This is a genomic window from Streptomyces sp. NPDC001219, from assembly GCF_053597915.1.
The window spans coordinates 1-57,671 of record NZ_JBSFJF010000046.1; the positions used below are offsets into that span (position 1 = coordinate 1).

Annotated in this window: 46 protein-coding genes (1 of these 46 running past the window's edge); 28 read left to right on the plus strand and 18 right to left on the minus strand. The window is 71.8% G+C overall.

The window, feature by feature from the left end; genetic code table 11:
* Positions 1–289: 289 nt before the first annotated feature.
* Both metF and ACWC9R_RS25740 read left to right on the plus strand, forming a co-directional pair.
* A complete protein-coding gene (gene metF, locus ACWC9R_RS25735; RefSeq protein WP_168478691.1) occupies positions 290–1,207 on the plus strand; it encodes a methylenetetrahydrofolate reductase [NAD(P)H] in 918 nt (305 codons plus the stop codon).
* A 37-nt stretch (positions 1,208–1,244) separates the two neighbouring features.
* Entirely contained in the window at positions 1,245–2,438 is a 1,194-nt protein-coding gene (locus ACWC9R_RS25740; RefSeq protein WP_450734910.1) for a hypothetical protein, read from the plus strand.
* Positions 2,439–2,634: 196 nt separating this feature from the next.
* Here the strand turns inward: ACWC9R_RS25740 and ACWC9R_RS25745 are convergent, their stop codons facing one another.
* The 5 genes from ACWC9R_RS25745 to ACWC9R_RS25765 all read right to left on the minus strand — a co-directional run bounded on the left by ACWC9R_RS25745 (position 2,635) and on the right by ACWC9R_RS25765 (position 8,880).
* The gene (locus ACWC9R_RS25745) at positions 2,635–4,152 is read right to left on the minus strand and encodes a phytoene desaturase family protein (RefSeq protein WP_450734912.1); all 1,518 of its coding nucleotides are present in this window, start codon (positions 4,150–4,152) and stop codon (positions 2,635–2,637) included.
* A gap of 93 nt (positions 4,153–4,245) precedes the next feature.
* Positions 4,246–4,866 carry a DUF4126 domain-containing protein gene (locus ACWC9R_RS25750; protein ID WP_450734914.1) on the minus strand — a complete coding sequence of 207 codons (621 nt, stop codon included), beginning with the start codon at positions 4,864–4,866 and terminating at the stop codon, positions 4,246–4,248.
* 359 nt (positions 4,867–5,225) lie between these two features.
* The gene (locus tag ACWC9R_RS25755; protein ID WP_450734916.1) at positions 5,226–5,843 is read right to left on the minus strand and encodes a TetR/AcrR family transcriptional regulator; all 618 of its coding nucleotides are present in this window, start codon (positions 5,841–5,843) and stop codon (positions 5,226–5,228) included.
* A 33-nt stretch (positions 5,844–5,876) separates the two neighbouring features.
* Positions 5,877–8,084 carry a YhgE/Pip family protein gene (locus ACWC9R_RS25760; RefSeq protein ID WP_450734918.1) on the minus strand — a complete coding sequence of 736 codons (2,208 nt, stop codon included), beginning with the start codon at positions 8,082–8,084 and terminating at the stop codon, positions 5,877–5,879.
* Positions 8,056–8,880 carry an ATP-binding cassette domain-containing protein gene (locus tag ACWC9R_RS25765; RefSeq protein ID WP_450734920.1) on the minus strand — a complete coding sequence of 275 codons (825 nt, stop codon included), beginning with the start codon at positions 8,878–8,880 and terminating at the stop codon, positions 8,056–8,058. The genes ACWC9R_RS25760 and ACWC9R_RS25765 overlap by 29 nt, the downstream gene beginning before the upstream one ends.
* 229 nt (positions 8,881–9,109) lie before the next feature.
* On the opposite strand from ACWC9R_RS25765, the gene ACWC9R_RS25770 reads away from it, so the two are divergent.
* From ACWC9R_RS25770 to ACWC9R_RS25780, 3 genes are all read left to right on the plus strand, one after another.
* A complete protein-coding gene (locus ACWC9R_RS25770; protein ID WP_362601516.1) occupies positions 9,110–9,601 on the plus strand; it encodes an SAV_6107 family HEPN domain-containing protein in 492 nt (163 codons plus the stop codon).
* Between the two features lie 230 nt (positions 9,602–9,831).
* Positions 9,832–10,587: a methyltransferase gene (locus ACWC9R_RS25775; protein WP_362601519.1), complete on the plus strand. Its 756-nt coding sequence runs from the start codon at positions 9,832–9,834 to the stop codon at positions 10,585–10,587.
* 259 nt (positions 10,588–10,846) lie between these two features.
* Complete coding sequence (locus tag ACWC9R_RS25780) at positions 10,847–11,260, plus strand: DUF3040 domain-containing protein (RefSeq protein WP_362601521.1); 414 nt, start codon at positions 10,847–10,849, stop codon at positions 11,258–11,260.
* Between the two features lie 375 nt (positions 11,261–11,635).
* Here ACWC9R_RS25780 and ACWC9R_RS25785 read toward each other — a convergent pair whose 3' ends face one another.
* From ACWC9R_RS25785 to ACWC9R_RS25800, 4 genes are all read right to left on the minus strand, one after another.
* Positions 11,636–14,065, minus strand: a complete 2,430-nt coding sequence (locus tag ACWC9R_RS25785; protein WP_450734922.1) for a transglutaminase family protein — start codon at positions 14,063–14,065, stop codon at positions 11,636–11,638.
* A gap of 157 nt (positions 14,066–14,222) precedes the next feature.
* Positions 14,223–15,575 (minus strand): DUF58 domain-containing protein, encoded by a 1,353-nt coding sequence (locus tag ACWC9R_RS25790; protein WP_450734923.1) that lies wholly within the window; start codon positions 15,573–15,575, stop codon positions 14,223–14,225.
* Entirely contained in the window at positions 15,575–16,630 is a 1,056-nt protein-coding gene (locus ACWC9R_RS25795; RefSeq protein WP_450734924.1) for an AAA family ATPase, read from the minus strand. The genes ACWC9R_RS25790 and ACWC9R_RS25795 overlap by 1 nt, the downstream gene beginning before the upstream one ends.
* Positions 16,631–16,861: 231 nt before the next feature.
* Positions 16,862–17,422, minus strand: coding sequence for a beta-class carbonic anhydrase (locus ACWC9R_RS25800; RefSeq protein ID WP_450734926.1), 561 nt, complete (start codon positions 17,420–17,422; stop codon positions 16,862–16,864).
* Between the two features lie 506 nt (positions 17,423–17,928).
* Between ACWC9R_RS25800 and rsmH the strand changes: the two genes are divergently transcribed.
* The 16 genes from rsmH to ACWC9R_RS25880 all read left to right on the plus strand — a co-directional run bounded on the left by rsmH (position 17,929) and on the right by ACWC9R_RS25880 (position 36,081).
* On the plus strand, positions 17,929–18,897 hold the full coding sequence (gene rsmH, locus ACWC9R_RS25805) for a 16S rRNA (cytosine(1402)-N(4))-methyltransferase RsmH (RefSeq protein WP_393364614.1): 969 nt from the start codon (positions 17,929–17,931) through the stop codon (positions 18,895–18,897).
* On the plus strand, positions 18,894–19,523 hold the full coding sequence (locus ACWC9R_RS25810; RefSeq protein ID WP_450734928.1) for a septum formation initiator family protein: 630 nt from the start codon (positions 18,894–18,896) through the stop codon (positions 19,521–19,523). The genes rsmH and ACWC9R_RS25810 overlap by 4 nt, the downstream gene beginning before the upstream one ends.
* Before the next feature lie 7 nt (positions 19,524–19,530).
* Positions 19,531–21,537: a peptidoglycan D,D-transpeptidase FtsI family protein gene (locus ACWC9R_RS25815; RefSeq protein ID WP_450734930.1), complete on the plus strand. Its 2,007-nt coding sequence runs from the start codon at positions 19,531–19,533 to the stop codon at positions 21,535–21,537.
* Between the two features lie 18 nt (positions 21,538–21,555).
* Complete coding sequence (locus ACWC9R_RS25820; protein ID WP_450734932.1) at positions 21,556–23,340, plus strand: UDP-N-acetylmuramoyl-L-alanyl-D-glutamate--2,6-diaminopimelate ligase; 1,785 nt, start codon at positions 21,556–21,558, stop codon at positions 23,338–23,340.
* Between the two features lie 62 nt (positions 23,341–23,402).
* Positions 23,403–24,851, plus strand: a complete 1,449-nt coding sequence (locus ACWC9R_RS25825; protein ID WP_450734934.1) for a UDP-N-acetylmuramoyl-tripeptide--D-alanyl-D-alanine ligase — start codon at positions 23,403–23,405, stop codon at positions 24,849–24,851.
* Positions 24,852–24,856: 5 nt separating this feature from the next.
* Positions 24,857–25,921, plus strand: a complete 1,065-nt coding sequence (gene mraY, locus ACWC9R_RS25830; RefSeq protein WP_129298830.1) for a phospho-N-acetylmuramoyl-pentapeptide-transferase — start codon at positions 24,857–24,859, stop codon at positions 25,919–25,921.
* Positions 25,918–27,441 (plus strand): UDP-N-acetylmuramoyl-L-alanine--D-glutamate ligase, encoded by a 1,524-nt coding sequence (gene murD / locus ACWC9R_RS25835; RefSeq protein WP_450734936.1) that lies wholly within the window; start codon positions 25,918–25,920, stop codon positions 27,439–27,441. Before mraY ends, murD begins: the two co-directional genes overlap by 4 nt.
* Before the next feature lie 60 nt (positions 27,442–27,501).
* Entirely contained in the window at positions 27,502–28,851 is a 1,350-nt protein-coding gene (ftsW, locus tag ACWC9R_RS25840; RefSeq protein ID WP_450734938.1) for a putative lipid II flippase FtsW, read from the plus strand.
* A gap of 6 nt (positions 28,852–28,857) precedes the next feature.
* Entirely contained in the window at positions 28,858–29,949 is a 1,092-nt protein-coding gene (murG, locus tag ACWC9R_RS25845) for an undecaprenyldiphospho-muramoylpentapeptide beta-N-acetylglucosaminyltransferase (protein ID WP_190146619.1), read from the plus strand.
* 22 nt (positions 29,950–29,971) lie between these two features.
* A complete protein-coding gene (locus ACWC9R_RS25850) occupies positions 29,972–30,787 on the plus strand; it encodes a cell division protein FtsQ/DivIB (protein ID WP_450734940.1) in 816 nt (271 codons plus the stop codon).
* 282 nt (positions 30,788–31,069) lie between these two features.
* On the plus strand, positions 31,070–32,308 hold the full coding sequence (gene ftsZ, locus ACWC9R_RS25855; RefSeq protein WP_362601560.1) for a cell division protein FtsZ: 1,239 nt from the start codon (positions 31,070–31,072) through the stop codon (positions 32,306–32,308).
* Positions 32,309–32,321: 13 nt separating this feature from the next.
* Entirely contained in the window at positions 32,322–33,086 is a 765-nt protein-coding gene (pgeF, locus tag ACWC9R_RS25860; protein ID WP_450734943.1) for a peptidoglycan editing factor PgeF, read from the plus strand.
* Positions 33,083–33,805 carry a YggS family pyridoxal phosphate-dependent enzyme gene (locus ACWC9R_RS25865; protein WP_450734945.1) on the plus strand — a complete coding sequence of 241 codons (723 nt, stop codon included), beginning with the start codon at positions 33,083–33,085 and terminating at the stop codon, positions 33,803–33,805. Before pgeF ends, ACWC9R_RS25865 begins: the two co-directional genes overlap by 4 nt.
* A gap of 124 nt (positions 33,806–33,929) precedes the next feature.
* Complete coding sequence (locus tag ACWC9R_RS25870) at positions 33,930–34,550, plus strand: cell division protein SepF (RefSeq protein ID WP_042162053.1); 621 nt, start codon at positions 33,930–33,932, stop codon at positions 34,548–34,550.
* A gap of 72 nt (positions 34,551–34,622) precedes the next feature.
* Entirely contained in the window at positions 34,623–34,916 is a 294-nt protein-coding gene (locus ACWC9R_RS25875; RefSeq protein WP_450734947.1) for a YggT family protein, read from the plus strand.
* A gap of 49 nt (positions 34,917–34,965) precedes the next feature.
* Positions 34,966–36,081, plus strand: coding sequence for a DivIVA domain-containing protein (locus ACWC9R_RS25880; RefSeq protein WP_450734948.1), 1,116 nt, complete (start codon positions 34,966–34,968; stop codon positions 36,079–36,081).
* A 184-nt stretch (positions 36,082–36,265) separates the two neighbouring features.
* Here the strand turns inward: ACWC9R_RS25880 and ileS are convergent, their stop codons facing one another.
* On the minus strand, positions 36,266–39,409 hold the full coding sequence (gene ileS, locus ACWC9R_RS25885) for an isoleucine--tRNA ligase (RefSeq protein ID WP_450734950.1): 3,144 nt from the start codon (positions 39,407–39,409) through the stop codon (positions 36,266–36,268).
* Positions 39,410–40,034: 625 nt separating this feature from the next.
* On the opposite strand from ileS, the gene ACWC9R_RS25890 reads away from it, so the two are divergent.
* The 4 genes from ACWC9R_RS25890 (at position 40,035) to ACWC9R_RS25905 (ending at position 44,277) form a co-directional block, all read left to right on the plus strand.
* On the plus strand, positions 40,035–40,787 hold the full coding sequence (locus ACWC9R_RS25890; RefSeq protein ID WP_450734952.1) for a TraR/DksA family transcriptional regulator: 753 nt from the start codon (positions 40,035–40,037) through the stop codon (positions 40,785–40,787).
* A 122-nt stretch (positions 40,788–40,909) separates the two neighbouring features.
* Complete coding sequence (lspA, locus tag ACWC9R_RS25895; protein ID WP_450734954.1) at positions 40,910–41,512, plus strand: signal peptidase II; 603 nt, start codon at positions 40,910–40,912, stop codon at positions 41,510–41,512.
* A gap of 126 nt (positions 41,513–41,638) precedes the next feature.
* Positions 41,639–42,580, plus strand: coding sequence for an RluA family pseudouridine synthase (locus ACWC9R_RS25900; protein ID WP_450734956.1), 942 nt, complete (start codon positions 41,639–41,641; stop codon positions 42,578–42,580).
* A 101-nt stretch (positions 42,581–42,681) separates the two neighbouring features.
* Positions 42,682–44,277: a Na+/H+ antiporter gene (locus ACWC9R_RS25905; RefSeq protein ID WP_450734958.1), complete on the plus strand. Its 1,596-nt coding sequence runs from the start codon at positions 42,682–42,684 to the stop codon at positions 44,275–44,277.
* Between the two features lie 16 nt (positions 44,278–44,293).
* Here the strand turns inward: ACWC9R_RS25905 and ACWC9R_RS25910 are convergent, their stop codons facing one another.
* The gene (locus tag ACWC9R_RS25910; protein ID WP_450734984.1) at positions 44,294–45,388 is read right to left on the minus strand and encodes a mechanosensitive ion channel family protein; all 1,095 of its coding nucleotides are present in this window, start codon (positions 45,386–45,388) and stop codon (positions 44,294–44,296) included.
* Between the two features lie 112 nt (positions 45,389–45,500).
* On the opposite strand from ACWC9R_RS25910, the gene ACWC9R_RS25915 reads away from it, so the two are divergent.
* Entirely contained in the window at positions 45,501–46,112 is a 612-nt protein-coding gene (locus ACWC9R_RS25915) for a dienelactone hydrolase family protein (protein WP_450734960.1), read from the plus strand.
* A 33-nt stretch (positions 46,113–46,145) separates the two neighbouring features.
* Here ACWC9R_RS25915 and ACWC9R_RS25920 read toward each other — a convergent pair whose 3' ends face one another.
* From ACWC9R_RS25920 to ACWC9R_RS25945, 6 genes are all read right to left on the minus strand, one after another.
* Positions 46,146–47,783, minus strand: coding sequence for an alkaline phosphatase D family protein (locus ACWC9R_RS25920; RefSeq protein WP_450734962.1), 1,638 nt, complete (start codon positions 47,781–47,783; stop codon positions 46,146–46,148).
* A gap of 90 nt (positions 47,784–47,873) precedes the next feature.
* The gene (locus ACWC9R_RS25925; protein ID WP_450734963.1) at positions 47,874–48,785 is read right to left on the minus strand and encodes a thioredoxin domain-containing protein; all 912 of its coding nucleotides are present in this window, start codon (positions 48,783–48,785) and stop codon (positions 47,874–47,876) included.
* Positions 48,786–48,829: 44 nt separating this feature from the next.
* A complete protein-coding gene (locus ACWC9R_RS25930) occupies positions 48,830–49,537 on the minus strand; it encodes a hypothetical protein (RefSeq protein WP_450734965.1) in 708 nt (235 codons plus the stop codon).
* A gap of 120 nt (positions 49,538–49,657) precedes the next feature.
* Entirely contained in the window at positions 49,658–50,467 is an 810-nt protein-coding gene (locus ACWC9R_RS25935) for a thioredoxin domain-containing protein (RefSeq protein ID WP_450734966.1), read from the minus strand.
* A gap of 47 nt (positions 50,468–50,514) precedes the next feature.
* Positions 50,515–51,174, minus strand: a complete 660-nt coding sequence (locus tag ACWC9R_RS25940) for a hypothetical protein (RefSeq protein ID WP_450734968.1) — start codon at positions 51,172–51,174, stop codon at positions 50,515–50,517.
* Positions 51,175–51,277: 103 nt separating this feature from the next.
* Positions 51,278–52,642 (minus strand): DUF2252 domain-containing protein, encoded by a 1,365-nt coding sequence (locus ACWC9R_RS25945; RefSeq protein ID WP_450734970.1) that lies wholly within the window; start codon positions 52,640–52,642, stop codon positions 51,278–51,280.
* 216 nt (positions 52,643–52,858) lie between these two features.
* Between ACWC9R_RS25945 and dnaE the strand changes: the two genes are divergently transcribed.
* On the plus strand, positions 52,859–56,410 hold the full coding sequence (gene dnaE / locus ACWC9R_RS25950) for a DNA polymerase III subunit alpha (protein ID WP_450734972.1): 3,552 nt from the start codon (positions 52,859–52,861) through the stop codon (positions 56,408–56,410).
* Positions 56,411–56,493: 83 nt separating this feature from the next.
* Here the strand turns inward: dnaE and ACWC9R_RS25955 are convergent, their stop codons facing one another.
* The gene (locus tag ACWC9R_RS25955) at positions 56,494–56,667 is read right to left on the minus strand and encodes a hypothetical protein (RefSeq protein ID WP_362601611.1); all 174 of its coding nucleotides are present in this window, start codon (positions 56,665–56,667) and stop codon (positions 56,494–56,496) included.
* A 274-nt stretch (positions 56,668–56,941) separates the two neighbouring features.
* Here ACWC9R_RS25955 and ACWC9R_RS25960 point away from each other — a divergent pair, with 274 nt between their 5' ends.
* On the plus strand, positions 56,942–57,671 hold the 5' portion of the coding sequence (locus ACWC9R_RS25960; RefSeq protein WP_450734974.1) for an NYN domain-containing protein. Its footprint extends 572 nt past the window's final position; only the first 730 of its 1,302 coding nucleotides appear in the window; it begins with the start codon at positions 56,942–56,944; its stop codon lies off the right edge, out of view.

Sequence of the window (57,671 nt, forward strand, 5' to 3'; positions counted from 1 at the left end):
CCGGTCCGGAAGCAACGGCTCGATCCGCGCCCACTGCGCATCTGTTAACGGCACACCCAGACCAACGACCAGCTGATCCAAACGAAACTGCCTAGGCGCACGCCTCCGCCCGGGGCCGAGGTGCCCGGGGTGACCGGAATCACGTCACGGCGTGCGGCTTGCGCGCGGGCGGCGGTTCTCCGTCGTCCGGGCCACCGGAAAATGTCCAGCCAGTGGACACGAACCCGACCAACCAGGCATTACGCCGAAGACGGTTGGTGCGCGCCCCGCCGCTGGTTAACCTGCCGGTATGGCCCTAGGTACAGCTTCCACCAGGACTGATCGTGCGCACACGGTGCGCGAACTGCTCGCTTCCGGCAAGCAGTCCTATTCGTTCGAGTTCGCCGCCCCGAAGACCGAGAAGGGTGAGCGGACCCTGTGGAACGCCATTCGTCGGATCGAGGCCGTCTCCCCGACGTTTGTCTCCGTGACGTACGGCGCCGGTGGCACCTCCCGTGACGGCACGGTGCGCGCCACCGAGCGCATCGCCACCGACACCACCCTCACCCCGGTCGCCCACCTGACCGCCGTCAACCACTCCACCGCGGACCTGCGCAACATCATCGGCCAGTACGCCGACGCCGGAATTCGCAACATGCTCGCGCTGCGTGGGGACCCGCCCGGCGACCCGATGGGCGACTGGGTCCGGCACCCCGACGGCGTCGACTACGCGGCCGACCTGGTCCGGCTGATCAAGGAGTCCGGCGACTTCTGCGTCGGTGTCGCGGCCTTCCCCGAGATGCATCCGCGCTCGACGGACTGGGACACCGATGTGGCACACTTCGTCGCCAAGTGCCGGGCCGGTGCGGACTTCGCCATCACCCAGATGTTCTTCTACCCGGAGGACTACTTCCGGCTCCGGGACCGGGTCACGGCGGCGGGTTGCTCCACGCCGATCATTCCGGAGATCATGCCGGTGACGAACGTGCGCCAGATCGAACGGTTCGCTCAGCTCAGCAACGCGGCGTTCCCGCCCGAGCTGGCCGAGCGCATCCTGGCCGTCAAGGACGACCCCGCGGCGGTACGCTCCATTGGGATCGAGTACGCAACGGAACTGTGCGCACGCTTGATGGCCGAGGATGTTCCCGGGTTGCACTTCATTACCCTGAACCACTCCACGGCGACCCTGGAAATCTACGAGAATCTGGGGCTGCACCAGCAGTCCTGATCACGGTGGCCGGCGAGGCGGCGGAAGAGGGGCGTATATGGGCTGGACGATCCTCTACATCGCGTTCGGTCTGGTCGCCCTGTGGTTGCTCGGTGAGGTGCTGCTCCAGAACAAGGCACGGCTGCGCTGGCGGCTGCTCGCCTTCTCCGGCTTCCTCGGTGTGGTCATCGGCGTGGTCATCCCCTCGGTGATCGTGATCGGGCTGGGCCTGATCGCCTTCGCCATCGGGCAGACGCAGGTCACGCTCTCCTTCCGCCGCGGCTTCACCACCGGCTGGGCGCTGGGCGTCGGCAAGTCCGGCGACAGCCGGCGCCGACGGGCCCGCCCGTCCGGCCCGGCGGCAGCGGAACCCACCCTCCAGGTCTCCGGACTGGAGGCGGTACCGCCCACCGGCGGCAGCGGCCCGGTCCCCGACGGCGGCCCGGACACCTTCGAGAGCACCGGCGGCTTCCAGAGCCGCGACGTCTTCGCCGCGCAGGAAACCGCCGCCGGGCAGGACGTGTTCACCCCCCAGGACACCTTCGCCGCGCAGCAGCAGACCACCGCGGGGCAGGAGGCCTTCGCCGCCCAGGAGACCTTCGTCGGGCAGGGCTCCTACGGCGGGCCCGGCGGCTACCCCTACACCCCCGACGACGGCTACCGCGGCCAGGACCCCTACCAGCCGCAGCAGGACCAGGACCCGTACGCGACGCAGGCGTTCGCCGTCCAGGGCGACTACACACGGGCCGAAGCCGCCGCGGTCTACGCCCCGCAGCCGATGCCCGAGGAGACCGGCCAGTACGGCGTCTACAGCCCCGATGCCCGCGGTCAGCAGGACGGCTACGGCTACGACGCCTACAACGGCGCCGCCGCCAACGGCAACGGCTATGCGTACGACGGGAATTACGGCCAGGGCCCGGCCGCGCAGGACCCCTACGCCGACCCCTACGCGGGATACGGCGACGCCGCGGGCCAGGGCGGGCAGGCGCCCTACGCCGACCCCTACCTCGGCACCCAGCCGTACGCCTACGACCCGTACCAGCAGCCCGACCCCTACGCCCAACCGCCCTACGCGGCGCAGCAGTACGACGCCCAGGGGCAGCCGCTGGGCCAGTACCCGGGCCAGGGCTACGGGGAGACCCCGCCCGGCGGCGTCTGGGTCCCCCAGCAGCGTGACGGCGACCTCCCGCCCGAGCAGCCCTACCCGCCCTACCAGCAGCCGGGCTACGACGGGCAGCAGTACCGCTACTGAGCCGACGGCCGGGCCGTGACGCGACGGCCGGGCGGGGTGGACCGGACGGGCGCCGGAGCCGGGTCCCGCGGCCGCTGTGGTCCCCTCGCATACGACGGGCCGACGGGCCTCCACAGCAAGTGGCGGCGCACACAAGGCCGTTGCCCAGCTGTAGTGGTGCCCCGGCCTGCCGGGGGCCCTCAACTCCCGTGGTGCGTCACGTGGAGCCGTGCCAGTCGTCGCCGTTCACGATCAGGCCCGCGACGATCGCACCGGACATCCCGGCATGGGCCGGCCCGCCGCCCGGGTGCGACCAGCCGCCGACCGCGTAGAGCCCCGGTATCCGGGTGCGGTTGCCGGGGCGCAGGAACCGGCCCTCCCGGCCCGCCAGCGCCGGACCCGGCACCAGTGCCTCATCCGCCGGCGGCAGCACCTCCCGCCACAGCACCCGCTCCCGCAGCCCGGGAACCGCGGCCTCGGCGACCTCGGTCATCCGGTCCGCGTCGGCCGCGAGGGCCTCCCCGTCGGACCAGTCGACCGGGCCGGGCGGAGCCACCGTCGCCGTCAGGGTCACGGCCTCATGGGCGTCGTCGGGCCGTGTGGCCGGGTCGTCCGGGCGCAGCACCGTCACCGTGGGCCGCTCGCAGGGGGTCCGCAGACCGCACCCGTCGCCGAACACGCCCTCCAACTCGGCCGTGCGGTCAGCGGCATGGACCACCGTCCGGTGAGCGGCGTCCCCGGGGCGCGCCCCGCGCAGCGCGAGGCAGACCGTGAGCCGTGCGGTGGCGCGGTCACCCGGCCCCAGGGCGGGGCGGACATCCTCCGCACCCCACGGCTCCCGCCCCCGGCAGAGCTCCACGAGCCGCACCGGGTCGACGCCCGCGACCACGAACTCCGCCTCGGACACCCGGCCGTCGGCCAGCTCCACGCCCGCCGCCCGGCCGTCCTTCTCCACGATCCCGGTCACCGCCGCGCCGAAACCGAACTCCACCCCGCGCGCCACACAGCGCTCGTACAGCGCCTCGGCCAGCGCCCGCATCCCGCCGCGCGGATACCAACTGCCGAAGGTCTGCTCCATGTACGGCAGCACGACGGCGCTCGCCGGGGCGCTGCGCGGGTCGAAGCCGTACGCCAGCGCATGGCTCTCCAGCAGCGCGATCAGCCGGGGATCGGCCAGCTCGCGGCGGGCCACCTCGGCGAGGGTGGCGGTGGTGGGCCCCTTGCCCCGGCCGAACAGGCCGCGCCTGCGGACCGCCGGATACGGATCGCGCCCCAGCACCCGCCAGTCCTGCCACAGCGGCTCCTCCAGGAGCGGCCGGCGGGTGGCGTCCCAGGCGTCGCGGGCGCGGCCCACCAGGTCGCTCCAGCGCTCCCCGGAGCCCGCGCCCAGCGCCTCGTCCAGGGCCGCCAGCACGCCGGCCCGCGAGGCGTTCGGCAGCGAGACGGCGGTGCCGTCGGCGAAGACATGGCGGGCGGCGGGGTCGACCTGGGACAGGTCGACACAGCTCTCCAGCGGCTCCCGTCCGGTCTTGAGGAACAGATCGCGGTAGACGGCCGGCAGATGCAGCAGTCCGGGGCCCGTGTCGAAGGCGAAGCCGTCCCGTGCCAGCCGCCGCACCGCGCCGCCATACGTCGCGTCACGCTCGAACACCGCCACCCGGTGGCCCGCGACGGCCAGCCGGGCAGCGGCCGCCATCGCGCCCATCCCGGCGCCGATCACCGCAATCCGTGCCATGCCTGCGACTTTATCCGGACCCACTGACAACGCCCGCACGGCCGTGGAGCACGGGCCCGCCGCCGGCCGCACGCCACCGGCGGGAGCCCGCCGTCAGGTCACCGGAGGCGCCGCACCGCCCGCCGTGGCGAGCCGCTTCTCCGTACGCCGCTGCCGCCGCCGCTGGAGGAACCGGCGGATGCGCGACCACAGGAACACCACCACCGCGATCCCCGCGGCCAGCAGGGTCCCCGCGATGACCGCGGCGGCCACCGGGTGGAACACGGCGAGGGCGATGAGCCCCGCGACGCCCAGATCCTCGGCCAGGCTCAGCACGATGTTGCTGGCCGGCTCCGGCGAGGTGTTGACCGCGATCCGCGTGCCCGCCTTGACCAGATGGCTCAGCAGCGCCGTGGAGCCGCCCACCGCGCCCGCCGCCAGCTCGGGCAGCGACCCGTCGTGGCCGGCCAGCAGCGCCGCCACCACACCGCCCGCGACCGGCCGGACCACCGTGTGCACGGCGTCCCAGACCGAGTCCACGTACGGGACCTTGTCGGCGACGGCCTCGGCCACGAACAGCACCCCGGCCACGATCAGCACGTCCGGGCGCTGCAGCGCGGCGGGCACCTCGTCGGTGAGGCCCGCCGCGCCGAGCAGCCCGAAGAGCAGGACGACGGCATAGGCGTTGATCCCGCTCGCCCAGCCACTGGTGAACACCAAGGGAAGTACGGACACGCCGCAGATCGTAGGCCCCGGCTGGGGGCCGGTGCTCAGCTTTGAGTATCCGTACTCAGACGCCGAGATGAGTAGGTACGCGGATGGGCCGGAGCCCCCCCGGACGGAAGAGTGGGGACCACGGAAGGGAAGCGGCGCCGCACCGCCGACACGGGGCGGCGGAGCGGCGCGGCTCCCGGACGTGACGGGGGAACACGGGGGAGCACGGGGGAAGCGCTGTCCTGGTCGGATCGATGGGGGAACGATCCGTGCCAGGGCAGCGCACTTTTCTGCGCGTGCCCAGGGGGAACGACATGGGGTGCGCGGCGTACCCGACCACTACGGCGCGCACTCTCCCGCCGTTTCCGGGAGCGTTTCCGTCACTGCGAGGGCCGGCCGCTGATCCGCCCCTGGAGCAGCCGCGACAGCGCCGCGTGCACCTCGTCGATCGAACGGTCCGGCTGGTACGACTGCCAGTCCAGGGCGGCCACCAGGACCATCCCGAACAGCGCCGAGGCGGTCAGCGGGATGTCGATCTCCTCGCTCAGCTCCTCACGGGCGACCGCCTCCCGCAGCACGTCCTCCACCACCGTGATGGCCCGCTGCCGCACCACCATCAGCGTCGACTGCCAGGCCCGGTTGGTGCGCCACAGCTCCGCGACGTAGAGCTGGGTGAGCGCGGGGTAACGGGAGATGAAGTCCAGCCCGGCCCGGATCATCGCGTCCAGCGCGTCGACCCGGCTGCCGCCCCGGCGGGCCGTCTCCTCCGCGGCCTCCTGCAACGAGGTCGCCAGCATCTCGATGCCGTGCCGCAGCAGCTCTTCGAAGAGCACGTTCTTGCTCGCGAAGTTGTAGTAGACGGTGCCCTTCGCGACACCCGCCCGCTCGGCGATCTCGTCCACCGTGGTGGAGGAGAATCCCTGTTCGGCGATGAGCGTGACCGCGGCCTCGAAGAGCTTGCGCCGGGTCGCGTCGCGGCGTGTAGTGGAGCTGTCCATGGGGCGATTGTGCCGCCCCGGGCGGGTGTGCGCTCACAGGCTCAGTTCCGGATGGAGATCCCTCATCCGCACCACCTGGCGGCCGCGCGCCGTCAGGGACGTCAGCGCCAGCGCCCCCGCGGTGAACGCCGGCAGCACCACACCGCCCTGCCACACGGGCGCGAGATCACCGCCCGTGATGAGCCGGCGCAGCCCCTCCACGATGTAACTCATCGGCAGATACGGGTGGATGGCGGCGAAGAAGCCGGGACTGGTCTGCACCGGGTAGGTGCCGCCCGCCGAGGTCAGCTGGAGCATCAGCAGCGCCAGCACCAAGATCCGCCCGGCCGGTCCGAACTGCGCGTTCAGCCACTGCACCAGCGCCGAGAAACACGCCGTGACCAGGACGAGAAAGCCGATCGTGCCGCCCGCCCGCACCATCTCCAGACCGAGCCCGAAGTGCAGTACGGACATCAGCGCCGCGGTCTGCAGCACCCCCACACCGAACACCGGCAGCCAGCCGGACAGCGCCACCCGCCAGGAGGCCGCGCCCATCGCCAGCGCCCGCCGGTTGAGCGGCTGGATCAGCATGTACGCCACCATGGCGCCGACCCACAGGGACAGCGGGATGAAGTACGGGGCGAACCCGGTGCCGTAGTTGGGCGCCTTGTGCGCGGCGTCCGAGGACAGCTGCACCGGGTCGGACATGACCAGGGTGCGCGCGTCGCGGTCCTTCCTGCCGTAGTCGGGGATCTGCTTCGCCCCGTCGTGCAGCCCGCCGGCCAGCTTCTGTGAGCCGTCCGAGAGCTTGAACATGCCGCCGTTCAGTGTCTGCGCGCCGTCCTTGAGCCGGCCCACACCGGAGTCGAGGTCGCCGATCCCGTCCGCGGCGCGGCCCGTACCGTCGTGCAGCCGGTGCGCACCGTCGTTGAGCTCGTCCGCGCCGTCGGCCAGCCGGGCGTTGCCGGCGGACAGTTTGCGCGCCCCCTCGGACACCTTGTGCGCCCCGTCGTTCAGCGCGTTGATCTTCTTGACCGCGGCGTCCATGTCGGCGCCCAGCGTGGGCCCGCGCCGCGCCAGCTCGTCCGCCAGGGAGTGCAGCGTGCCCAGGTCCCGGTCCAGCTGGTCGAGGTTCTTCTGGTCGTGGACGTACCCGCTGACCTCCTCGGCCTTGTCCGCCGCGGTGGCCGCCTCCGCCGTGAGCCGCTTCAGCTCCGCGCAGGACGTGTCGAGCCGTATCCCGCCCTCACAGCGCAGCCGGTAGTAGGAGGACAGGTGGTCGGACATCCCCCGGGAGAGCTTCGCCCCCGTGGAGGCCGCGGCGGGGAGCTTGTCCAGGTGGTCACGGATCGCCTGCGAACCGTCGGCGACGAGCCGCGCCACCTCACCGATCTCCTTGCCGTGCGCCCGGACGAACGGCCCCACCTTGCCGACGACTCCGTTGACCTTGTCGGCCAGCTGCTGGGTGCCCTGCGCCACCTGCCCCGAACCGTCGGCCAGTTGGCGCGAGCCCCGGGCCGCGGTCCCGGCTCCCCGGGCGAGATCGGAGCTGCCCCGGGAGAGCCGCCCCGCGCCCGCGTCGAGGTCACCCAGACCGGAGACCAGCTTGCCGCTGCCGTCTTTGGCGGTGCCCAGGCCGTCGGCCAGCTTGCCCGTGCCGTGCCGGGCCTGCCCGATGCCGTCCTCGAGCCGGTCGGCGCCGTTCGCGGCCTGTTCGGTTTTGCCGTGCAGCGTCGAGAACGAGACGAAGATCTTGTCGAGGAAGGTGCGCGCCGACTTCGTGGAGGCCGCGGAGCGCACCTCGGAGAACACCGTCCGGGAGATCTGCCCGACGATGTAGTTGTTCGCGTCGTTCGTCCGCACCTTGAGGGCGCCGGTCTCCGGACGGTCCCCGGAGCTGGAGGCGATCCGCCGGCTGAAGTCCTTCGGGATGGACAGCGACAGGTAGTACGAGCCGTCCTCGACGCCGCGTGCGGCCTCCTTGGCGTCCACCGGCCGCCAGTCGAAGGTGTGGCTGTCCCGCAGCCCGGAGACGATGCTGTCGCCCGCCGAGACCCGCTTCCCGTCGACGGCCGCGCCGGTGTCCTCGTTGACCAGAGCGACCGGGATCTTGTCCAGCCGCCCGTACGGGTCCCAGAACGACCACAGGTAGAGCGCGCCGTACAGCAGCGGCAACAACAGGAGTGCGGCCAGCGCGGCGCGCGGCATCTTGCCCCTCCCGAACCGCCTCAGCTCAAGCGCGGCCAGTTTCGGCGAGCGCATCGGCCGCCCCCTCCTCGTCGTCCCCGTCCTCGCCGTCCGTGGTGGCGGGGGAGGTGCCGGGCACGTCCTCGGGGGCGGTCGGTTCGGGGCGGCCGCCCGTACGCACCAGCACCACGTCCTCGTCGCCCTCCGGCGGCTCGCTGCACACCGCGAGCACCGTGGTGCCGGCCGCCGCGAGGCCGCGCAGCATCGTCCAGGCCGCGCCGCGCTCCTCGTCGGACAGCTTCAGATCGGTGTCGTCGACGGCCAGCAGCCGAGGGCCGCCGATCAGCGCGAGCGCCACCGACAGCCGCAGCGCCTCCAGCCGTTCCAGGTCGCGGACGGACGTACGCACCCCCTTGGGCAGCGACTCCGGATCGAGGCCGGCCGCCGCCAGCGCGCTGTCCACCAGGGCGCGGGCCGCGGCCCTGCGCTCGTGCCGCGGCCGCAGCAGCGCCCGCAGCGAACCGCCGAACCGGCCCTGCAACAGGGCGCGTTCACGCAGATGCTCGCCCACGGTGAGCGCCGGGTCCAGCTCGGCGACCCCCGGCACATGGGCGAGCGCGGTGACGGACCGGACCGCGGCCTTCCTCTTCGGCAGCGGCAGCCCGCCGACCTCGGCGGTGCCCGCGGCGGTCTTCATCCGGCCGGTGAGCGCGAGCAGCAGACACGTACGGCCCGAGCCCGAAGGGCCCTGTACGGCGATCAGTGAGCCGGGTCCGGCGGTGAAGCCGATGTCCCGGAACGCCCATCCGCGGGGGCCCTTGACCCCGAATCCCGCGGCCGTGACCGCCGCCCCGTGCGGGGTGCTGTCCACGATCCCCTCCCTTGAACTGACTGGTCAGTTCAAAAAAGTATCCGCACCCCGCACCCCGTTCCGCAAGGGGATGGCGCGAACCCGTTCTCGCCAATCCGCGCGCACATCCGCCCCCTTCTGACGAAAGTGCAGGTCAGTGCCGATTGTCAGTGGCGTACGTCACGATGGCTGCATCCGGTCCGAATCGGCATTCGGTCCCGAACCGGCATGCGACGACAGGAGGTTCGTCATGGCAGCTCGTCCCACCGGGGGCAGCTCCGCTGCGTACGGTCCCCCGAGCGATGTCCACCCCGTCCTGCGGCGGTCGGCCGCACCACCCGCCGCACTCGACCTGCTCGCCCAGGCCCAGCAGGGCCTCGACGACGCCCAGACCCTCGAAACCCCCAACGAGCGGTTCGCCACCGCCCATCTGGCCGCGCTGCGCACCGCCGCCGCCGTCCTCGCCGTCCGCGGCCGGCCGGAGACGACCCTGCGCCGCAGGCAGCGTATCCGCAGTGCCTGGGAGGTGCTGCCCGAGGTCGCTCCCGAACTGGCCGAGTGGAGCGCCCTGTTCGCCGCCGGCGCCGCCCGCCGCGCCAAGGCCGAGGCCGGTATAGCGGGCGCCGCGAGCCGTCGGGACGCCGACGATCTCCTGAGGGACGTGGCCATGTTCCTGCGCCTGGTGGAGCGGATGCTGCTCCTCCAGCCCTCCCTGCCGCCCCAGCGGGAGCGGACGGGATGAACAGCGGCTGAGCCGGGTGAGCCGGCGGAGGGGGAGCGGGGTGGGTGGGGGCGGGGGCCCGGGGGAGAAGGGGGAGAGCGCAACAGCGGACACCCGCCCCCACCGCCTCCTCCGCCCTCCCGCCGAGCGCCACACGCGTCACGGCTGCCTCTGCAGGCGGCGGACGGCTCGGGACGGAATAGGGTGGTGGACGCCTAGACGTTCATGCCCCCGCCGAGGAGCCACCCGCCGTGTCTGACCCGCTGCGCCCGCGCGCATCCCTTCGTACCGCCGTGGTCTGGGAGGTCCTCAAGGACGCCCTGGAGCGCAGGGTCAAGGCCGCCGGCCGCGACGCCCTGGACGTCCTCGACACCGGCGGCGGCACCGGCAACTTCGCCGTGCCGGTCGCCCGCCTCGGTCACCGCGTCACGGTCGTCGACCCCAGCCCCAACGCCCTCTTCGCCCTGGAACGCCGCGCCGCGGAGGCCGGCGTCGCCGACCGGGTGCGGGCGGTCCAGGGTGACGCCCACGGCCTGTTCGACGTCGTCGAGCGCGGCGGCTACGACGCCGTGCTCTGCCACGGCGTGCTGGAGTACGTCGACGACCCGGCCGAGGGCGTCCGCAACGCCGTCGACGCGCTGCGCCCGGCCGGCACCCTCAGCCTGCTCGCGGCCGGCCTGGGCGGCGCCGTCCTCGCGCGCGCCCTCGCGGGCCACTTCAACGAGGCGCGCCAGGCCCTCACCGACCCGGCCGGACGCTGGGGCGAGGGCGACCCGGTGCCGCGCCGCTTCACCGCCGACCAGCTCACCGAGCTGGTGTCCGCCACCGGCCTGCAGGTCGGCGCGGTCCACGGCGTACGGGTCTTCGCCGACCTGGTCCCCGGGGTGCTCGTCGACACCGAGCCGGGCGCCATGGAAGCCCTGCTGAAGCTCGAGGCGGCCGCCGCCGAACAGCCCGCCTTCCACTCGGTGGCCACCCAGCTGCACGTCCTCGCCGAGCGCGACTGACCCACGCGGCTCACGCGACTACCGCGTGCAGTCGGCCACAGACCACCCGATCAGCCCCTTCGCCCCGTATGATCGGGGTACGACGTTCCGGCATGACGGACCGGCGGGTGGGGAATGCAGCCAGCATCACCACCGGTCCCCGTGGCGGCCCGGACGGTGAACTGGCGTCGAGGGGCGGGTTTCACGGGGGCGATTCCCTGCCTATCCTGAAAGGGTCGCACCCCGGTCGCCCCCCGCGACCGACGAGTAGGAGGACTCCGTGCCGCTCTCGGAGCACGAGCAGCGCATGCTCGAGCAAATGGAGCGAGCGCTGTACGCCGAAGATCCCAAGTTCGCGACAGCGCTTGAGGGAAGCGGGCTGCGTACGTACACCCGGCGACGGGTCTACCAAGCGGTCGCGGGCTTCCTGGTGGGTATCGCCCTGCTCATGGCCGGCATGGTCGCGCAGCAGATCTGGATCAGCGTGGTGGGCTTCCTCGTCATGCTCGGCTGCGCCGTGCTGGCGGTCACCGGCTGGCGCAAGGCTCCCAAGCCGGGCGAGCAGCCGTCCGGTGCGGGTTCCGGAGGTGGCACGGCTGCCCAGGTACGCCGTCAGGCCAGGCAGCGGCGCTCGATGATGAACCGTATCGAGGACCGCTGGCAGCGACGCCGGGACGAACAACAGGGCCACTGAGCCACGACCGGGCGGCGGACCGTGAATTGGCAAACGAACCCGTCGAGAGCGTCTTCCTGAGCGTGTTCAGCGCGCCCCGGGAGACGTTCTTTTCGCCGCTTTCGCTTTTCCCTTTTCCTTCCAGTTGCGCCGCGCAGCGCTGTGCCTCACGCTTTCCCGCCGCTTCTCGACGAATGGGCTGAGTTTCCGCCGTTCCAGTTCGCCGTTTCCGGCCCGCAGTTCGCCCTCCGGCGGGCCGGGGCGGGCCTGAGGTTTCGCCGCCGATTTCCCGCACCTTCGGGGCACGGCCGTGTTCTCCAACGGTGCTGCAAGACCCTGTGTGCCGGGGCCGCCCGATCTTGCCGGGCGGCCCCGGCACACTTTCGTGCCGTGCGGTCAGACCCCCCGTGGCCCCGGCCGGACGGCGGCCAGTGCGCGCCGGGCCGCGGCCACCGGGCGGCTGGTACGGCACCGGAGCGTCAGCGCCGCCCAGCGGGCCGACCAGGCCCAGCGGAGCCGGGCCGCGGAGCGCGGGGCGAGCTGGGCCCGCAGCCGCAGACCACGGCCGGCGCCGGCCATCAGCCCGGCCCGCACCTGCTCCACGTCCGGAGCGAGCCCGGACACCGGCCGCGGTTGCGGGGCGTACAGGACCTGCTCGACCGCCGTGGCGACTCTGCGGGCGGCCGCGGCGGGCTCCGGTGGCAGAGCCGCGAGGCGGACGATCCGCTCGGCGGCCTTGCGGGGGGGCAGTGACTCGTCCGGCAGGATGCCGAAGTCCCAGGCGGTGTCCAGCAGCTCCCGCCAGGCGGCGAGGGTGGCCGCCGCCGTGTCGCCGTCCGGGGCCGCCAGCCGTCCGGAGCGTATGCGCAGGCGCCACAGCAGCGGGCTCGCGGGCAGCAGCAGGACGAGCAGCGCGGCCGGTGCCATGGCGACCAGGGCCCAGGGGGACGAGCCGTCGCCCGGCGGCTGGGTGCCGGACTCCGCGGGCAGCGTGACACAGGCCGTACCGGACCCGGACCGCCGCTCATCGGGGCCACAGGACGGGTCCGCCGACGGGCGGTCCGAGGGGGCCGTGGACCGGGAGGGCTCGGGGGCCGGGTTCTCCCGGCCGGGCGTGTCCGGGGCGTCGGGGTAGGCGTAGTCCGGGATGCTGCCGCGGCTCGGGGTCGGTTCGAAGCGGGTCCAGCCGATGCCCTGGAAGTACAGCTCCGGCCAGGCGTGCGCGTCCTTGAGGCCGACCGAGGTCGTGCCGTCGGGCTGCTTGGTGCCGGGGGTGAAGCCGACCGCCACCCGGGCCGGGATGCCCAGCGTCCGGGCCATCGCCGCCATCGAGAACGAGAAGTGGACGCAGAAGCCCTCCTTCTGCCGCAGGAACCGCGCGATGGCCTCGGCACCGCTGCCCGCCCGGACGTCCGTGTTGTAGCTGAAGCCGCCGTTGAGCGCGAACCAGTCCTGGAGCTTGACTGCCTTGGCGTACGTGGTCGGGGCGCCGCGGGTGACCTGCCGTGCGGTGCTCCGGACGACCTCCGGCAGCGAGCGCGGGACCTTGGTGTACTCGCGCAGCAGCCCGGAGGGGGGTGCGGGGGCGGCGGCCAGCTGCTGGGAGGTGGGCCGCACCTGGATGCTCTCGACCTGGTACTGCAGGCCGCGGGTGTTCTGTCCGCGGTCCCCGACGAGCGTGCGGCCCTTGGGCTCGAAGCGCCAGCGCCCGGAGATGTCCACCTTGGACGCCGGGTAGGGGAGCGGCAGCCAGTTCTGCGCGTACCACTCGGCGGTCGAGATCGAGGTGTTGACGCGGTTGAGGTCGACCGTGGGGCTGAGGCCGGGCGGCTCCGGCAGCCGGTCGGGGACGTCCGTGACCGTGCGCTCGGACGGCTTCCAGGTCGTGCCGTCGAACTGGTCGAGGGCGACGATCCGCAGATACAGATCGCGGGTGTCGGCGGCGGTCGTGCGGTAGTTGAGGACTTCCTTGTCCTCGGGCTGGTTGAGGCTGTCCTGCAGCGACACCAGGGGGTTCACCGCGGAGATCGTGCCGCCTCCGCCGCCGGGGCCCCCACCGCTGCCGGAGCCGCCGAACAGCCCGCCGCCGAGGGACGGCAGCAGGGCGGGCACCGCCAGGGCGATCCCGAGGACCAGCGCGCCGATCCTGCGGCCCGTACGGACCGGGGCCAGGGCCGTGCCGCCGAGGGCGGCGAAGCCCGCCCGGCGCTCCGGCCCGCCCGTTGTGCCGCCCCCGCCGAACACCCGGCCCCACTGGGAGAGGCGGTCACGGCCCTCGGCCAGCAGGAGCAGCAGATAGCCGGCTGCCGCGATCAGGAACCGCAGCCAGCCCGCACCGCCCTGGGACAGCCCCGCCGCCACCGAGTACAGCGCGAGCAGCGGCAGCCCGGCGGGCGCCGCACTGCGGTACGTGACCGCCAGCGCGTCCACGATCAGGCCGATCAGCAGCACCCCGGCGACCAGCAGCAGCCGGATACCGGGGGTGACCGGGGCCGGGGTGGCGTACCGGCCGACGTCCCGTACGCCGGCCTCCACCAGCCGGCCGAACTCCGCGATCGCGTCCGGGCCCGGCAGGATGCCGAGGATCGCCTCGCCCGGCGTGAAGAGCAGGGTCATCAGCAGCACCCCGGCCAGCAGCTGTGCGCCGATGACCAGCGGTCCGGCCAGCGGCGCCCGGCGGGCGGCCGCGCCCACCCCCGTCACGACGGCCAGCAGGGCCGCCGCCTCGATCAGCCAGCTGATCGGTTCCACCAGCGGCAGCAGCGCGCCGGCGGCACACAGGGTGGCCACCGCCGCACACAGCGCCAGCCGCGCCCGGCCGCTCATGCCTGTGCCTCACTTCGCTCGGGGCCGCCGGGGCAGGGCCCGCGCCGGCCGCTGGTCCGGTCGCGGGGGCACCGCGCTGCCGGCCGTCCGTCGGCGGGCGGCCGCCGGTCCTTCAGCGCTCGCCCGTCCCTGATACGTCCACGGCGCATGTCCCCGTTCATGACCGGCCTCCCGTCACCGTCTCCGAAGCCCCTGACCGGTCCGCGGCCGCGCGCCACAGGGCGGCGAGGCTGTCGCCGGGTGCCACCGCCAGCGCCGTCCAGCCGGTCTCCCGCAGCAGCCGCAGACGCTCGGCCACCGGGACCTGGCCGTCGGAGAACCGGATGCCGCCGGGGCCCTGTGTCCAGGCGTCGCCGTCCAGGACGAAGGCCACGGCCGCGCCGCTGCGCTGCCGTATCCGCCCGGCGACCGCCGCCTGCTCCTCGTCCAGATCGCCGAAGAAGGCGACCAGCAGTCCTTCGGTGCCGCCGCGCAGGGCGTCGTACGCCGCCGACAGGCCCGTCCGCTCGGAGTGCTCCACGACGGCGAGGGTGTCCAGCAGCAGTCCCGCGGTGTCGGCGGAGTCCGTGCCGCCCGTGAAGCCGCCGGTGCCGTCGGGGCCCGGTACCGAGCTGCCGGTGTCGGTCAGCAGCCGCACCGAGTAGCCGCGCTCCAGCAGATGCACCGCGGCGGAGGCGGCGCCCGCCACCGCCCACTCGAAGGGCGAGTCGGGGCCCGAGCCCGGATGGGCGGTCTCGCGGGTGTCGAGCAGGACCGTGCAACGCGCCTTCTGCGGCTGCTCCTCCCTGCGGACCATCAGCTCGCCGTGGCGCGCGGTGGAGCGCCAGTGGACGCGGCGGAGATCGTCGCCGTGCCGGTAGCCGCGCGGAATGACGTCGTCCTCCCCGGTCAGCGTCGGGGAGTGCTGCCGTCCGTCGCCGAACCCGGCGGCCTCGCCCGCCTGTGGCACCGCCGGCAGCGGTTCGACCCGCGGCACGACCGTCAGGATGTCGGCGGCGCTGAACGAGCGGGTCAGTTCACACATCCCGAACGGGTCCGACAGCCGCAGCTGCAGCGGCCCCAGCGGGTAGCGTCCCCGCAGGTCGGAGCGGACCCGGTAGGAGACCTCGCGGCGGCCGCCGGCCTCGACCCGGTCCAGGACGAAGCGCGGCCGGGGCCCGAGGACGTACGGCACCCGGTCCTGGATCATCAGCACGCCGGTCGGCAGCCGGGAGACGTTCTCCATCCGCAGCCGTACCCGGGACTCGGTGGCCGCGGGCACCCGGGCGGGGGCGAGCGTCCGGCTGCCCGCGACGCGGTAGCGGGTGCGGTGCAGGACCAGGACGCACACCAGCGGGAGGGCGGCGAGCAGCAGACCGACCCGCAGCAGATCCGCCTGGCCGAGGAGGTAGGAGCACACCGCGGCGGCCATCCCGGCCGCCAGGAACGACCTGCCCCGGGTGGTCAGCCCCCCGAGGGCCGCCCGCAGCCCGTCCCGCTCCGGAGCCCCCTCGCTCCCCCCGCCGGACATCACAGCCCCCGTACGCCGGGTGCCCGCCGTCCGGGCGTCCGCCACGGCTGTGCGGACGGGTCGGGGACCGGGACGCGCTGCAGGATCTCCAGCACGATCTGCTCGGCCGTCCGGCGGTTCAACTGGGCCTGGGCGGTGGGCAGCAGCCGGTGCGCGAGCACCGGCACCGCCAGCGCCTGGACGTCGTCCGGGAGGGTGTACTCCCGCCCCTGGAGCGCGGCCGCTGCCTTGGCGGCGCGCAGCAGATGCAGGGTCGCCCGCGGTGAGGCGCCGAGCCGCAGCTCGGGGTGGCTGCGGGTGGCCGACACCAGATCGACGGTGTACCGGCGCACCGTGTCGGCGGCATGGACCGTACGCACCGTGTCGATCAGCTTCACGATCTCGTGGGCGTGCGCGACCGGCTGGAGGTCGTCGAGCGGGGAGGCCCCGCCGTGCACGTCCAGCATCTCGAGCTCGGCCGCCGGGCTGGGGTAGCCGATCGACACCCGTGCCATGAAGCGGTCCCGCTGCGCCTCGGGGAGCGGGTACGTGCCCTCCATCTCCACCGGGTTCTGGGTGGCGACCACCATGAACGGCTCGGGCAGCTCGTAGGTGTGCCCGTCCATCGTGACCTGGCGCTCCTCCATGGACTCCAGGAGCGCCGACTGGGTCTTGGGCGAGGCGCGGTTGATCTCGTCGCCGATCACGATCTGGGAGAAGATCGCGCCGGGCTTGAACTCGAAGTCCCGCTGCTGCTGGTCGAAGATGCTGACGCCGGTGATGTCGGAGGGCAGCAGGTCGGGCGTGAACTGGATGCGGCGCACCGAGCAGTCGATGGAGCGGGCCAGTGCCTTGGCGAGCATGGTCTTGCCGACGCCGGGCACATCCTCGATGAGCAGATGTCCTTCGGCCAGCAGCACGGTCAGTGCGAGCCGTACGACCTCCGGCTTGCCCTCGATCACTTCCTCCACCGACCGGTGAACCCGCTCCGCGGTGGTGGTCAGATCTCCCCCTGCGCTCGGCATCGCTCGCGCGGGGGGACCCCCAAGGCTCGCTCGTTCGTCATACGCCGTCACTCGGCCCTCCTCGGCCCGTACTACGGGCCGATGCCCCCTTTGCGGACCCGGCCCACCCCGACAGCGCGCATCGCACCCGGCCGGGGCCGGGACGACGGCACCTACGCATTCTTGCTGTCCGCGCGGCTTCGCGTCATGACCTGTGGATAACTCACAAGGTTATCTCCCGGCGTTCCGGGCGAACCCGGCTTTCCGGGCCGGTGCGGAAAGCCGGGAGGGCCGGGGGCGGGGTCAGCGCTGCGGGTCGATCTCCCGCAGCAGGCCGGTCGTGACGTCGAAGACGAAGCCGCGGACGTCGTCGGTGTGCAGGAGGAAGGGGGAGGTGCGCACCCGCTGCATGGACTGCCGGACGTCCTGGTCGAGGTCCTTGAACGCCTCGACCGCCCAGGTGGGGCGCTGTCCGACCTCGGCGGCCAGGTCGTGGCGGAAGTCCTCGGTCAGGCTGAGCAGTCCGCACCCGGTGTGGTGGATGAGGACGACGGAGCGGGTGCCGAGGGCGCGCTGGCTGATCGTCAGGGACCGGATGATGTCGTCGGTGACCACTCCGCCGGCGTTGCGGATGGTGTGGCAGTCGCCGAGTTCGAGACCGAGGGCGGCGTGCAGATCGATCCGGGCGTCCATACAGGACACGACGGCGACCTTGCGGACGGGCCGGGCATCCATCCCGGGGTCACGGAAGTCGGCGGCGTAGCGCTTGTTGGCCTCGACGAGACTGTCGGTGACCGTGTCACCGGTACGGACGGCGGCGCCGTCGGCGGAGGGGGGCAGCGGCTGCGACGCAGGTATGGACATGGAATCACCGTAATCGGCGGCGTTCGATTCAGCCGCATGAGAGGTCGGGCATAGGGGTCATCATCACTCCTTGTGAGGTAATCCACAGGTCCGCACGTCTCGCCGCCGTCCGGGTGACAGGCCCGTGGGAAAGGCGGCGGGAAAGCCGTCGGGGGACGCGCGGAACCGGTTGATTGACCGGGGCAGCCGGTGGACTAAAGTGGCGCGAAGTGGGAGGCGTGACGCTCTCCTTGGATACCGGATTCCTCGCGTGCGCGCGTCGTACGTACGGCTCGGCCTCCTCCCGCTCCCTTGGTCATCCGACGTCACTTCCCCGTCGCCGGAGGGCCACTTCCCCTTCAGAGCGGGCGGGGACCAAGCGGTACGTGCGGCATCCCCCAGCCAGCGGCCGGGGCCCCACCTGCCGCCCAGCCCATCGGAAGGCACATGAGCGAGCGTAGCGAGCGAATCAGGAAGAGGTGCGCGCTCTGCCACGGCAGGCGGGCCGGGCACGGCGAGGCCGCCGCATGAGCGCCAACACCCGCCACGTCCCCGTCATGCTCCAGCGGTGTCTGGACCTGCTCGCCCCCGCGCTCGCCGAGCCCGGTGCGGTCGTCGTCGACTGCACCCTCGGCCTCGGAGGGCACAGCGAGGCGCTGCTGTCCACCTTCCCGGCGGCCCGGCTGATCGCCCTCGACCGCGACCCGTCGGCCCTGAAGCTGGCGGGCGAGCGGCTCGCCCCGTACGGCGACCGCGCCACCCTGGTACACGCCGTCTACGACGAGCTCCCCGAGGTCCTCGACCGGCTCGGGACCCCGCGCGTCCAGGGCGTGCTGTTCGACCTCGGCGTCTCGTCCATGCAGCTCGACGAGGCCGACCGCGGCTTCGCGTACGCGCAGGACGCCCCGCTGGACATGCGGATGGACCAGTCGGCCGGCATCAGCGCCGCCGATGTCCTCAACACCTACGCGCCCGGTGAGCTGGTCCGCATCCTGCGCTCCTACGGGGAGGAGAAGCAGGCCAAGCGGATCGTCGAGGCCGTCGTACGTGAGCGCGCCAGGGAGCCGTTCACCAACAGCGCGCGGCTGGTCGAACTGATCCGTGACGCGCTGCCGCAGGCCGCCAAGCGCACCGGCGGCAACCCCGCCAAGCGCACGTTCCAGGCGCTGCGCATCGAGGTCAACGGGGAGCTGACGAGCGTGGAGCGGGCCGTCCCGGCGGCCGTGAAGGCGCTCGCTGTGGGCGGCCGGATCGCCGTGCTCGCCTACCACTCGCTGGAGGACCGCCTGGTCAAGCAGGTCTTCGCGGCCGGCGCCGCCAACACGGCGCCGCCCGGCCTGCCGGTCGTCCCCGAGCGCTACCAGCCCCGGCTCAAGCTGCTCACCCGCGGCGCCGAACTCCCCACGGAGGAGGAGATCGCCGAGAACCGCCGCGCCGCCCCCGCCCGGCTGCGCGGCGCGGAGCGCATCCGCGAGAACGTCGAGGACACCGCATGAAAGCCCCGGGGCAGCGCGGCGGACAGAAACGTCTCGCCGCGCTGCTCCCGTCCGGCGCCGGCGGTCGCGGCACCGCGGCACGCACACCCTTCGTGCTGCTCATCGTCGTCCTCCTCGGCTCCGGGCTGATCACCCTGCTGCTGCTCAACTCGGCGCTCAACCAAGGCTCGTTCGAGCTGAGCAAGCTGGAGAAGCGGACCGAGGAGCTGACGGACGAGCAGCAGGCGCTGCAGCAGGACGTGGACGCCTACTCCGCCCCGGGCGCGCTGGAGCGGCGGGCCCGGAAGCTGGGGATGGTGCCCGGCGGCAGCCCGGCGTTCCTGCTCCCGGACGGCACGGTCCGCGGCAGAACGAGCGTGGCCGGCCCGGAGGGCGCGCCGCTGAGCAGCTCCGCCGGGCCGTCGCCCCTGGGCGGGCCCGGCCGCACCGCCCTGCCCCGCCCGGCGGAGCCGCCGGTCCCGGCGCTGTCCGGCGTGCTGGGCCCGGACAGCGCCCCGGGCGGCGCGGCGGAAGCGGCCGCTCCGGCTCCGCAGGCCTCCCCGGCGCCCCCGGCGCCCCTGACCTCGTCCGCCCCGCCCGCGCCCGGCACCGCGGCCGCCCCTTCCCCGACGACCTCCGGCAGGTGAACGCGGCATGACCGAGCCCAGGGACCCCCGCCGCGTGCCGCGTCCCGCCCAGCGCGGCGGCCGGGCCGGCAGCGGCACCGGCCGCCCGCCCGCCGCCCGGCGCCCCGCACCCCGTCCCGGCTCCCGGCCCGGTCAGCCCCGGCCCGCCGCCCGCCCCGTACGCCCCCGCCCCGGTTCCCCGGCGCTCCGGCTCGGCAGCCCGCGCCCGCGGCTGCGGCTGGTCGCCCTCGGGCTGACGCTGATCATGCTGATCTTCGTCGTACGGCTCTTCCAGGTGCAGGCCGTGGACGCCGCGGCGTTCGCCGCCAAGGCCAACGAGAACCGCTATGTCCCGGTCAAGCTGGCCGCCGAGCGCGGTGCGATCAAGGACCGCAACGGTGTGGACCTGGCGACCACCGTCGACGCGTACGACATCACCGCCGACCCCAGCCTGCTGGCGCCCAAGAAGACCAAGATCGACGACGCCCCGCAGCGGGCCGCCGCGCTGCTCGCGCCGATCCTCGGCCAGGACAGGGCCACCCTCGCCGAGAAGCTCGACCGGCCCGCGGCGCGCTACGCCCTGCTCGCCCGGCAGCAGAGCCCGCAGGTCTGGAAGAAGATCAGGGACCTGCGCAGGACCCTCGACGCCAAGGCGGCCGCCGCCCCCAGGAACGCGCCCCGGCCCGACGTCCTGGTCGGGATCTTCGCCGACAAGCACAGCAAGCGCCTCTACCCCAACAAGAACCTCGCCGCCGGTGTGCTCGGCTTCGTCAACGGCGACGGCCGGGGCGGCGGCGGCCTGGAGGCGCGCCTGGACAAGCAGCTGGCGGGCAAGGACGGCAAGCTCGTCTACGCCCAGTCCGGCGGCCGCCGGGTGCCCACCGCCGACACCCAGGAACACCCCGCCGTCCCCGGCAGCGACGTCGAGCTGACGCTGGACCGCGACATCCAGTGGGCGGCCCAGCAGGCCATCACCCAGCAGGTCGCCAAGTCCGGGGCGGACCGCGGCTACGTCGTCGTCCAGGACACCCGTACCGGCGAGATCCTGGCGCTCGCCAACGCGCCCGGCTTTGACCCCAACGAGGTGGCGAAGGCCGATCCGGAGGCGCTGGGCAACGCCGCGCTGACCGACGCGTTCGAGCCCGGGTCCACCAGCAAGGTGATGTCGATGGCCGCCGTCCTGGAGGAGGGCGCCGCCACCCCCGCCACCCGGGTCACCGTGCCCAACCGGCTGCACCGGGGCGACCGGCTCTTCGCCGACGACGTCGACCACGAGACCTGGCACCTGACGCTCAACGGCGTGCTCGCCAAGTCCAGCAACATCGGCACGATCCTCGCCACCGGCCAGCTCGGCCGGACCCAGCCCGAGGCGAACCGGGTCCTCTACTCCTACCTGCGCAAGTTCGGGATCGGCCGGCCGACCGGGCTCGGCTTCCCCGGGGAGACCGACGGCATCCTCGCCAAGCCGCAGAACTGGAACACCTCGCAGCAGTTCACCATCCCGTTCGGCCAGGGGCTGTCCCTCAACGCCATACAGGCCGCCTCCGTCTACTCCACGATCGCCAACGGCGGTGAGCGCATCGCGCCCTCCCTGGTCCGCGGCAGCACCGGCCCCGACGGGCACTACGCGCCGGCGCCCGCGCCCGCGAAGAACCGGGTGATCAGCAAGAAGACCGCGGCCACGCTCGCCACCATGCTCGAATCGGTGGTGGACGACGAGGAGGGCACCGGAGCGAAGGCGAAGATCGACGGCTATCGCGTCGGCGGCAAGACCGGCACGTCCAACCGGGTGGACCCCCGGACCGGCCGCTACCACGGCTACACCGCCTCGTTCGCCGGCTTCGCCCCCGCCGACAAACCCCGCATCACGGTCTACTGCGCCGTCCAGAACCCCACGACGGGCAGCTATTTCGGTGGCCAGGTCTGCGGCCCGATCTACCAGCAGGTCATGGCCTTCGCGCTGAAAACCCTCCAGGTCCCGCCGACCGGCGCCAAGCCCCCGCGGCTGCCGGTCACCTTCACGCCAGGCCAATGAAATCGAGGCAATTCCGCCGTGACGACCATCACCCCCGACGGCACCCCCGACGGCACCCCCGCTCCCGGAAACTGCGCCTCTCCAAGGCCCTCACTTCGCCCCGGGCCGGTGGTGCCCGGTACGCTCACCGCCGTGTCACACGCTGATCAGTCCCCGAAAGCCCAGCACGCCGAGAAGGGCGGGGCCGGAACCTACCCGGGAGCGCCGCGCCCTGAACGGGTCCGCCCCACCCCCCTGGCGGACCTCGCCGAGCAGCTGGGATGCCCGGCCCCCGAAGCCGGCCCCTCCGGAGCGGCCGGTGCCGCGCAGCCCGTGATGGTCACCGGCATCACCCATGACTCCCGGGCGGTCCGTCCCGGTGACGTCTACGCGGCGCTGCCCGGTGCCCGGCTGCACGGTGCCGACTTCGTCGCCCAGGCCGCCGATCTCGGCGCCGCCGCGGTGCTGACCGACCCGTCGGGCGCCGAGCGCGCCGCCGCGACCGGCCTGCCGGTCCTCGTGGCCGACAATCCGCGCGCGCGGATGGGCGCCCTGGCCGTCTCCATCTACGGAGCGCCGGGCGAGGACCTCCTCCAGATCGGCATCACCGGTACCTCCGGCAAGACCACCACCGCCTACCTCATCGAGGGCGGTCTGCGGGCCGCGGCCGCCAAGCGGCCCGACGGGGGACTGACCGGCCTGATCGGCACCGTCGAGACCCGTATCGGCGACGAGCGCATCAAGTCCGAGCGCACCACCCCCGAGGCCACCGACCTCCAGGCGCTGTTCGCGGTGATGCGCGAGCGCGGCGTCCGCGCGGTCGCCATGGAGGTCTCCAGCCACGCCCTGGTCCTCGGCCGGGTCGACGGCTGCGTCTTCGACGTCGCGATCTTCAACAACCTCAGCCCGGAGCACATGGAGTTCCACTCCGGGATGGAGGACTACTTCCAGGCCAAGGCCCAGCTCTTCACCAAGGCCCGCAGCCGGGCCGGCGTGGTCAACCTCGACGACGAGTACGGCAAGCGGCTGGCCGAGGGCGAGTCCGAGGTCCCGGTCACCACCTTCTCCGCCGAGGGCCACCCCGACGCCGACTGGCGGGCGTCCGACGTCGAGGTCGGCACGCTCGGCTCGACCTTCACCGTGCACGGCCCGGACGGCGTCACCGTGCGCGCCGCGTCCCCGATCGCCGGCCCGTTCAACGTCGCCAACGCGCTCGCCGCGATCGTCTCGCTGGTCGTCGCCGGTATCGACGCGCAGACCGCCGCCGACGGCGTCGCCGCGGTGCCCGGCGTCCCCGGCCGCCTGGAGCGCATCGACGCCGGCCAGTCCTACCTGGCGGTGGTCGACTACGCGCACAAGACCGACGCCGTCGAATCGGTTCTGCGCGCCCTGCGCAAGGTCACCGACGGCAAGCTGCACGCCGTCCTCGGCTGCGGCGGCGACCGTGACCCGCACAAGCGCGCCCCCATGGGTGCCGCGGTGGCCCGGCTCGCCGACACGGCCGTCCTGACCTCCGACAACCCGCGCGGCGAGGACCCGCTGTCGATCCTCGCCACCATGCTGGCGGGCGCCGCGGAGGTCCCCATCCACGAGCGCGGCACGGTGCTCGTCGAGGAGGAGCGCGCCGCCGCCATCGCCGCCGCCGTCGCCCGCGCCGAGCCGGGTGACACCGTGATCGTCGCGGGCAAGGGCCACGAGCAGGGCCAGGACATCGCCGGAGTGGTCCGCCCCTTCGACGACCGTCAGGTACTGCGCCATGCCATCGAGGACTCGTTGAAGTCACCTCAGTCACCGCAGTCGCAGCAGCCGAACCATCAGGGATGACACACCGCCATGCGCGCACAACCCCGTTACCGTCACCGCCCGCCCCGTGCCGGGGGTGACCTGTGATCTCCCTGTCGCTCGCCGAGGTCGCGAGCATCGTCGGAGGACAGCAGCACGACATACCGGACGACGGCCGCCGGGTGACCGGACCGGTCGTGGCGGACTCCCGCGCGGTGTGTCCGGGCGCCCTGTTCGTGGCGTTCGCCGGTGAACGCGTCGACGGCCACGACTTCGCGCCCGGCGCCGTCGAGGCCGGTGCGGTGGCCGTCCTGGCCGCCCGCCCGCTCGGCGTCCCCGCGATCGTCGTCGACGACGTGGTCGCCGCGCTGGGCGCGCTCGCCCGCGCCGTCGTCGCACGTCTGGGCACCACCGTGGTGGGCCTCACCGGCTCGGCCGGCAAGACCAGCACCAAGGACCTGATCGCCCAGCTGCTCCAGCGCCACGGCCCGACGGTCTGGCCCGAGGGGAACCTCAACAACGAGATCGGGCTGCCGCTGACCGCGCTGCGCGCCGAGGAGGACACCCGTCATCTCGTCCTGGAGATGGGCGCCCGCGGCGTCGGCCACATCCGCTACCTCGCCGGGCTGACCCCGCCGAGGATCGGGGTGGTGCTCAACGTCGGCAGCGCGCACATCGGCGAGTTCGGCGGCCGTGAGCAGATCGCCCTGGCCAAGGGCGAACTCGTCGAGGCGCTGCCCGCGGCCGAGGACGGCGGGGTCGCGGTGCTCAACGCCGACGACCCGTACGTCCGCGCCATGGTTCCGCGCACCCGTGCCCGCACGGTCCTGTTCGGCGAGTCCCCCGAGGCCGCCGTCCGTGCCGAGAATGTCCGGCTCACGGATCTTGGTCAGCCCGCTTTCACGCTTCGCACACCCTCCGGGTGCAGTGATGTGACCATGCGGCTGTACGGTGAGCACCACGTGTCGAACGCGCTCGCCGCGGCCGCCGTAGCCCATGAGTTGGGCATGCCCGTAGACGAGATCGCCGCTGCGCTCTCCGAAGCCGGCACGCTCTCCCGCTGGCGTATGGAGGTCACCGAGCGCGCGGACGGCGTGACGGTCGTCAACGACGCCTACAACGCGAACCCCGAGTCCATGCGAGCGGCGCTGCGAGCGCTGGTCGCGATGGGCGCAGCCCGTCAGGCGAAGGGCGGTCGTACGTGGGCGGTGCTCGGTGAGATGGCCGAGCTCGGTGAGGAGTCACTCGCCGAACACGACGCGGTCGGACGCCTGGTCGTCCGGCTCAACGTCAGCAAGCTCGTGGCGGTCGGCGGCAGGGAAGCGGCCTGGCTCGACATGGGCGCCAAGAACGAGGGTTCGTGGGGTGAGGAGTCGGTGCACGTGTCCGACGCGCGGGCGGCGGTCGACCTGTTGCGCAGCGAGCTGCAGCCAGGAGATGTCGTGCTGGTGAAGGCGTCCAGGTCGGTGGGGCTGGAGCGGGTCGCCGCAGCTTTGCTGGACGAGGGCATGCTGGGCGCCACGGGCGCTGAGGGCGGAGCCGCGTCCCGATGAACTCGATGAAGCAGATCCTCTTCTCCGGAATGATCGGGCTCTTCCTGACCCTGATCGGCACCCCGCTGCTGATCAAGCTGCTGGCCAAGAAGGGGTACGGGCAGTTCATCCGCGATGACGGCCCGCGGACCCACGGCAGCAAGAAGGGAACGCCCACCATGGGCGGTATCTCCTTCATTCTGGCCACGATCATCGCCTACGCCGTGACGAAGGTGATCACCTCGAGTGATCCGAGCTTCTCCGGTGTGCTGGTGCTCTTCCTCTTCGCGGGCATGGGCCTGGTCGGCTTCCTGGACGACTACATCAAGATCGTCAAGCAGCGTTCGCTGGGCCTGCGGGCCAAGGCGAAGATGGCCGGACAGCTGATCGTCGGTATCGCCTTCGCGGTGCTCTCGCTGCAGTTCGCCGACCTGCGCGGGCAGACGCCGGCCTCGGACCGGCTCTCCTTCACCCAGGACTTCGGCTGGCAGATCGGCCCGGTGATCTTCGTGATCTGGGCGCTGTTCATGATCCTGGCGATGTCCAACGGCGTGAACCTCACCGACGGCCTCGACGGCCTCGCCACCGGCGCCTCGGTGATGGTCTTCGGCGCGTACACCTTCATCGGCATCTGGCAGCACCAGGAGTCCTGCGCCACCCCGATCACCGCCGGGCCGGCCTGTTACGAGGTCCGTGATCCGCTCGACCTCGCGGTGGTGGCCTCCGCGCTGATGGGCGCCTGCTTCGGCTTCCTGTGGTGGAACACCTCGCCCGCCAAGATCTTCATGGGTGACACCGGTTCGCTGGCCCTGGGCGGCGCGCTGGCCGGTCTGGCCATCTGCTCCCGCACGGAGCTGCTGCTGGCCATCCTCGGCGGTCTGTTCGTCCTGATCACCATGTCCGTGGTGATCCAGGTCGGCTCGTTCCGGCTGACCGGAAAGCGGGTCTTCCGGATGGCGCCACTCCAGCACCACTTCGAACTCAAGGGGTGGTCGGAAGTCCTTGTGGTGGTCCGGTTCTGGATCATCCAGGGCATGTGCGTCATTGTGGGACTCGGCATCTTCTACGGCGGCTGGCAGGCAGCAAAGTGACCACCCAGGGTCCGACCGGCGTTCCCGCGGGGTTCTCCGGTCAGCACATCACCGTCGCCGGCCTGGGCGTGAGCGGCAGCAGTGCCGCCCGCGCGCTGGCCGGCCTCGGCGCCCGTGTCACCGTCGTCGACGGTGGTGACGGCGAGAAGCAGCGGGCGGCGGCCGCCGAGCTGGCGGAATGGGCAGCGGCGCACAGCGCCTCCGGCGAGGGTGGTGGCGGGCGACGGGCGGGAGTCACCATCCGCCTCGGCGACGGGGAGACCCTCCCCGAGGGCACCGACCTCGTCGTCACCTCGCCCGGCTGGAAGCCGGACAGTCCGCTGTTCGCGGCGGCCGCGGCGGCGGGCGTCGAGGTCGTCGGCGATGTGGAGATCGCCTGGCGGCTGCGGGAGACCGTGACCGGGCAGCCGGCCGCCTGGCTGGCGGTGACCGGCACCAACGGCAAGACCACGACCGTCCGGATGCTGGCCTCGATCCTGGAGGCCGAGGGTCTGCACACCCTGGCCGTCGGCAACATCGGCACCCCGATCATCGACGTCGTCCTGGGGCAGGGCCGGGACGGCGCGGCCCCGTACGACGTGCTCGCCGTGGAGCTCTCCAGCTACCAGCTGCACTGGGCGCCGTCCCTGCGCGCGCACTCCGCCGCGGTTCTCAACCTCGCCCCCGACCACCTCGACTGGCACGGCTCCATGGAGGCGTACGCCGCCGACAAGGGCCGGATCTACGAGGGCAACACCGTCGCCTGCGTCTACAACGCGGCCGACAAGGCGACCGAGGACCTGGTGCGCGAGGCCGACGTCGAGGAGGGCTGCCGGGCCATCGGCTTCACCCTCGGCACCCCCGGCCCCTCCCAACTCGGCGTCGTGGAGGGCCTCCTCGTCGACCGGGCCTTCGTGGAGAACCGTCAGCAGCAGGCCCAGGAGCTGGCCGAGGTCGCCGACATCGCGCCCGGCTCCGGCCCGCCCGCCCCGCACAACATCGCCAACGCCCTCGCGGCGGCGGCGCTGGCCCGTGCCTTCGGCGTCCGGCCCGCCGCCGTACGCGACGGACTGCGCGCCTTCCACCCGGACGCGCACCGCATCCAGCTCGTCGCGGAGCTGGAAGGCGTCACCTACGTCGACGACTCCAAGGCCACCAACACCCACGCCGCCGAGGCGTCGTTGGCGGCGTACGAGCACATCGTGTGGATCGCCGGGGGGCTCGCCAAGGGCGCGACCTTCGACGAGCTGGTGCAGAAGTCCGCGGCCCGGCTGCGCGGGGTGGTGCTGATCGGCGCCGATCGGGCGCTGATTCGGGAAGCCCTGGCGCGACACGCCCCCGAGGTCCCGGTGGTCGACCTCGACCGGACCGACACTGGGGCGATGCCCGAGGCGGTCCGGGAGGCGGCCCGTCTGGCCGAGCCCGGTGACACCGTTCTGCTGGCCCCGGCCTGTGCCTCGATGGACATGTTCGTCAACTACAACAAGCGGGGCGACGCCTTCGCCGCGGCGGTCGGTGAGCTGACCGCACGGGACCACTAGACCGTTTCTCCCCGCTGTCGCCGAGTGCCGGCGACGCGCGCACCTGTGGAGGGGACGAGGATGACGGCCCGATCGGCGAAGGCGGCCACCTCGCGCCCGGCGCGCCGCCCCTCCACGGTGCGCAAGCCACGCGGCGGGCGCACCCCGGGCGGCCCCCGGGGCCTCCACATCCGGCTCAAACGCGCCTGGGACCGCCCGCTGACCGCGTACTACCTGATCCTCGGCGGCAGCCTGCTGATCACCGTCCTGGGGCTGGTGATGGTCTACTCGGCGTCCCAGATCAAGGCGCTGCAGTCCGGTCTCGCCCCGACGTTCTTCTTCCGCAAGCAGCTGCTCGCCGCGGTCCTCGGCGGCGGGCTGCTGCTGGCCGCCTCCCGGATGACGGTACGGCTGCACCGCGGGCTGGCCTATCCGCTGCTCGCGGTCTCGGTGTTCCTGATGTGCCTGGTGCAGATCCCGGGGATAGGGGTCGCGGTCAACGGCAACCAGAACTGGATCAGCCTCGGCGGACCTTTCCAGATGCAACCGAGCGAGTTCGCCAAGCTCGCCCTGGTGCTGTGGGGCGCCGATCTGCTGGCCCGCAAACAGGACAAAAGGCTGCTGGTGCAGTGGAAGCACCTGCTGGTGCCGCTGATCCCGGTGGCGTTCCTGCTGCTCGGGCTGATCATGCTCGGCGGCGACATGGGGACCGCGATCATTCTCACGGCGATCCTCTTCGGGCTGCTGTGGCTGGCCGGGGCGCCGACCCGGCTGTTCGTGGGGGTGCTGGGCGCCGCCACCCTGATCGGGGCGCTGCTGATCAAGACCAGCGCCAACCGGATGTCCCGCCTGGCCTGCATCGGGGCGACCGATCCGGGGCCCGGGGACCAGTGCTGGCAGGCCGTGCACGGCATCTATGCTCTGGCCTCCGGCGGATTCTTCGGTTCCGGCCTCGGCGCCAGTATGGAAAAATGGGGTGAACTCCCTGAACCGCACACCGACTTCATCTTCGCCATCACCGGGGAGGAACTGGGGCTGGCGGGGACGCTGTCGGTGCTCGCCCTCTTCGCGGCTCTAGGCTATGCGGGTATCCGCGTGGCCGGACGCACGGAGGACCCCTTCGTACGGTACGCCGCGGGAGGCGTGACCACCTGGATCACGGCCCAGGCCGTGATCAACATCGGTGCGGTGCTCGGCCTGTTGCCGATCGCCGGTGTCCCGCTCCCGCTGTTCTCCTACGGAGGCTCCGCCCTGCTGCCGACGATGTTCGCCATCGGGCTGCTGATCGCCTTCGCGCGTGACGAGCCCGCTGCACGGGCGGCGTTGTCTGCCCGGTCGGCGCGGAAGCCGGCCTTGGGCAGGAAGCGGGCTGGGGTGAGATGGAAGACGATGAGACGGCGCGTCAAGAAGCGGCCGTCCGGAGAGCGGTGAATTTCGGTGCATGTCGTACTCGCCGGTGGGGGGACCGCCGGCCACATCGAGCCCGCGCTCGCCCTCGCGGACGCACTGCGGAGGCAGGACCCCACCGTGGGGATCACGGCACTCGGTACGGAAAAGGGCCTGGAGACCCGGCTCGTCCCCGAACGCGGCTATGAGCTGGGACTCATCCCGGCCGTGCCGCTGCCGCGCAAGCCCACCCCCGAGCTGATCACCGTCCCCGGGCGGCTGCGCGGCACGATCAAGGCCGCCGAGCAGATCCTGGAGCGCACGAAGGCGGACTGCGTGGTCGGCTTCGGCGGCTATGTGGCGCTGCCCGGCTACCTGGCCGCCAAGCGGCTCGGCGTGCCGATCATCGTCCACGAGGCCAACGCACGCCCCGGCCTCGCCAACAAGATCGGCTCGCGGTACGCCAAGTTCGTCGCCGTCAGCACCCCCGACAGCAAGCTGCGCGGGGCCCGCTACGTCGGCATCCCGCTGCGCCGCACCATCGCGACCCTGGACCGCGCCGCGGTCCGCCCCGAGGCGCGGGCGGCCTTCGGTCTCGATCCCAACCTCCCGACCCTGCTGGTGTCCGGTGGTTCCCAGGGGGCCCGTCGGCTGAACGAGGTCATCCAGGCCGCCGTTCCGGCCCTCCAGCGCGCCGGTATCCAGGTGCTGCACGCGGTCGGCCCGAAGAACGAACTGCCGCACGCGGACAACATGCCCGGGATGCCCCCCTATGTCCCGGTACCGTACGTGGACCGGATGGATCTCGCGTACGCCGCGGCCGACATGATGCTCTGCCGCGCGGGCGCGATGACCGTCGCCGAGTTGTCCGCCGTCGGGCTCCCGGCCGCCTTCGTCCCGCTGCCCATCGGCAACGGCGAGCAGCGGCTCAACGCCCAGCCGCTGGTCAACGCCGGCGGGGGCCTGCTGGTCGACGACGCCCAGCTGACCCCGGACTGGGTGCAGAACAGCGTGCTCCCGGTCCTGGCCGATCCGCACCGGCTGTACGAGATGTCGCGCGCGGCCTCCGAGTTCGGCCGCCGGGACGCCGACGAGCTGTTGGTCGGCATGGTCTACGAGGCGATTGCGCAGCACAACAAGTAGCGCACGAGAGAAGGCAGGGAGCGTGGCCGGACCGGCAACCGCCCGTCGAGGCGAGAAGAAGTCACCGTCCGGCCCGCCCTCCGCCGCGGCGCCCCCGCGGCGAAGATTCCGGTGGGAGCGCCTTCCACTTCGCGCGCCGAGCCGTCGTGGTCTGATCATCATCCTGGTCGCCGCGGTGCTGCTCGGCGCGTTCGGCGTCTGGGCCCTCTACGCCTCGAACTGGCTCCGGGTGGAACGCGTCCGCGCCACCGGCACCAAGGTGCTGACGCCGCATGACGTCATCGCCGCGGCGGACGCCCCGATGAACGCACCGCTGGTCTCGGTCGACACGGACGCGCTGGCCCGACGGCTCCGCGCCCGGCTGCCGCGCATCAAGACCGTGGACGTCGAGCGGTCCTGGCCGAACACAATCGGCCTGAAGGTGACCGAAAGGGTGCCGGAACTGCTGCTGCGAACGGGCGGAAGGTTTGTCGAAGTGGACGCCGGGGGCGTCCGGTTCGCCACCGTCCGCACGGCTCCCCGGGGTGTTCCGCTTCTGGAAATGTCCGTATCCGACTCCCCGAGTCTGCGCCGGTTCGGAACCGACCGGTTGCGGCGCGCCGCGGTCGAGGTCGCCCGGGATCTGCCCGCGGCCGTGCACAAGGACGTACGGAAGGTCCGCGTACGGTCCTACGACGCGATCACCCTCGAACTGGCCGGCGGCCGCACGGTCGCGTGGGGCAGCCGCGAACAGGGCGCCGAGAAGGCAAAGGTGCTGACCGCGCTGCTGAAAGCGGCGCACGAGGCCCGTCACTTCGACATCTCGGTGCCCAGCGCCCCTGCGGTGTCCGGGAGTTGACGTCCGGAGCCGCAGGCCAGCACCCTGGATGGCTACGACTATGGGTGATCACATAGGGTGAAAAGAAAAACGGGAGGTTCGGCGTGTTCGTTGAACGGGCGCGCCTTGTCGACTTAGTGTCTCGTTCCAAAGGGACTATGGAAGCAAGGAACACAGGCACAGGTAACCCTAAACTTCAACGTTAGGGTTCGGGTCGGCGATACGAACCGTCCCATCGGCATCAGTCGGCGTCCACACGCACGTGCGGCGACGACACGTAACTCGAGGCGAGAGGCCTTCGACGTGGCAGCACCGCAGAACTACCTCGCAGTCATCAAGGTCGTCGGCATCGGCGGCGGTGGCGTGAACGCCATCAACCGGATGATCGAGGTCGGGCTCAAGGGCGTCGAGTTCATCGCGATCAACACCGATGCGCAGGCGCTGCTGATGAGCGACGCCGACGTCAAGCTCGACGTCGGCCGCGAAATGACCCGCGGACTCGGCGCCGGCGCCAACCCGGATGTGGGTCGCAAGGCGGCCGAGGACCACCGTGAGGAGATCGAGGAGGTCCTCAAGGGGGCCGACATGGTCTTCGTGACCGCGGGTGAGGGCGGCGGGACCGGCACCGGCGGCGCCCCCGTCGTCGCCAACATCGCCCGCTCACTGGGCGCCCTGACGATCGGTGTGGTCACCCGGCCGTTCACCTTCGAGGGCCGCCGTCGCGCCAACCAGGCCGAGGACGGCATCGCGCAGCTGCGCGAAGAGGTCGACACCCTCATCGTGATCCCCAACGACCGACTGCTGTCCATCTCGGACCGCCAGGTGAGCGTGCTCGACGCGTTCAAGTCCGCGGACCAGGTACTGCTGTCGGGTGTCCAGGGCATCACCGACCTGATCACCACCCCGGGCCTGATCAACCTCGACTTCGCCGACGTCAAGTCCGTGATGTCGGAGGCCGGCTCGGCCCTCATGGGCATCGGCTCGGCGCGCGGCGACGACCGCGCGGTGGCCGCCGCGGAGATGGCGATCTCCTCGCCGCTCCTGGAGGCGTCCATCGACGGCGCCCGCGGGGTGCTGCTGTCCATCTCGGGCGGTTCCGACCTCGGTCTCTTCGAGATCAACGAGGCCGCCCAGCTGGTCAGCGAGGCGGCACACCCGGAAGCCAACATCATCTTCGGTGCGGTCATCGACGACGCGCTGGGCGACGAGGTCCGGGTCACGGTCATCGCCGCGGGATTCGACGGCGGCCAGCCGCCGGCCCGCCGGGATGCGCAGTCCTCCGCGCTGTCCGCCCCGAAGCGCGAGGAGCCCGCGGCCGCCCCGGCCCCGAGCCGTCCGGCCACTCCGCCCGAGCCGCGTTCGTCGTCCTTCGGCGGACTGGGTTCGGTGCCGGTACGGGACGAGGAGCCGGCGCCCGCCGAGTCCTCCTCCTCGCTGGGCGAGACCCCGTCGACCCCGTCGAGCACTCCCCAGGTTCCCCCGGCCCGTCCGTACTCGGACTCGGCGGCCGAGGAACTGGACGTCCCCGACTTCCTGAAGTGACCGAAGCACTGAAGTGATAGGGCAACAGCACCACGAGAGCGGCGCGCACTTCGCCTTCACCGACAGGTGGGGCGGGGTGAGCGCCGCTCCGTACGATCAGCTCAACCTGGGCGGCGCGGTCGGCGACGACCCGCACGCCGTACACGCCAACCGGGCCCGCGCCGCCGTGGCACTCGGCCTCGACCCGGCCGCGGTGGTCTGGATGAACCAGGTCCACGGCCGGGACGTCGCCGTGGTCGACGGTCCGTGGCAGGGCGACGTCCCGGCCGTGGACGCGGTGGTGACGGAGCGCCGGGGTCTGGCGCTCGCGGTCCTGACCGCCGACTGCACCCCGGTCCTGCTCGCCGACCCGGTCGCCGGGGTCGCGGGGGCCGCGCACGCGGGCCGGCCCGGCCTGGTCGCCGGGGTCGTCCCGGCGGTGGTCGAGGCCATGGTGAAGCGGGGCGCGGAACCGGCCCGGATCATCGCGTGCACCGGACCGGCGATCTGCGGGCGCTGTTACGAGGTGCCCGAGGCGATGCGTTCCGAGGTCGCCGCGGTGGTGCCCGAGGCCCGTGCGACGACGAGCTGGGGCACTCCCGCGGTGGACGTCACGGCGGGGGTCCGGGCCCAACTCGCCGCGGAGGGCGTGCCGGTGCGTGAAGATTCCCACATCTGCACCCGCGAATCCGCGGACCATTTCTCTTATCGGCGCGACCGTACGACCGGGCGGCTCGCGAGCTATGTGTGGCTCGGGGACGACACCCCCGGCCCGGGGCCGGGGGAGGCCACGTCGTGACGGAGGACCGGAGGACGCAACTGGCGGAGAACCTGGCCCGGGTGGAGGAACGTATCTCCGCCGCCTGCGCCCAGGCCGGCCGGCCGCGGGACGAGGTGACCCTGATCGTGGTCACCAAGACGTATCCCGCGAGTGATGTCCGGCTGCTCGCGGAGCTGGGGGTGCGGCAGGTCGCGGAGAACCGCGACCAGGAGGCCGCGGTCAAGGCCGCGGATTGCGCTGATTTGCCCCTTACTTGGCACTTCGTTGGTCAACTCCAGACCAACAAGGTCCGGTCGGTGGCTGGTTATGCCGGAATTGTTCAGTCGGTCGACCGGGCCCGCCTCGTCACCGCGCTCTCCAAGGAGGCGGTACGCGCCGGGCGCGAACTGGGGTGCCTGATCCAGGTGGCACTTGACGCGGAGTCGGGTGTGCGGGGTGAGCGCGGAGGTGTGGCACCGGACGGTGTCCCGGCGCTCGCCGAGGTGATCGCCGGGGCCCAAGGTCTGCGCGTGGACGGCGTGATGACCGTGGCGCCGCTGGCCGGACCCTATGCGGGGCGTGAACTCGCCGCTTTCGGACGGCTCATGGAAATCTCATCCGACCTGCGCACCGACCATCCTGCTGCCACCATGGTGTCCGCAGGCATGAGCGCGGACCTCGAGGACGCAGTGGCGGCCGGAGCGACACATGTGCGCGTCGGCACTGCGGTACTCGGAGTCCGACCACGGCTCCGGTAACGTCGCCAAGCAAGTCGGACCACAGCACAAAATATGGTCATTCCCGTAAAAAACGGGGCAGGCCGAGTGGATTCAGGGCCCCTGGTGACGGAGCCGATCCACCACAGAGCGGAGGACGCAGAGAATGGCCGGCGCGATGCGCAAGATGGCGGTCTACCTCGGCCTCGTGGAGGACGATGGGTACGACGGCCGGGGGTTCGACCCCGATGACGAGTTCGAGCCCGAGCTTGACCCGGAGCCCGACCGGGGACGGCGTCAACAGCACCCGGTGCAGGCCGAAATCCCCCCGGAACGGGAGGAACCCGTCCGTGCCGTGACGCCTCCGGCGCAACGTGAACCGGCCCCGCTTGCCGCGGAAAACGGACGACCCGCGCGAATCGCCCCCGTGGCATCCATCACACCCGACCGTCCGAATCTGGAGAAGAACGCACCGGTGATCATGCCCAAGGTTGTGTCCGAGCGGGAGCCCTACCGCATCACCACACTCCACCCCCGGACCTACAACGAAGCCCGTACCATCGGGGAACACTTCCGTGAGGGCACTCCGGTGATCATGAATCTGACGGAGATGGACGACACCGACGCGAAGCGACTTGTCGACTTTGCGGCCGGTTTGGTGTTTGGTCTTCACGGCAGCATCGAGCGGGTGACGCAGAAGGTGTTCCTGTTGTCGCCTGCTAACGTCGATGTCACGGCGGAGGACAAGGCCCGTATCGCAGAGGGCGGGTTCTTCAACCAGAGCTGAGACGCAACACCGGGCACACCGAGGCCGTGAGGCCAACACAGGAGCAAGGCAAGGGGAGAGGGACCGCGCGAGATGAGTGTCTTTGGTCAGGTGATCTACATCGCGCTGTACTGCTTCCTGATCGTGTTGATCTTCCGGCTGGTGATGGACTATGTCTTCCAGTTCGCCCGTTCATGGCAACCCGGCAAGGCGATGGTGGTCGTTCTTGAGGCCGCTTACACTGTCACTGATCCGCCACTCAAGCTTCTGCGGCGGGTCATCCCGCCGCTGCGTCTCGGGGGCGTGGCGCTCGACCTGTCCTTCTTCGTATTGATGATCATCGTTTTCATCCTGATCACCGTCGTGAGGTCGGTGTTGTTGGTGTGAACGATACGGTCTTGCCGATTGCCGACGACTACGTTGAGGTGAAGTAGAGATGCCGTTGACCCCCGAGGACGTGCGGAACAAGCAGTTCACGACCGTCCGCCTCCGAGAAGGCTATGACGAGGACGAGGTCGATGCCTTCCTCGATGAGGTCGAAGCCGAACTGACCCGGCTCCTGCGGGAGAACGAGGACCTTCGCGCCAAGCTTGCCGCTGCCACCCGCGCCGCCGCGCAGAACCAGCAGCAGCAGGGCCTGCGCAAGGGACCGGACCAGCAGCAGCAGGAGCAGCAGCAGCGTCCGGGGGCTCCGGTGCCCGCCGCCATATCCGGTCCGCAGCCGGTGCCGCCGCAGCAGCAGCAGGGGATGGGTGGACCTCCCCAACTGCCCGGTGGAGCACCTCAGCTGCCTCCTGGTCCCGGTGGTCACGGCCCGCAGGGTCACGGCCCCGGTCCGATGGGCCCCGGTGGCCCCATGGGCGGCCCGATGGGCGGCCCCGGCGGACCGCAGCTGCCCGGCCCCGGTGGCCAGCAGGGCGGCCCGGGTGGTGACAGCGCGGCGCGCGTGCTGTCGCTGGCACAGCAGACCGCCGACCAGGCGATCGCGGAGGCCCGTTCCGAGGCCAACAAGATCGTCGGCGAGGCCCGCAGCCGTGCCGAGGGCCTGGAGCGGGACGCCCGCGCCAAGGCCGACGCGCTGGAGCGGGACGCGCAGGAGAAGCACCGCGTGGCGATGGGCTCGCTGGAGTCGGCCCGCGCGACGCTGGAGCGCAAGGTCGAGGACCTGCGCGGCTTCGAGCGCGAGTACCGCACGCGGCTGAAGTCCTACCTGGAGAGCCAGCTGCGTCAGCTGGAGAACCAGGCGGACGACTCGCTGGCTCCGCCGCGCACCCCGGCGGCTGCCCCCTCGCTGCCGCCGTCGCCCTCGATGGCGTCGGCCGGTGCGGGCACCATGGGCGGCAACCACACCATGGGTGGCGGTCAGTCGATGGGTGGCGGCAACCACTCCATGGCCGGTCCGTCCAGCAACGGTCCGTCCTACGGCGGTCAGCAGCAGATGTCGCCGGCGATGACCCAGCCGATGGCTCCGGTGCGTCCGCAGAGCCCGCAGCCGATGCAGCAGACGCCGTCGCCGATGCGCGGCTTCCTGATCGACGAGGACGACAACTGACGTCCGCGTAGCGCGCACAGTCGGCAATCAGGGCCGGGCCCCGAAGGAACACTCCTTCGGGGCCCGGCCCTTTTGCGTGGACTTGTGCGGGGTGTGCGGTGCGGTGTGCGGGGACGGCGGAGCCCCCCCGGTGCGATGGCGCCGGGGGGCTCGGGACGTCACGGCGGGTGTGCCGTTAGGGCGGTTAGGCCTTGCGCAGCCGGAAGGTGAGGGCCAGGCTCTCGTCGGTGAACGCGGGGCCGTAGGAGCCGTCCGCCTCGCCGGGCGTGAAGTCCGTGGCGAGCACCTCGTCGGAGATCAGGCCGGTGTGGTCGGCCAGCGCCGTGCGGACCTCCTTGTCGGTGGACTCCCAGCGCAGCGCGATCCGGTCGGCGACGTCGAGGCCGCTGTTCTTACGGGCCTCCTGGATCAGCCGGATCGCGTCGCGGGCCAGGCCCGCCCGGCGCAGCTCCGGGGTGATCTCCAGGTCGAGGGCGACCGTCGCGCCCGCGTCGGAGGCCACCGACCAGCCCTCGCGCGGGGTCTCGGTGATGATGACCTCGTCGGGGGCGAGCGACACGGTCTCGCCGTCGACCTCGACGCTCGCCGTGCCCTCGCGCAGCGCGAGGGAGAGGGCCGCGGCGTCCGCCGCGGCGACGGCCTTGGCGACCGCCTGGACGCCCTTGCCGAACCGCTTGCCCAGGGCACGGAAGTTCGCCTTGGCGGTGGTGTCGACCAGGGAGCCGCCCACCTCCGACAGCGAGGCCAGCGAGCTGACGTTGAGCTCCTCGGCGATCTGCGCGCGCAGGTCGTCGGACAGGTCCGCGAAGCCGTGGGCCGCGACCAGTGCGCGGGACAGCGGCTGGCGGGTCTTCACGCCCGACTCGGCGCGGGTGGCCCGGCCCAGCTCGACCAGCCGGCGCACCAGCTGCATCCGGCCGGACAGCGCCGGGTCGATCAGCGTCCGGTCGGCGACCGGCCAGGTGGACAGGTGGACGGAGTCCGGGGCGTCCGGGGTGACCGGGACGACCAGGTCCTGCCAGACCCGCTCGGTGATGAAGGGGGTGAGCGGCGCCATGAGACGGGTGACGGTCTCGACGACCTCGTGGAGGGTGCGCAGCGCGGCCGCGTCGCCCTGCCAGAAGCGGCGGCGGGAGCGGCGGACGTACCAGTTGGAGAGGTCGTCGACGAAGGAGGAGAGGAGCTTGCCGGCGCGCTGGGTGTCGAAGGACTCCAGCGACTCGGTGACCTGCTCGACCAGAGTGTTCAGCTCACCGAGCAGCCAGCGGTCCAGCAGCGGGCGGTCGGCGGGGGCCGGGTCGGCGGCGGAGGGCGCCCAGCCGGACGTACGGGCGTAGAGCGCCTGGAAGGCGACGGTGTTCCAGTACGTCAGCAGCGTCTTGCGGACCACTTCCTGGATGGTGGAGTGGCCCACCCGGCGGGCGGCCCAGGGGGAGCCGCCGGCCGCCATGAACCAGCGGACCGCGTCGGCGCCGTGCTGGTCCATCAGCGGGATCGGCTGGAGGATGTTGCCCAGGTGCTTGGACATCTTCCGGCCGTCCTCGGCGAGGATGTGGCCGAGGCAGACCACGTTCTCGTACGAGGACTTGTCGAAGACGAGGGTGCCGACCGCCATCAGGGTGTAGAACCAGCCGCGGGTCTGGTCGATGGCCTCGGAGATGAACTGCGCCGGGTAGCGCTTCTCGAACAGCTCCTTGTTGCGGTACGGGTAGCCCCACTGCGCGAACGGCATCGAACCCGAGTCGTACCAGGCGTCGATGACCTCGGGGACGCGGGTGGCGGTGAGCGTGCAGCCCTCGTGGGAGCAGGGGAAGGTGACCGCGTCGATGTACGGGCGGTGCGGGTCCAGGCCGGACTGGTCGGTGCCGGTCAGCTCGGTCAGCTCGGCGAGCGAGCCGACGCAGGTGAGGTGGTTCTCCTCGCAGCGCCAGATGGGCAGCGGGGTGCCCCAGTAGCGGTTCCGGGACAGCGCCCAGTCGATGTTGTTGGTGAGCCAGTCGCCGAAGCGGCCGTGCTTGACCGACTCGGGGAACCAGTTGGTGTTCTCGTTCTCCCGGAGCAGGGCGTCCTTGACCGCGGTGGTGCGGATGTACCACGACGGCTGGGCGTAGTAGAGCAGCGCGGTGTGGCAGCGCCAGCAGTGCGGGTAGCTGTGCTCGTAGGCGAGGTGCCGGAAGAGCAGGCCGCGGGCGTCCAGGTCGGCGACCAGGGCCTCATCGGCCTTCTTGAAGAACTGGCCGCCGATCAGGGCCAGTTGCTCCTCGAAGGTGCCGTCCGGGCGGACCGGGTTGATCACCGGGAGGTCGTACGCCTTGCAGGTCCTGAGGTCGTCCTCACCGAAGGCCGGGGCCTGGTGGACGAGGCCGGTGCCGTCGTCGGTGGTGACGTACTCGGCGTTGACGACGATGTTGGCGCCGTCGAGCTCGACGAGGCCGAAGGGGCGCTGGTAGGCCCAGCGCTCCATCTCGCGGCCGGTGAACGACTCGCCGGTGGCGGTCCAGCCCTCGCCGAGGGCCTTCTCCAGCAGCGGCTCGGCGACGACGAGCTGCTCGCTGCCGTCGGTGGCGACGACATAGGTGACGTCGGGGTGCGCGGCGACGGCGGTGTTGGAGACCAGGGTCCAGGGGGTGGTCGTCCAGATGAGCAGCGCGGCCCGGCCGGCCAGCGGGCCGGACGTCAGCGGGAGGCGGACGAAGACCGAGGGGTCGACGACGTTCTCGTAGCCCTGGGCCAGCTCGTGGTCCGACAGGCCGGTGCCGCAGCGCGGGCACCAGGGGGCGACGCGGTGGTCCTGGACCAGCAGGCCCTTGCCGAAGATCTCCTTCAGCGACCACCACACCGACTCGATGTAGTCGGGGTCCATCGTGCGGTACGGGGCATCCAGGTCGGTCCAGTAGCCCATACGGGTCGTGAGCTCGGCGAAGGCGTCGGTGTGGCGGGTCACCGACTCCCGGCACTTGGCGTTGAACTCGGCGATGCCGTACGCCTCGATGTCCTTCTTGCCGTTGAAGCCCAGCTCCTTCTCCACGGCCAGCTCGACCGGGAGGCCGTGGCAGTCCCAGCCGGCCTTGCGGTCGACGTGGTAGCCCTGCATCGTGCGGAACCGGGGGAAGACGTCCTTGAAGACGCGCGCCTCGATGTGGTGCGCGCCGGGCATACCGTTGGCGGTCGGGGGGCCCTCGTAGAAGACCCACTCGGGCCGCCCCTCGGACTGCTGGAGGGTACGGGCGAAGACCTTCTGCTCCTGCCAGAACTCGAGCACGGCGTGCTCAAGGGCGGGCAGGTCTACCTGGGCGGGTACCTGGCGATACTGGGGCTGCGGACTCATCGGGGGCTTCCTCCGGCGGACACCTGCTGCGTTCTCCGTCCGGAGGGACGAGAGCCTCGGCTCCCGCGGTACCACCCTCCTTGGCGGTGTCGCTGCACCGCCCCCTCATTGGGGTCGCGCTGCCGGTTCTACTCGCCCTGGGGGCCCGAGGCCCGTGGGCGGAGCCCACTGTCCAAAGCTTTCTTCCGGCGGCTCCGGGGTGATCTTCACGTCGTGCACGCCCCCGGGCTTCCACCGTCCCCGGGTCGCTGCTGGCTGCGTACGGCGCTACTCGTCCCCGTCAATGCCTGTCGCTGCGCCCAGTGTACGGGGCCGCGCCCACAGCGGCCGACCGGATTTCCGGCGGAGGGCCGGGGGCCGGGGCGGGACGCCGAACGACGGTGGCCCGGACCGTCGCCGGGCGGTGGCCCCGCCCCGTGCGCTGACCCGAATGGCCAGCGGCCCGCCGCGCCTCCCACGGGCGGGTCCGGCCCGGCGGGGAGCGGGCACGGACGCGGCGCACCGCACTGCCGGGCCGGGGCCGGGGCCGGGCGGGCGGTGCGTCCCGTTGCCGCGTGGCGTGTGGCGATTTATCGTTCCCGTCACGATTCGCGAACAAAGTCACATATGTGAAGGGGTCGCGGCCATGGTGGCGAAAAAGACCGCCGCGGAGAAGAGCACGACGCCTGCCGACGAGGCCGTCGCGAAGCAGCCTGCAGCCAAGAGGACCGCTCCGAAGAAGGCCGCGGCCAGGAAGACGGCGGCCGCGACGACCACGCCGGAGAAGGCACCGGCCAAGAAGGCGGCGAAGAAGGCCGTGAAGAAGACGGCGGCGAAGAAGACGACGGCCAAGAAGGCCGCGAAGAAGGCGCCGGCCAAGACGGCCGCGGTGTCCGCCAAGAAGACGGGAGCCAAGACGGTGGTGGCGAAGAAGACCGCGGCCGCAGCGGCCACGGCGCACGACGACGAGTCCGCGGTGCCCATGGCCCGGGTGGCCGCGGCGCCCGGCGAACTCGCCGTACGCCCCGGTGAGGACCCCTGGACGCCCGCGGAGGTCGCCGAGGCGCGGACCGAGCTGATGGAGGAGACGGCGCGGCTGCGGCTGGAGATCGTCTCGGCCGAGGACGCCATCGCCGGGCTGATGCGCGACTCCGGGGACGGCGCGGGCGACGACGAGGCCGACACCGGCAGCAAGAACATCACCCGCGAACACGAGCTGGCGCTCGCCTCCAACGCCCGCGAGATGCTCCATCAGACCGAACGGGCCCTCGGCCGGCTGGACGCGGGCACCTACGGGCTGTGCGAGAACTGCGGGAACCCCATCGGGAAGGCCCGGATGCAGGCCTTCCCGCGCGCCACGCTGTGCGTGGAGTGCAAACAGCAGCAGGAGCGCCGCTGAGCGCGGCACCGGGTGGCGCGGACGGCACCCGTACCGCCCGCGCCCGCACGCGTGTGTCGTACTCTCGTGGTTCAGCCGGGCACGGCCCGGCCGGGGACACAAACGGGCTGAGGGACGCACACGTGGCAGAGGCCGAACGCATCACCGGTACGCCGGAACCCGAGCCGGGTTCCGGAGCGGACCCCGTGACGGGGTCCGAAGGGGGAGGGCCGGTGCAGCCGGAGCAGGGCAAGGGCCGTGGCAAGCGGCGGATCGCCGCGCTGCTGCTGGTCGCGCTCGTCGTCTACCTGCTCGATCTGGGCAGCAAGCTCCTCGTCGTCGCGAAGCTGGAGCACCACGCGCCCATCGAGGTGATCGGGACGCTGCTGCGGTTCACGGTGATCCGTAACCGCGGTGCCGCGTTCGGCATGGGCGAGGCGCTGACGATCTTCCTCACCATCATCGCTGCGGCCGTGATCCTGGTCATCTTCCGGATCGCCCGCAAGCTCTACAGCCTGCCCTGGGCGATCGCGCTCGGGCTGCTGCTCGGCGGCGCCTTCGGCAACCTCACCGACCGGATCTTCCGTGCGCCGGGCGTCTTCGAGGGCGCGGTGGTCGACTTCATCGCGCCGGCGCACTTCGCGGTCTTCAATCTCGCCGACTCCGCGATCGTCTGCGGCGGTGTGCTGATCGTGATCCTTTCCTTCCGCGGGCTGGACCCCGACGGGACCGTGCACAAGGACTGACACCCGAGGCGGGGCCGGCCGGGGCAGGAGCCGCTGGTGGTGCCGGTCGGCGGGCCCCTGCCCGGGCCCCGGTGCCGTGGTCCGGCCCCGGGCAGGACACCACCGCGGGACTGCCATACTCGTGGGGTGAGCACCATTCCCGAGATCCGCACCCTGCCCGTACCGGACGGCCTGGAGGGCGAGCGCGTCGACGCCGCGCTGGCCCGGATGTTCGGCTTCTCCCGTACGAAGGCGGCCGAACTCGCCGCCGCCGGAAAGGTCCGGGTCGACGGAGCCGAGGTGATGAAGTCGGAGCGGGTGCACGGCGGCGCCTGGCTGGAGGTCGAGATGCCGCAGGCCGCTCCGCCCGTCGAGATCGTCGCCGAGCCCGTCGAGGGCATGGAGATCGTCCATGACGACGACGACATCGTCGTGATCATGAAGCCGGTCGGGGTCGCCGCCCACCCGAGCCCCGGCTGGACCGGGACGACCGTCATCGGCGGCCTGGCCGCGGCCGGCTACCGCATCTCCACCTCCGGCGCCGCCGAGCGCCAGGGCATCGTGCACCGTCTCGACGTCGGCACCTCCGGCCTGATGGTGGTCGCCAAGTCCGAGCGCGCCTACACCCTGCTCAAGCAGCAGTTCCGGGAGCGGACCGTCGACAAGCGCTACCACTCCCTGGTCCAGGGGCACCCCGACCCGATGAGCGGCACCATCGACGCCCCCATCGGCCGCCACCCCCAGCACGACTACAAGTGGGCGGTCACCGCCGAGGGCAAGCCGTCGGTCACGCACTACGACCTGATCGAGGCGTTCCGCGCGGCCAGCCTGCTCGACATCAAGCTGGAGACCGGCCGCACCCACCAGATCCGGGTGCACATGGCCGCACACCGCCACCCCTGCGTCGGCGACCTCACCTACGGCGCTGACCCCACCCTCGCCAAGCGGCTGGGCCTCGGCCGGCAGTGGCTGCACGCGGTCCGGCTGGGCTTCGAGCACCCCTCGGACGGCCGCTGGGTCGAGTTCGAGAGCGGCTACCCGGACGATCTGCAGCACGCCCTCGACACCGTGCGCCACGAGAGCGGCTGACGCGGGCGGGGCCGTACCGGGGCCGCCACGGCGGGCCGGCGGCGGCTTCGTGGCAGGCTGGGGGCGGACAATGACCGGACCCACCCCGGAGCGTAGCCACCGTGGACCAGCTGGCTCTGATGTTCGTCCTGCTGCTCGGAGCCGTGGTCATGGTTCCGGTCGGCGACCGGCTGGGGCTCCCGTCACCGGTGCTGATGACGCTCGCCGGCGCCGTCCTGGCGCTGCTGCCGTTCGTGCCCAACGTCGAGGTGCCGCCCGAGTACATCCTGCCGGTGGTGCTGCCGCCGCTGCTCTACGCGGCCGTGCAGCGCACCTCCTGGCGGCAGTTCACCGCCAACCTGCGGCCGATCTTCCTGCTCGCCGTGGCGCTGGTCTTCGCCACCACGGCCGCGGTCGCCGCGGTCGCCCAGGCGGTGGTGCCCGGGATGCCGGTGGCCGCCGCGGTGGTGCTCGGCGCGCTGGTCGCACCGCCCGACCCGGTCGCCGCGACCGCGGTCGCCGGCAAGCTGGGGCTGCCCCGCCGGCTGGTCTCCATCCTGGAGGGCGAGGGGCTGTTCAACGACGTCACCGCGATCGTGCTCTACCACGTCGCGCTCGCCGCGGCGATCAGCGGCACCTTCTCGCTGCCCGCCGCGGTCGGCTCACTCGTGCTGTCCGCGGTGGTGGCCATAGCGGTCGGCCTGCTGCTCGGCTGGGTCACCAACAAGCTGATGGGGCTGCTCGGTGACCCGACGCTGCAGATCGGGCTGACGCTGCTGGTGCCGTTCGTCGCCTATGTGCTGGCCGAGGAGTTCCACGGGTCCGGGGTGCTCGCCGTGCTGACCTGCGCGCTGTTCCTGGCCGAGTACGCCGTCGACGCGGACGACGTGCTGGGCCGGCTGGCCGGTTACACCTTCTGGGAGGTCGTCGACACCCTCGTCACCGGTGTCGCCTTCGGGCTGATCGGTCTGGAGCTGCACAACATCTTCGGTGCGGCGTCGCACCGTTGGGGCCAGCTGCTCGGGGCCGGTGCCGCGGTCGTCGGGGTGGTCGTCGCGGTCCGGCTGCTGTGGCTGCTGCCCGCGGCCTGGCTGGCCAAGCGGATGCACAAGCTCCGCGACTACGACGAGGAGATCCCGATGAGCTGGCGGGAGACGCTCATCATGTGGTGGGCGGGGATGCGGGGGGTGGCCTCGGTGGCGCTGGCGCTGGCGATTCCCTTCAGCGTCGACGGCGGCAGCGGCTTCCCGGCCCGTGACGACATCCTCTTCATCGCCTTCGCTGTGGTGCTCAGCACCCTGCTCATCCAGGGCCTGACCCTGCCCTGGCTGGTGCGCAGGCTGCGGGTGCGGGCCGACACCGACGCCGTCGACGCGCTGGAGCGGGAGCTGGCGCTCCGGGTGATCAAGGCGTCCAAGCGGCGGCTGAAGGAGATCCTGGAGGTCGAGGAGCTGCCCGACGAGGTCAGCGACCAGCTGGCGCGCCGGGCGTACGACATGGGCGCCCGGATCGCGCCGGACATCGTCGACGACGAGCGGCGCGAACTCTTCGAGAAGCGCATCCACCGGATGAAGAAGGTGCAGCGCATCCAGGGCGAGATGCTCTCGGCCGCCCGGCACGAGGTGCTGGCCGCCCGCAGCGAGCCGGGCGCCGACCCGGAGATCGTGGACCGGGTGCTGCGGCACCTGGACGTGCGCAGCCTGCGGCACACGCCCTGACGCCCGGCCGCGCCGCTCAGCCCTTCGGCAGCTGCCGGGCGTCCGGCTCCTCGCCGTGGCGGGCCTCCGGGACCCCGAGCGGGGCCGGCGCGGTGGCGATCCGCGGCAGCGCGTAGGCGTGCTCGGTCCGCAGCCACTCCAGCAGCCGCTCGCGGACCTCGCAGCGCACCGTCCAGAGGGTGTCCGCGTCCCGGGCGGTGACCAGCGCCCGCACCACGACCGTGGACGGGGTGGTGTCGGTGACCACCAGGCTCCAGGACCTGCCGTCCCAGTCCGGGCACTCCTGGAGGACCTCCAGCAGCCGCTGGCGCATCTTCTCCACCGGCGCGCTGTGGTCGAGGTGGAACAGCACCGTGCCGGTCATCTGCGCCCCGCCGCGCGACCAGTTCTCGAACGGCTTGCCGGTGAAGTACGACACCGGCATGGTGATCCGCCGCTCGTCCCAGGTCCGTACGGTCAGAAAGGTCAGGGTGATCTCCTCGACGGTGCCCCACTCGCCGTCCACGACGACGGTGTCCCCGATCCGCACCATGTCGCCGAAGGCGATCTGCAGCCCTGCGAAGAGATTGCCGAGGGTGGACTGGGCGGCGATACCGGCGACGATGCCGAGCAGTCCGGCGGACGCCAGCATGGACGTGCCGACCGCCCGCATCTCCGGGAACGTCAGCAGCATCGAGGCGGCCGCGACGACGATCACCACCGCGGTCACCACCCGCTGGATCAGCGTCACCTGGGTCCGTACCCGCCTCACCCGCGCCGCGTCCCGGCCGCTCGCCGCATAGCGCGAGTACGAGGACTCCACGATCGCCGCCGCGGCCCGCACCACGAGCCAGGCGGTGGCCGCGATCAGGACCAGGGTCAGCGCCTGGCCGACGCCCGCCTCGTGGTCCGCGGCGGCCTTCAGCCCCGCCTCGTCGAACGAGCCGCGCAGCAGCGCCGTGCACAGGGCCACCTGCAGCGGTATGCGGCAGCGCCGCAGCAGCCCCCACAACGGGGTCTCGGGATGGGCGGCGTCGATCCGGCGCAGGCCGCGGTCGGTCAGCCAGACCAGGATGAGCGTGAGCAGGACCGCGCCGCCGATGACGGCGACCGGACGCAGGACGTCCTCCAAGGACACGGGACTCCTCCTCCGTGGGGTGCGAGGGGCTGTGGTGTGCTGGTACCCGGTCCCCGCGACGGTAACTGGCAGGATGGGGCGAGAGCGATCCAACCCCAGGGAAGTGATGTCAGTGCCGGCCGCCTCCGAGTCCTCGACCAGCGGGCTTTCGACGATTGTGCTGTTTCATTCGGTGTGCGGGCTGCGTCCCGCAGTGCACGCCGCCGCGGACCGGCTGCGGGCCGCGGGACACGAGGTGATCGTCCCCGACCTGTTCGACGGCCGGACCGCGGACTCGGTCCCGGACGGCATCCTGATCAAGGACGAGATCGGTAAGGACGAGCTGCTCAAGCGGGCGATCACGGCCGTGGCGCCGTACTCCGACCGCGGGCTGGTCTACGCCGGCTTCTCCTTCGGCGGCTCGGTCGCCCAGAACCTCGCCCTGGGCGACGAGAAGACCCGCGGGCTCCTGCTGCTGCACGGCACCTCGGACCTCCCCGAGGACGCCGTCGCCGACGACCTGCCGGTGCAGCTGCACGTCGCCGACCCGGACCCGTACGAGCCGCACGACTGGCTGAACGCCTGGTACCTCCAGATGCGCCGGGCCGGCGCGGACGTAGAGGTCTACCGCTACGCCGGCGCCGGCCACCTGTTCACCGATCCCGAGCTGCCCGACTACGACGCGGAGGCCGCGGAGCGCGCCTGGAAGGTGGCGCTGGGCTTCCTCGCCGGGCTCTGACCGGCAGGCCGCGAGGCACGGGAGGCACCTCCGTCAGCCGACCGGCTGGTACGCCCGCTCGATCTGCTGGGAGCCGGACCGGGTCTGATACGAGCGCAGCAGGCTGCTGGTGGCCTGCGGGTCGGTCCGGTCGGAGACCCCGAAGTAGTCCATCTGCGTGCGCTCGGCGCTGATGTCCAGGACCCCGTAGCCGTGCGAGTCCATGTCCAGCCACTTCACATGGCGGTTGGCGGCCTTGAGGGCGGCGACCCCGGCCAGCGAGACGGTGTGCGGGGCGACGTGCAGGAAGTCGTCCACGTTGTCGGAGGTGACGGAGGTGACCACGAACTCCGTCGCCACCGCGCGGTCGGCGGGGTAGGTCGCCGCCTGGAGCGGCACCTCGTTGGCCCAGGCCATGTGGATGTCGCCGGTCAGGAAGACGGTGTTGTCGATACCGCGGTCGCTGAGGTGGCTCAGCAGCTCGCGCCGGTCGTCGGTGTAGCCGTCCCACTGGTCGGTGTTGATCGCCAGGCCCTCCTTGGGTATCCCGAGGATGTCGGCGAGCGGCCCGAGCAGCTTCGCGGGCACGGCGCCGAAGGCGACCTGCGAGATCATCACCGAGGTGCCGACCAGCCGCCAGGCGGTGTCCGAGCGCTCCAGACCGGCCTTCAGCCAGTCCAGCTGGGCCCGCCCGGTCAGCGTGCGGCTGGGGTCGTCGACCGCGCCGCTGCCCGTCTTGGCCTGCTCGTCGCGGAACGACCGCAGGTCCAGCAGGTGCAGATCGGCGAGGGTGCCGAAGCGCAGCCTGCGGTAGGTGGTGCCGGCCGTCGACGGGCGGACCGGCATCCACTCGAAGTACGCCTGCTTCGCGGCGGCCATCCGCGCTGACCAGGGGCCCTCGGTCTCCGGGGTGTGGTTCGTCGCGCCGCCCTTCCAGGCGTTGTCGGCGAACTCGTGGTCGTCCCACATGGCGATGACCGGGTGCGAGGCGTGCATGGCCAGCGCGTCCGGGTCGGTCTTGTGGACGCCGTGCCGGATGCGGTAGTCGGCGAGCGTGAGCAGCTCGTGGGCGGGGGAGTGCGGGCGGACGACGTACTTGAACTCCGGGTACTCGCCGGACTTGTACTCGTAGAGGTAGTCGCCGAGGTGCAGCACCGCGTCCAGGTCGGTGCGGGCTGCCAGGTGCCGGTACGGGGAGAAGTAGCCGGACTCCCAGTTGGCGCAGGAGACCACGCCGAAGCGGACGTTGCCGGCGGCGGTGTCGTGGGCCGGGGCGGTGCGGGTCCGGCCGACGGGGGAGTGCTGCCCGTCGACGGTGAAGCGGTAGTAGTAGGGGGTGGCGGGCCGCAGGCCGCGGACGTCGGCCTTGACGGTGTGGTCGGTGGCGGCCGCGGTGGTCAGGCTCCCCCGGGCGACGACGGACCCGAAGTCCTTGTCGGTTGCCACCTGCCAGCTCACCTTGGTGGCCGGCCCCCGGCCGGAGCCGGGGGTGGCCGCTGGGGTCGGGGTGACCCGGGTCCACAGCAGGACGCCGTCCGGGAGCGGGTCCCCGGAGGCGACGCCGTGCTGGAAGAAACGGGCCTGGCCCGGCGCCTCTTGGGCGTGGGCGGTGCCGGCGAACGGCAGAAGTGCGGCGGTGGCGGCTACGGCCGTGACGGCAGTGCGGCGCGAGATCTGGTCATGATCGGTCACGGCCGAACACCCTACTGGCCGGTAAGCGGCGCCGGGAGGGCGAATTCACCGGAACTCCGAGAATTCGCCCGCCCGTTGTCCGAAAGGCACTCAGCGGGAGGCCGTGGGGTCCTTCTCGCCCTCGCGGATGCCCTTGCCCGGGTCCGGCTTGCCGGAGCCCTTCGCCGGGCCGAACTCCTTGTCGATCATCTTCTTGAAGTTGGCCTGCGCGAGCCGGTTGTACTGCGCCTGCGTCATCTGCTGCTGCGGGATCTGGGGGAGCGTCAGCTTCTTGTCGCCGTGCAGGAAGCTGGGCGTGCCCTTGACGCCCTTACGGCCGAAGAGCGCGGTCATGTCCATCGCCCAGCGGTCGTAGGTGCCCTCCTTCACCGCCGTCTCGAACGCCTTGTTGCCCTTCAGCGCCGGCACCGTGGCCGCGACCTTGAGCAGCTCGGAGTCCTTGCCGTAGGTGTCCACCTGCTCCTCGGGGTGGAACTTGGCGGAGTACAGCGCCGCCTTGTACTTCAGGAACGCCTCCGGGCTGACGTTCAGCGCCGCACCGAGCGCGCTCAGCGCGTTCTTCGAGCCCTCGCCGCTGCCCGAGGCGTCGTCGATGAAGGTGTACATCGAGAAGCGGACCCGGTAGCGGCCGTCCTCGATGTCCTTGAGCAGCGCCTCGCCGCTGCTCTGCTCGAAGGAGGCGCACGCCGGGCAGCGGATGTCCTCGAAGACCTCCAGGGTCTCCTTGGCGTTCTTGTCGCCTATCAGGATCTCGGTGCCGTTCTTGCCCTGGGTGTGGGCGGGCGCGACGGGCTTGGCCTCCTTGGCGGCCTCCCAGCCGGTGGGCTGGTTGGCCTTCACGACCAGGAAGCCGACACCGCCGGCCACCGCCAGGACGCCGACCAGGGCGCCGCCCACGACGAGTTGGCGGCGCAGCTTCTCCTGCTTCTTCTGGCGCTCGCGCTCGGCCCGGATGCGTTCGCGGGCCGCGGCCTTGTTGGCCTGGGAGTTGCGGTTGCTCATGGGGGGTTCCGTCCCTCAAAGGTGTGGTGACTGCTGTGGACCGGTCAGACGGCGGCCGGCGGCGGGCCACGGCGCCGTACGCAGTGCACCAGGAGCGGGAGCGGGCGGGCCGGCGGCGACGGGTGCAGCGGGCGGACGCACCGGCGGGGCGGCGGGAACGCGGCGCTGACCGCCGTGACCGCGAAGAGCAGCGGGCGGAAGGCGCCGGCCGCGGCGGCGCGCAGCAGCGCGTCCAGCGCGGCGTCCCCGCGGTGCAGCCAGGCCGCGGCGAGCAGGCCGACGGCGAGATGGGCGGCGAGCAGCAGCCAGGGGGCGGCCGCCGGGACCGGCGGCAGCGGGGTGCCCGTATGGGCGGCGATCCTGGCGAGTGGAGTGCCCAACTCGCCACCGCCGCACAGCAGACCGACGCCGACCGAGCGCAGCGGGCCGGTGACCGGGCCGCCGGCCGCGCCGTAACAGGTGTGCTGCCCGGCGGTGAAGACGGTGTCGGCGGCGAGCTCCAGCGGCACCAGCAGGGCGGCGATCCGGCCGTAGCCGCGCTCCCGTCCGGTCAGCGCGTAGGCGGCGGCGAAGACACCGGCGCAGATCGCGGCGACCGAAACGGGCGGCAACGGGGCGCGGGAGAGCAGGACATGGGAGGTCGCGGACAGGGTGGTGCACAGCGCGGTGAACAACGCCGCCCGCACCGCCCTGAGCTGGACCCCCGGCGCGGCCGCCGGCCGGGTCCCGGGACGCCCTCCCGTCGCCTGCACGGTCGGAGTCTGCCATGTGCACGGCACCGGGAGGGGTCAAGATTTGGCATCGGCCGGCGTGCGGGGAGCACGCCGGCCGGGGAGCCTGGGGACCGGCCTGGCGACCGACCCGGGCCTACGTCACTTCTTCAGTGCCTTGTCCACCGCGGAGTTGAAGGCGGCCACGCTGGACGGCGCCGACGTGCCCTGCGGGGTCTTCGTGCCCAGCGTCGTGCCGTTGAGCTTGATCGTCGGGGTGGCCTTGACGTCCTTGACGGAGTCGAAGGCCTGGGACACCTCCAGCGCCCAGCGGTCGTACGTGCCGGACTTGACGGCCTTCTGGAAGGCGGCGTTCCCCTTGAGCGCGGGGACGGTGTCGGCCACCTTGATCAGGTAGCTGTCGTCGGCGAACTTGTCCGGCCCGGTCTCGTCCGGGTGGAACTCCTTCGAGTACAGCGCGTACTTGTACTTCAGGAAGGCGTCCGGGCTGACGTCGAGGGAGGCGCCCAGCGCGCTGAGCGCGTTCTTGGAGCCGGTGCCCTGGAGGTTGTTGTCGAGGAACGTGCCCAGGTGGTACGAGGCCTTGTACTTGCCGGCCTTGATGTCCTTCTCGACGGTGGCGCCGGCGGTCTGCTCGAAGGCGGCGCAGCCGGGGCAGCGCGGGTCCTCGAAGAGGTCCAGGGTGTTCTTGGCGTCCGGCTTGCCGACCACGATCGTGGTGCCGTTGGCGCCGCTGGTGTTGGCGGGCTTGACCAGCGGGGCGTCCGCGCCGTCGTCGCCCGACCCGGCGACCGCGACCGCGATACCGCCGGCTATCGCCAGGACGCCGACGATGGCGCCGCCGACGATCAGCTGCCGGCGGAGCCGGTCCTTCTTCGCCTGCCGCTCGCGCTCGGCGCGCAGCCGCTCGCGGGCCGCCTGCTTGTTGGCCTGGTTGTTGCGATTGCTCATGACTGTTCGTGCTCCGTGGAATCCGTGGGACAGGGGTGCGGTGGCGCCTACGCGGCGAGCGCGCAGGGCGGCCCACGGCGCACGACACAGTGCACGAGCAGGGGCTGGGTGCGGGCGGGAGACCCGGACCGTACGGGAGCGGGGGCCGGGCGGCGCGGTGCGGCGGTGGCGCCGATGACCGCGACGGCGAGCAGCAGCGGGCGGAAGGCGAAGCCGGCCACCGCGCCCAGCAGCCGGCCCAGCGCGGCCTCACCACGGCGCAGCCAGCCCGCCGCCAGCAGCCCGATGAGCAGATGCGCGGCGAGCAGCACGAGCCAGCTGCCCACCGGCCCGGCCTGGTCCGTGGGGAGCTGCGTCAGCGGGGCACCGACCGGGTCGCCGCCACACAGCAGATCCACGCCGAGGGAGCGCAGCGGGCCGGCGACCGGGCCGCCGGCCGCGCCGTAACAGGTGTGCTGGCCGAGGCTGAAGACCAGATCGGCGGCGAGTTCCAGGGGGACCAGCAGCGCGGCGATGCGCCAGTAGCCGCGCTCGCGGCCGGCCAGCGCATAGGCGAGGGCGAACACGGCGGCGCTGAGCGCGGCGACGGTGACCAGCGGCAGCGGCATACGGGACAGCAGCACATGGGACGTCGTGGACAGCGTGACGCACAGCGCCGTGAAGAGCGCCGCGCGCAGTGCCCGCAGGTGTCCCGCCGAAATGTCCATCGCTGCCGAGTGTGCCATGACCAGGGATAAGAGATGCTTAAGGGGGGCCGAACCCGTACGCACCGGGCGATCCGGTGCGTACGGAACGTTGCGGCCCGGGAACCTACAGGCCGGGAATCCGCCCGTTGCGGAAGAGGTCCACGAAGATCTGGTGGTCGGCGCGGGCGCGGGCGCCGTAGGAGTGCGCGAAGTCCACCAGCAGCGCCGCGAAGCCCTCCTCGTCGGCCGCGATGGCCGCGTCGATGGCGCGCTCGGTGGAGAACGGGACCAGGGAGTGGCCGCTCTCGTCGTCCGCCGCGGCGTGCATGGTCGCGGTGGCCCGGCCCAGGTCGGCGACCACCGCGGCGATCTCGTCCGGGTCGTCGATGTCGGACCAGTCCAGGTCGACCGCGTACGGCGAGATCTCGGCGACCAGCTGGCCGGCGCCGTCGAGCTCGGTCCAGCCCAGCCACGGGTCGGCGTGGTCCTGGAGGGCGCGCTGCGAGATCACCGTGCGGTGGCCCTCGTGCCGGAAGTAGCCGCGGACCGCGGGGTCGGTGATGTGCCGGGAGACGGCCGGGGTCTGGGCCTGCTTCATGTAGATCACGACATCGTTCTCCAGGGCGTCGCTGTTGCCCTCCAGAAGGATGTTGTACGAGGGCAGACCGGCCGAGCCGATGCCGATGCCGCGGCGGCCCACCACGTCCTTGACGCGGTAGGAGTCCGGGCGGTCCAGGCTCGACTCCGGCAGCGTCTCCAGATAGCCGTCGAAGGCGGCGAGGACCTTGTAGCGGGTCGCCGCGTCCAGCTCGACGCTGCCGCCGCCGGGCGCGAACCGCCGCTCGAAGTCGCGGATCTCCGTCATCGAGTCCAGCAGCCCGAACCGGGTCAGCGAACGGGCGTCGCGCAGCGCGTCCAGCAGCGGGCCCTCGGCGGTGTCGAGCGTGAAGGGCGGCAGCTCGTCCTTGTCGGAGCTCTTCGTCCCCGAGGCCAGCGCGTGGATGCGCTCCCGGTAGGCGGCCGCGTAGGTACGCACCAGGTCGGTGATCTGCTTGTCGCTGAGCGCCTTGGCGTAGCCGATCAGCGCGACCGAGGCGGCGAACCGCTTCAGGTCCCAGGTGAACGGCCCGACGTACGCCTCGTCGAAGTCGTTGACGTTGAAGATCAGCCGGCCGGTGGCGTCCATGTACGTGCCGAAGTTCTCGGCGTGCAGATCGCCGTGAATCCACACCCGGGCGGTCCGCTCGTCGAGGTACGGGCCGCTGTCCCTGCCGCCGCCGTCCTGCGCGGCGTACGCCTCCAGGTCCCGGTAGAACAGGCAGGCCGTGCCCCGGTAGAAGGCGAAGGCGGAGGCGGCCATCTTGCGGAATTTCACACGGAAGGCCGCGGGGTCGGCGGCGAGCAGCTCCCCGAAGGCGGTGTCGAAAACGGCGAGGATCTCCTCGCCGCGCTGCGCGGCGTCCTGCGCCGGGGCGTGCTGGGACGGCATCGCTGAGTGCCTCCTGAGGTGCGGAACGGTTCGGTGTCCGTGGCATGTCCACCCGGCGCCGGCCGGGGGCGGATCTGTCACTGACAACGCGCGAGGCTACTCGTCGGTGCCCGTCGATTGTCAGCGGGGAGCCGTAGACTTCGTGACCACCATCCGCCCCTCCCGGTCCCGCCGGGGAGGCGCCCCCGCCCGACCGTTTTCCGGAGGTCCTCCGCCGTGGCAGCCCCGTCCAGGCCCCCCTTCACGCACCTGCATGTCCACACCCAGTACTCCCTGCTGGACGGTGCGGCGCGGCTGTCGGACATGTTCAAGGCGTGCAACGAGATGGACATGACGCACATCGCCATGTCCGACCACGGCAACCTCCACGGCGCGTACGACTTCTTCCACTCGGCGCAGAAGGCCGGAGTGACGCCGATCATCGGCATCGAGGCGTATGTGGCGCCGGAGTCGCGGCGCAACAAGCGCAAGATCCAGTGGGGCCAGCCGCACCAGAAGCGCGATGACGTCTCCGGTTCCGGTGGTTATACGCACAAGACGATCTGGGCGGCCAACAAGACCGGTCTGCACAACCTCTTCCGGCTGTCCTCGGACGCGTACGCCGAGGGCTGGCTCCAGAAGTGGCCGCGGATGGACAAGGAGACCATCGCCCAGTGGTCCGAGGGCCTGATCGCCTCCACCGGCTGCCCCTCCGGTGAGCTGCAGACCCGGCTGCGGCTCGGCCAGTTCGACGAGGCGCTGAAGTCCGCTTCCGAATATCAGGACATCTTCGGCAAGGACCGGTATTTCCTGGAGCTGATGGACCACGGCATCGAGATCGAACGCCGGGTCCGCGACGGCCTGCTGGAGGTCGGCAAGAAGCTCGGCATCCCGCCGCTGGTCACCAACGACTCGCACTACACCTACGCCCACGAGTCCACCGCGCACGACGCCCTGCTGTGCATCCAGACCGGCAAGAACCTCTCCGACCCGGACCGCTTCCGCTTCGACGGCACCGGCTACTACCTCAAGTCCACGGACGAGATGTACGCCATCGACTCCTCGGACGCCTGGCAGGAGGGCTGCGCCAACACCTTCCTGGTCGCGGAGCAGATCAACACCGACGGGATGTTCGAGAAGCGCGACCTGATGCCGAAGTTCGACATCCCGGAGGGCTTCACGGAGGTCACCTGGTTCCAGGAGGAGGTCCGGGTCGGCATGCGGCGCCGCTTCCCGGACGGGGTCCCCGAGGACCGGCAGAAGCAGGTCGAGTACGAGATGGACATCATCATCCAGATGGGGTTCCCCGGCTACTTCCTCGTCGTCGCCGACTTCATCATGTGGGCCAAGAACAACGGCATCGCGGTGGGCCCCGGCCGTGGTTCCGCGGCCGGTTCGATCGTGGCCTACGCGATGGGCATCACCGACCTCGACCCGATCACCCACGGACTGATCTTCGAGCGGTTCCTCAACCCCGAGCGTGTCTCCATGCCCGATGTCGACATCGACTTCGACGAGCGCAGGCGCGTCGAGGTGATCCGGTATGTCACGGAGAAGTACGGCGCCGACAAGGTCGCCATGATCGGCACCTACGGCAAGATCAAGGCCAAGAACGCCATCAAGGACTCCGCGCGCGTCCTGGGCTATCCGTACGCGATGGGCGACCGCCTCACCAAGGCCATGCCCGCCGACGTCCTCGGCAAGGGCATCGACCTCAGCGGCATCACCGACCCCAAGCACCCGCGCTACAGCGAGGCGGGCGAGATCCGGGGGATGTACGAGAGCGAGCCGGACGTCAAGAAGGTCATCGACACCGCCAAGGGCGTCGAGGGCCTGGTCCGGCAGATGGGTGTGCACGCGGCCGGCGTGATCATGTCCAGCGAGCCCATCGTCGACCACGCCCCGGTCTGGGTGCGCCACACCGACAACGTCACCATCACGCAGTGGGACTACCCGCAGTGCGAGTCGCTCGGCCTGCTGAAGATGGACTTCCTGGGCCTGCGCAACCTCACCATCATGGACGACGCCGTCAAGATGGTGAAGAAGAACAAGGGCGTCGACCTGGAGATGCTCTCCGTCCCGCTGGACGACCCCAAGACCTACGAGATGCTCTGCCGCGGTGACACCCTCGGCGTCTTCCAGTTCGACGGCGGCCCGATGCGCTCGCTGCTGCGGCTGATGAAGCCCGACAACTTCGAGGACATTTCCGCCGTCTCGGCCCTGTACCGCCCGGGCCCGATGGGCATGGACTCGCACACCAACTACGCGCTGCGCAAGAACGGCCTCCAGGAGATCACCCCGATCCACCCGGAGCTGGAGGAGCCGCTCAAGGAGGTCCTGGGCCTGACCCACGGCCTGATCGTCTACCAGGAGCAGGTGCAGAAGGCCGCCCAGATCATCGCCGGGTACTCCCTCGGTGAGGCCGACATCCTCCGCCGCGTGATGGGCAAGAAGAAGCCCGAGGAGCTGGCGAAGAACTTCGTCCTCTTCCAGGAGGGCGCCCGCAAGAACAACTTCTCCGACCAGGCCATCCAGGCGCTGTGGGACGTCCTGGTCCCGTTCGCCGGCTACGCCTTCAACAAGGCGCACTCCTCCGCGTACGGCCTGGTCACCTACTGGACCGCCTACCTCAAGGCCAACTACCCCGCCGAATACATGTCCGCACTGCTGACCTCCGTGCGCGACGACAAGGACAAGTCGGCGGTCTATCTGAACGAGTGCCGGCGCATGGGCATCAAGGTGCTGCCGCCGAACGTCAACGAGTCCGAGGCGAACTTCGCCGCCCAGGGCGACGACGTGATCCTCTTCGGCCTCACCGCGGTCCGCAACGTCGGCCAGAACGTCGTCGACTCGATCATCCGCTGCCGCAAGGCGAAGGGGAAGTACTCCTCCTTCCCCGACTACCTCGACAAGGTCGACGCGGTGGTCTGCAACAAGCGCACCACCGAGTCACTGATCAAGGCCGGCGCCTTCGACGAGATGGGCCACACCCGCAAGGGGCTGACGGCGCACTACGAGCCGATGATCGACAACGTGGTCCAGGTCAAGCGCAAGGAGGCCGAGGGGCAGTTCGACCTCTTCGGCGGGATGGGCGACGACAGCACGGACGAGGGGCCGGGCTTCGGGCTGGACATCGAGTTCTCGGACGTGGAGTGGGACAAGACCTATCTCCTCGCCCAGGAGCGCGAGATGCTCGGTCTCTACGTCTCCGACCACCCGCTCTTCGGCCTGGAGCACGTGCTGTCCGACAAGGCGGACGCCGCCATCGCCCAGCTGACCGGCGGCGACTACTCGGACGGTTCGATCGTCACCATCGGCGGCATCATCTCCGGCCTCCAGCGCAAGATGACCAAGCAGGGCAACGCCTGGGCCATCGCCACCGTCGAGGACCTGGCCGGCTCGATCGACTGCATGTTCTTCCCGGCCACCTACCAGCTGGTCTCCACCCAACTCGTCGAGGACACCGTGGTCTTCGTCAAGGGCCGCCTCGACAAGCGGGAGGACATCCCGCGGCTGGTGGCCATGGAGATGATGGTGCCCGACCTCTCGGAGGCCGGCACCAACGCCCCCGTGACGATCACCATTCCGACCGTCAAGGTCACCCCGCCGATGGTCGAGAAGCTCGGTGAGGTGCTCAGCAGTCACCGCGGCTCCACCGAGGTGCGGATCAAGCTCCAGGGGGCGCGCAAGACGACGGTGCTCCGGCTGGACCGGCACCGGGTCACGCCCGACCCGTCGCTCTTCGGCGATCTGAAGGTGCTGCTCGGCCCGTCCTGTCTGGCCGGCTGAGCCACCCGGCCCCCTGCGGGCCGCCGTTACCCCGAGGGGCGCGTCCGTGACGGACGCGCCCCTCAACTTCTGTGCGCCGTGTGTCAGTTGTGACCGAAGCGCCGCTGGTGCTTCCGTGCGACATCCGCCGGGCTGCCCTGCGCCTGCGACCGCGCCTGGGACTGCGCCTCCAGGCTCGCCTTCTGGGCCTCCTGCTGGCCGCGCTCGGCCGCGGATGCCTTCTGCTGACTGCGGTCCTGCTTCTTGTCCTTGGCCATGATCGTTGCCTCCTGAGGGGGGAATCCGGGATCTGGGCCGGAACCAGACTTACATGACGGATAGACGCCTGCATTTCGGGCAATTACCGTGCGTTATATGGTTGATCACGCACCGTGTGCGACGCCCCCGTCGAATCCGCCACGCCGATGATCGAGTTCGGGCAGATAACGCCCGTACGGTCGGGCAGACTCGAAGGAAAGCCGAGAGAACTCGTGCCATGGGCCGAGCCGGGGGGCGACCGGACTTTCAGCACCTCAGGGAAGAGGGTGGAACGTGGATCGCTGCGTCGTCCTGGTGGACGCCGGTTACTTGCTCGGCGCCGCTGCGAGCCTGCTCGCCGGAGAGCCCGCCCGCTCCCGCATCACCGTCGACCATGCCGCCCTCATCCAGGGGCTGCGGCAGCGCGCCGAGGCGGAGACCGAACGCCCGCTGCTGCGGATCTACTGGTTCGACGGCGCCCCCGACCGCGTCCCGCAGCCCGAGCACCGGCGGCTGCGGGTGATGCCCCGGGTCACCGTCCGGCTGGGTGCCCTGACCCGCAGCGACGGCCGCTGGGCGCAGAAGGGCGTGGACGCCGCGATGCACGCCGAGCTGACCGAACTCGCCCGTAACCGCGCCTGCTCCGACATCGTGCTGGTCACCGGCGACGGCGATCTGCTGCCCGGACTGATGTCGGCGAAGGAGCACGGCGTCGCCGTCCACCTCTGGGCCGTCCAGGCCGCGGACGGCGACTACAACCAGTCCGAGGACCTGGTCGCCGAGGCCGACGAACGGCGGGTGCTGGACCGGACCTGGATCACCCGCGCGGTACGCGCCAAGGAACTCGGCGGACCCTGCGCCCCGCCGCCCGCGCCCCGCCCCGAGATCGCCGCGATCCTCTCCGCGCCGCTGCCCGAGTCCGCGGTCGCGGCGGCGGCAGCGGCCGCCGCCGCAGCGGCCGGGCCCGACTCCGCCGAGCACACCCATGAGCACAACGGCGCCAACGGCGTCTCCCGTCCCCCGG

Bases quoted from the DNA above. Each gene is read 5' to 3' on its own strand.
- ACWC9R_RS25890 (WP_450734952.1), top strand. From the start codon at position 40,035: ATGGTGGCGAAAAAGACCGCCGCGGAGAAGAGCACGACGCCTGCCGAC.
- rsmH (WP_393364614.1), top strand. From the start codon at position 17,929: ATGAGCGCCAACACCCGCCACGTCCCCGTCATGCTCCAGCGGTGTCTG.
- ACWC9R_RS25740 (WP_450734910.1), top strand. From the start codon at position 1,245: ATGGGCTGGACGATCCTCTACATCGCGTTCGGTCTGGTCGCCCTGTGG.
- ileS (WP_450734950.1), bottom strand. From the start codon at position 39,409: ATGAGTCCGCAGCCCCAGTATCGCCAGGTACCCGCCCAGGTAGACCTG.
- ACWC9R_RS25815 (WP_450734930.1), top strand. From the start codon at position 19,531: ATGACCGAGCCCAGGGACCCCCGCCGCGTGCCGCGTCCCGCCCAGCGC.
- ACWC9R_RS25935 (WP_450734966.1), bottom strand. From the start codon at position 50,467: ATGAGCAATCGCAACAACCAGGCCAACAAGCAGGCGGCCCGCGAGCGG.
- ACWC9R_RS25785 (WP_450734922.1), bottom strand. From the start codon at position 14,065: ATGAGCGGCCGGGCGCGGCTGGCGCTGTGTGCGGCGGTGGCCACCCTG.
- ACWC9R_RS25945 (WP_450734970.1), bottom strand. From the start codon at position 52,642: ATGCCGTCCCAGCACGCCCCGGCGCAGGACGCCGCGCAGCGCGGCGAG.
- ACWC9R_RS25745 (WP_450734912.1), bottom strand. From the start codon at position 4,152: ATGGCACGGATTGCGGTGATCGGCGCCGGGATGGGCGCGATGGCGGCC.
- ACWC9R_RS25925 (WP_450734963.1), bottom strand. From the start codon at position 48,785: ATGAGCAACCGCAACTCCCAGGCCAACAAGGCCGCGGCCCGCGAACGC.
- ACWC9R_RS25915 (WP_450734960.1), top strand. From the start codon at position 45,501: ATGTCAGTGCCGGCCGCCTCCGAGTCCTCGACCAGCGGGCTTTCGACG.
- ACWC9R_RS25760 (WP_450734918.1), bottom strand. From the start codon at position 8,084: ATGCGCTCGCCGAAACTGGCCGCGCTTGAGCTGAGGCGGTTCGGGAGG.
- ACWC9R_RS25810 (WP_450734928.1), top strand. From the start codon at position 18,894: ATGAAAGCCCCGGGGCAGCGCGGCGGACAGAAACGTCTCGCCGCGCTG.
- ACWC9R_RS25955 (WP_362601611.1), bottom strand. From the start codon at position 56,667: ATGGCCAAGGACAAGAAGCAGGACCGCAGTCAGCAGAAGGCATCCGCG.
- ACWC9R_RS25755 (WP_450734916.1), bottom strand. From the start codon at position 5,843: ATGGACAGCTCCACTACACGCCGCGACGCGACCCGGCGCAAGCTCTTC.
- ACWC9R_RS25875 (WP_450734947.1), top strand. From the start codon at position 34,623: ATGAGTGTCTTTGGTCAGGTGATCTACATCGCGCTGTACTGCTTCCTG.
- ACWC9R_RS25770 (WP_362601516.1), top strand. From the start codon at position 9,110: ATGGCAGCTCGTCCCACCGGGGGCAGCTCCGCTGCGTACGGTCCCCCG.
- ACWC9R_RS25880 (WP_450734948.1), top strand. From the start codon at position 34,966: ATGCCGTTGACCCCCGAGGACGTGCGGAACAAGCAGTTCACGACCGTC.
- metF (WP_168478691.1), top strand. From the start codon at position 290: ATGGCCCTAGGTACAGCTTCCACCAGGACTGATCGTGCGCACACGGTG.
- ACWC9R_RS25790 (WP_450734923.1), bottom strand. From the start codon at position 15,575: ATGTCCGGCGGGGGGAGCGAGGGGGCTCCGGAGCGGGACGGGCTGCGG.
- ACWC9R_RS25870 (WP_042162053.1), top strand. From the start codon at position 33,930: ATGGCCGGCGCGATGCGCAAGATGGCGGTCTACCTCGGCCTCGTGGAG.
- ACWC9R_RS25800 (WP_450734926.1), bottom strand. From the start codon at position 17,422: ATGTCCATACCTGCGTCGCAGCCGCTGCCCCCCTCCGCCGACGGCGCC.
- ftsW (WP_450734938.1), top strand. From the start codon at position 27,502: ATGACGGCCCGATCGGCGAAGGCGGCCACCTCGCGCCCGGCGCGCCGC.
- mraY (WP_129298830.1), top strand. From the start codon at position 24,857: ATGAAGCAGATCCTCTTCTCCGGAATGATCGGGCTCTTCCTGACCCTG.
- ACWC9R_RS25940 (WP_450734968.1), bottom strand. From the start codon at position 51,174: ATGGACATTTCGGCGGGACACCTGCGGGCACTGCGCGCGGCGCTCTTC.